General features: G+C 71.4%; 50 protein-coding genes, 2 tRNA genes, 1 pseudogene and 1 riboswitch (2 of these 54 cut by a window edge). Of the genes and pseudogenes, 26 read left to right on the plus strand and 27 right to left on the minus strand.

What is annotated here, in order from left to right; genetic code table 11:
* Both AB0O01_RS22670 and AB0O01_RS22675 read right to left on the minus strand, forming a co-directional pair.
* On the minus strand, positions 1–1,050 hold the 5' portion of the coding sequence (locus tag AB0O01_RS22670; protein WP_365315866.1) for an AarF/ABC1/UbiB kinase family protein. It extends 423 nt beyond the left edge of the window; the window shows 1,050 of its 1,473 coding nt (coding positions 1–1,050); the start codon lies at positions 1,048–1,050; its stop codon lies off the left edge, out of view.
* Positions 1,043–2,260 (minus strand): TOMM precursor leader peptide-binding protein, encoded by a 1,218-nt coding sequence (locus AB0O01_RS22675; RefSeq protein WP_365315868.1) that lies wholly within the window; start codon positions 2,258–2,260, stop codon positions 1,043–1,045. Before AB0O01_RS22675 ends, AB0O01_RS22670 begins: the two co-directional genes overlap by 8 nt.
* A gap of 350 nt (positions 2,261–2,610) precedes the next feature.
* On the opposite strand from AB0O01_RS22675, the pseudogene AB0O01_RS22680 reads away from it, so the two are divergent.
* The 4 genes and pseudogenes from AB0O01_RS22680 to AB0O01_RS22695 form a co-directional block, all read left to right on the plus strand.
* A pseudogene (locus AB0O01_RS22680) lies at positions 2,611–3,201 on the plus strand (M48 family metallopeptidase); the annotation flags it as partial.
* 399 nt (positions 3,202–3,600) lie between these two features.
* On the plus strand, positions 3,601–5,343 hold the full coding sequence (locus AB0O01_RS22685) for a TerD family protein (RefSeq protein WP_365315870.1): 1,743 nt from the start codon (positions 3,601–3,603) through the stop codon (positions 5,341–5,343).
* A gap of 8 nt (positions 5,344–5,351) precedes the next feature.
* Positions 5,352–6,029 (plus strand): AIM24 family protein, encoded by a 678-nt coding sequence (locus AB0O01_RS22690; RefSeq protein ID WP_365315871.1) that lies wholly within the window; start codon positions 5,352–5,354, stop codon positions 6,027–6,029.
* A 26-nt stretch (positions 6,030–6,055) separates the two neighbouring features.
* Positions 6,056–6,808: an AIM24 family protein gene (locus tag AB0O01_RS22695; protein ID WP_365315873.1), complete on the plus strand. Its 753-nt coding sequence runs from the start codon at positions 6,056–6,058 to the stop codon at positions 6,806–6,808.
* Between the two features lie 114 nt (positions 6,809–6,922).
* On the opposite strand, the gene AB0O01_RS22700 is transcribed toward AB0O01_RS22695, so the two are convergent.
* Entirely contained in the window at positions 6,923–7,480 is a 558-nt protein-coding gene (locus AB0O01_RS22700) for an NUDIX domain-containing protein (RefSeq protein ID WP_365315875.1), read from the minus strand.
* Positions 7,477–8,925 (minus strand): zinc-dependent metalloprotease, encoded by a 1,449-nt coding sequence (locus AB0O01_RS22705; RefSeq protein ID WP_365315877.1) that lies wholly within the window; start codon positions 8,923–8,925, stop codon positions 7,477–7,479. Before AB0O01_RS22705 ends, AB0O01_RS22700 begins: the two co-directional genes overlap by 4 nt.
* A 192-nt stretch (positions 8,926–9,117) precedes the next feature.
* Between AB0O01_RS22705 and AB0O01_RS22710 the strand changes: the two genes are divergently transcribed.
* From AB0O01_RS22710 to AB0O01_RS22725, 4 genes are all read left to right on the plus strand, one after another.
* Positions 9,118–10,236 (plus strand): SDR family oxidoreductase, encoded by a 1,119-nt coding sequence (locus AB0O01_RS22710; RefSeq protein ID WP_365315879.1) that lies wholly within the window; start codon positions 9,118–9,120, stop codon positions 10,234–10,236.
* A gap of 231 nt (positions 10,237–10,467) precedes the next feature.
* On the plus strand, positions 10,468–10,926 hold the full coding sequence (locus tag AB0O01_RS22715; protein WP_365315982.1) for a molybdenum cofactor biosynthesis protein MoaE: 459 nt from the start codon (positions 10,468–10,470) through the stop codon (positions 10,924–10,926).
* A gap of 199 nt (positions 10,927–11,125) precedes the next feature.
* Positions 11,126–11,314: a hypothetical protein gene (locus AB0O01_RS22720; protein ID WP_365315881.1), complete on the plus strand. Its 189-nt coding sequence runs from the start codon at positions 11,126–11,128 to the stop codon at positions 11,312–11,314.
* Between the two features lie 88 nt (positions 11,315–11,402).
* On the plus strand, positions 11,403–12,503 hold the full coding sequence (locus tag AB0O01_RS22725; RefSeq protein ID WP_365315883.1) for a PDZ domain-containing protein: 1,101 nt from the start codon (positions 11,403–11,405) through the stop codon (positions 12,501–12,503).
* 192 nt (positions 12,504–12,695) lie between these two features.
* Here the strand turns inward: AB0O01_RS22725 and AB0O01_RS22730 are convergent, their stop codons facing one another.
* Positions 12,696–13,238, minus strand: coding sequence for a PPA1309 family protein (locus AB0O01_RS22730; RefSeq protein ID WP_365315885.1), 543 nt, complete (start codon positions 13,236–13,238; stop codon positions 12,696–12,698).
* A gap of 167 nt (positions 13,239–13,405) precedes the next feature.
* Between AB0O01_RS22730 and AB0O01_RS22735 the strand changes: the two genes are divergently transcribed.
* The 3 genes from AB0O01_RS22735 (at position 13,406) to AB0O01_RS22745 (ending at position 18,606) form a co-directional block, all read left to right on the plus strand.
* Positions 13,406–16,381 carry a UPF0182 family protein gene (locus AB0O01_RS22735; protein WP_365315983.1) on the plus strand — a complete coding sequence of 992 codons (2,976 nt, stop codon included), beginning with the start codon at positions 13,406–13,408 and terminating at the stop codon, positions 16,379–16,381.
* Between the two features lie 79 nt (positions 16,382–16,460).
* Positions 16,461–16,534, plus strand: a tRNA-Met gene (locus tag AB0O01_RS22740).
* A gap of 227 nt (positions 16,535–16,761) precedes the next feature.
* A complete protein-coding gene (locus tag AB0O01_RS22745; protein ID WP_365315887.1) occupies positions 16,762–18,606 on the plus strand; it encodes a sel1 repeat family protein in 1,845 nt (614 codons plus the stop codon).
* 238 nt (positions 18,607–18,844) lie between these two features.
* On the opposite strand, the gene AB0O01_RS22750 is transcribed toward AB0O01_RS22745, so the two are convergent.
* From AB0O01_RS22750 to AB0O01_RS22775, 6 genes are all read right to left on the minus strand, one after another.
* A complete protein-coding gene (locus AB0O01_RS22750; protein WP_365315889.1) occupies positions 18,845–19,009 on the minus strand; it encodes a hypothetical protein in 165 nt (54 codons plus the stop codon).
* Between the two features lie 20 nt (positions 19,010–19,029).
* The gene (locus AB0O01_RS22755; protein ID WP_365315891.1) at positions 19,030–21,348 is read right to left on the minus strand and encodes a SulP family inorganic anion transporter; all 2,319 of its coding nucleotides are present in this window, start codon (positions 21,346–21,348) and stop codon (positions 19,030–19,032) included.
* Between the two features lie 574 nt (positions 21,349–21,922).
* Positions 21,923–22,525 (minus strand): carbonic anhydrase, encoded by a 603-nt coding sequence (locus AB0O01_RS22760; RefSeq protein ID WP_365315893.1) that lies wholly within the window; start codon positions 22,523–22,525, stop codon positions 21,923–21,925.
* A gap of 240 nt (positions 22,526–22,765) precedes the next feature.
* Positions 22,766–23,425, minus strand: a complete 660-nt coding sequence (locus AB0O01_RS22765; RefSeq protein WP_365315895.1) for a response regulator transcription factor — start codon at positions 23,423–23,425, stop codon at positions 22,766–22,768.
* On the minus strand, positions 23,328–24,902 hold the full coding sequence (locus tag AB0O01_RS22770; RefSeq protein WP_365315896.1) for a HAMP domain-containing sensor histidine kinase: 1,575 nt from the start codon (positions 24,900–24,902) through the stop codon (positions 23,328–23,330). The genes AB0O01_RS22765 and AB0O01_RS22770 overlap by 98 nt, the downstream gene beginning before the upstream one ends.
* A 5-nt stretch (positions 24,903–24,907) precedes the next feature.
* A complete protein-coding gene (locus tag AB0O01_RS22775; protein ID WP_365315897.1) occupies positions 24,908–25,345 on the minus strand; it encodes a hypothetical protein in 438 nt (145 codons plus the stop codon).
* 292 nt (positions 25,346–25,637) lie between these two features.
* Here AB0O01_RS22775 and AB0O01_RS22780 point away from each other — a divergent pair.
* Positions 25,638–25,711 (plus strand) — tRNA-Met (locus tag AB0O01_RS22780).
* 141 nt (positions 25,712–25,852) lie between these two features.
* On the opposite strand, the gene AB0O01_RS22785 is transcribed toward AB0O01_RS22780, so the two are convergent.
* A complete protein-coding gene (locus tag AB0O01_RS22785) occupies positions 25,853–26,269 on the minus strand; it encodes a Fur family transcriptional regulator (RefSeq protein ID WP_365315898.1) in 417 nt (138 codons plus the stop codon).
* A 145-nt stretch (positions 26,270–26,414) separates the two neighbouring features.
* Here AB0O01_RS22785 and AB0O01_RS22790 point away from each other — a divergent pair, with 145 nt between their 5' ends.
* Positions 26,415–27,866 carry a catalase gene (locus AB0O01_RS22790; protein ID WP_365315900.1) on the plus strand — a complete coding sequence of 484 codons (1,452 nt, stop codon included), beginning with the start codon at positions 26,415–26,417 and terminating at the stop codon, positions 27,864–27,866.
* 150 nt (positions 27,867–28,016) lie between these two features.
* On the opposite strand, the gene AB0O01_RS22795 is transcribed toward AB0O01_RS22790, so the two are convergent.
* Positions 28,017–28,409: a CBS domain-containing protein gene (locus tag AB0O01_RS22795; RefSeq protein ID WP_365315901.1), complete on the minus strand. Its 393-nt coding sequence runs from the start codon at positions 28,407–28,409 to the stop codon at positions 28,017–28,019.
* Positions 28,410–28,617: 208 nt separating this feature from the next.
* The gene (gene hisN / locus AB0O01_RS22800) at positions 28,618–29,418 is read right to left on the minus strand and encodes a histidinol-phosphatase (RefSeq protein WP_365315903.1); all 801 of its coding nucleotides are present in this window, start codon (positions 29,416–29,418) and stop codon (positions 28,618–28,620) included.
* Positions 29,419–30,360: 942 nt separating this feature from the next.
* Here hisN and AB0O01_RS22805 point away from each other — a divergent pair.
* Complete coding sequence (locus AB0O01_RS22805) at positions 30,361–31,005, plus strand: TetR/AcrR family transcriptional regulator (protein WP_365315905.1); 645 nt, start codon at positions 30,361–30,363, stop codon at positions 31,003–31,005.
* 63 nt (positions 31,006–31,068) lie between these two features.
* Here AB0O01_RS22805 and AB0O01_RS22810 read toward each other — a convergent pair whose 3' ends face one another.
* The 4 genes from AB0O01_RS22810 to AB0O01_RS22825 form a co-directional block, all read right to left on the minus strand.
* The gene (locus tag AB0O01_RS22810) at positions 31,069–31,392 is read right to left on the minus strand and encodes a multidrug efflux SMR transporter (RefSeq protein ID WP_365315906.1); all 324 of its coding nucleotides are present in this window, start codon (positions 31,390–31,392) and stop codon (positions 31,069–31,071) included.
* 161 nt (positions 31,393–31,553) lie between these two features.
* Complete coding sequence (gene rsgA, locus AB0O01_RS22815) at positions 31,554–32,567, minus strand: ribosome small subunit-dependent GTPase A (RefSeq protein ID WP_365315908.1); 1,014 nt, start codon at positions 32,565–32,567, stop codon at positions 31,554–31,556.
* Positions 32,568–32,577: 10 nt separating this feature from the next.
* Positions 32,578–33,909 (minus strand): 3-phosphoshikimate 1-carboxyvinyltransferase, encoded by a 1,332-nt coding sequence (gene aroA, locus AB0O01_RS22820; RefSeq protein WP_365315910.1) that lies wholly within the window; start codon positions 33,907–33,909, stop codon positions 32,578–32,580.
* A 107-nt stretch (positions 33,910–34,016) separates the two neighbouring features.
* Positions 34,017–34,730, minus strand: a complete 714-nt coding sequence (locus tag AB0O01_RS22825; protein ID WP_365315985.1) for a M50 family metallopeptidase — start codon at positions 34,728–34,730, stop codon at positions 34,017–34,019.
* Positions 34,731–34,789: 59 nt separating this feature from the next.
* On the opposite strand from AB0O01_RS22825, the gene AB0O01_RS22830 reads away from it, so the two are divergent.
* From AB0O01_RS22830 to AB0O01_RS22875, 10 genes are all read left to right on the plus strand, one after another.
* The gene (locus AB0O01_RS22830; protein ID WP_365315912.1) at positions 34,790–35,605 is read left to right on the plus strand and encodes an SOS response-associated peptidase; all 816 of its coding nucleotides are present in this window, start codon (positions 34,790–34,792) and stop codon (positions 35,603–35,605) included.
* A gap of 119 nt (positions 35,606–35,724) precedes the next feature.
* The gene (locus AB0O01_RS22835; RefSeq protein ID WP_365315914.1) at positions 35,725–36,369 is read left to right on the plus strand and encodes an alpha/beta family hydrolase; all 645 of its coding nucleotides are present in this window, start codon (positions 35,725–35,727) and stop codon (positions 36,367–36,369) included.
* A gap of 259 nt (positions 36,370–36,628) precedes the next feature.
* Positions 36,629–37,312, plus strand: a complete 684-nt coding sequence (gene sigR / locus AB0O01_RS22840; RefSeq protein ID WP_365315916.1) for an RNA polymerase sigma factor SigR — start codon at positions 36,629–36,631, stop codon at positions 37,310–37,312.
* On the plus strand, positions 37,309–37,620 hold the full coding sequence (gene rsrA / locus AB0O01_RS22845; protein ID WP_365315918.1) for a mycothiol system anti-sigma-R factor: 312 nt from the start codon (positions 37,309–37,311) through the stop codon (positions 37,618–37,620). The genes sigR and rsrA overlap by 4 nt, the downstream gene beginning before the upstream one ends.
* A 152-nt stretch (positions 37,621–37,772) precedes the next feature.
* Positions 37,773–39,098 carry an HD-GYP domain-containing protein gene (locus tag AB0O01_RS22850; protein WP_365315920.1) on the plus strand — a complete coding sequence of 442 codons (1,326 nt, stop codon included), beginning with the start codon at positions 37,773–37,775 and terminating at the stop codon, positions 39,096–39,098.
* On the plus strand, positions 39,095–40,360 hold the full coding sequence (locus AB0O01_RS22855; protein ID WP_365315922.1) for an HD domain-containing protein: 1,266 nt from the start codon (positions 39,095–39,097) through the stop codon (positions 40,358–40,360). Before AB0O01_RS22850 ends, AB0O01_RS22855 begins: the two co-directional genes overlap by 4 nt.
* A 149-nt stretch (positions 40,361–40,509) precedes the next feature.
* The gene (locus AB0O01_RS22860; RefSeq protein WP_365315924.1) at positions 40,510–41,490 is read left to right on the plus strand and encodes a hypothetical protein; all 981 of its coding nucleotides are present in this window, start codon (positions 40,510–40,512) and stop codon (positions 41,488–41,490) included.
* A 183-nt stretch (positions 41,491–41,673) separates the two neighbouring features.
* On the plus strand, positions 41,674–42,324 hold the full coding sequence (def, locus tag AB0O01_RS22865; protein ID WP_365315926.1) for a peptide deformylase: 651 nt from the start codon (positions 41,674–41,676) through the stop codon (positions 42,322–42,324).
* A gap of 357 nt (positions 42,325–42,681) precedes the next feature.
* The gene (locus AB0O01_RS22870; protein ID WP_365315986.1) at positions 42,682–43,698 is read left to right on the plus strand and encodes a multidrug MFS transporter; all 1,017 of its coding nucleotides are present in this window, start codon (positions 42,682–42,684) and stop codon (positions 43,696–43,698) included.
* Positions 43,695–45,104, plus strand: coding sequence for a cytochrome P450 (locus tag AB0O01_RS22875; RefSeq protein WP_365315928.1), 1,410 nt, complete (start codon positions 43,695–43,697; stop codon positions 45,102–45,104). The genes AB0O01_RS22870 and AB0O01_RS22875 overlap by 4 nt, the downstream gene beginning before the upstream one ends.
* Here the strand turns inward: AB0O01_RS22875 and AB0O01_RS22880 are convergent.
* On the minus strand, positions 45,082–46,047 hold the full coding sequence (locus AB0O01_RS22880; protein WP_365315930.1) for a helix-turn-helix domain-containing protein: 966 nt from the start codon (positions 46,045–46,047) through the stop codon (positions 45,082–45,084). The two genes, AB0O01_RS22875 and AB0O01_RS22880, sit on opposite strands and share 23 nt — an antisense overlap.
* Before the next feature lie 92 nt (positions 46,048–46,139).
* On the opposite strand from AB0O01_RS22880, the gene AB0O01_RS22885 reads away from it, so the two are divergent.
* Positions 46,140–46,415, plus strand: coding sequence for a hypothetical protein (locus AB0O01_RS22885; RefSeq protein ID WP_365315932.1), 276 nt, complete (start codon positions 46,140–46,142; stop codon positions 46,413–46,415).
* On the opposite strand, the gene AB0O01_RS22890 is transcribed toward AB0O01_RS22885, so the two are convergent.
* The 5 genes from AB0O01_RS22890 to AB0O01_RS22910 form a co-directional block, all read right to left on the minus strand.
* Entirely contained in the window at positions 46,328–47,353 is a 1,026-nt protein-coding gene (locus tag AB0O01_RS22890; RefSeq protein WP_365315933.1) for a ribonucleotide-diphosphate reductase subunit beta, read from the minus strand. The genes AB0O01_RS22885 and AB0O01_RS22890 overlap by 88 nt on opposite strands.
* Positions 47,344–49,803 (minus strand): ribonucleoside-diphosphate reductase subunit alpha, encoded by a 2,460-nt coding sequence (locus AB0O01_RS22895; protein ID WP_365315935.1) that lies wholly within the window; start codon positions 49,801–49,803, stop codon positions 47,344–47,346. The genes AB0O01_RS22890 and AB0O01_RS22895 overlap by 10 nt, the downstream gene beginning before the upstream one ends.
* A gap of 109 nt (positions 49,804–49,912) precedes the next feature.
* Positions 49,913–50,066: riboswitch (cobalamin riboswitch) on the minus strand.
* Between the two features lie 45 nt (positions 50,067–50,111).
* Positions 50,112–50,633, minus strand: a complete 522-nt coding sequence (locus AB0O01_RS22900) for a GNAT family N-acetyltransferase (RefSeq protein WP_365315937.1) — start codon at positions 50,631–50,633, stop codon at positions 50,112–50,114.
* Positions 50,634–50,775: 142 nt separating this feature from the next.
* Positions 50,776–51,369 carry an XRE family transcriptional regulator gene (locus AB0O01_RS22905; RefSeq protein ID WP_365315938.1) on the minus strand — a complete coding sequence of 198 codons (594 nt, stop codon included), beginning with the start codon at positions 51,367–51,369 and terminating at the stop codon, positions 50,776–50,778.
* A complete protein-coding gene (locus tag AB0O01_RS22910; protein ID WP_365315940.1) occupies positions 51,366–52,124 on the minus strand; it encodes a GntR family transcriptional regulator in 759 nt (252 codons plus the stop codon). Before AB0O01_RS22910 ends, AB0O01_RS22905 begins: the two co-directional genes overlap by 4 nt.
* 607 nt (positions 52,125–52,731) lie before the next feature.
* On the opposite strand from AB0O01_RS22910, the gene AB0O01_RS22915 reads away from it, so the two are divergent.
* Complete coding sequence (locus AB0O01_RS22915; RefSeq protein WP_365315942.1) at positions 52,732–52,926, plus strand: hypothetical protein; 195 nt, start codon at positions 52,732–52,734, stop codon at positions 52,924–52,926.
* Between the two features lie 116 nt (positions 52,927–53,042).
* On the opposite strand, the gene AB0O01_RS22920 is transcribed toward AB0O01_RS22915, so the two are convergent.
* The 3 genes from AB0O01_RS22920 to AB0O01_RS22930 all read right to left on the minus strand — a co-directional run.
* Positions 53,043–53,258, minus strand: coding sequence for a YbdD/YjiX family protein (locus tag AB0O01_RS22920; protein WP_365315988.1), 216 nt, complete (start codon positions 53,256–53,258; stop codon positions 53,043–53,045).
* A 28-nt stretch (positions 53,259–53,286) separates the two neighbouring features.
* Positions 53,287–55,446 carry a carbon starvation CstA family protein gene (locus AB0O01_RS22925; RefSeq protein WP_365315944.1) on the minus strand — a complete coding sequence of 720 codons (2,160 nt, stop codon included), beginning with the start codon at positions 55,444–55,446 and terminating at the stop codon, positions 53,287–53,289.
* A 161-nt stretch (positions 55,447–55,607) separates the two neighbouring features.
* Positions 55,608–56,155, minus strand: partial view of a GntR family transcriptional regulator gene (locus tag AB0O01_RS22930; RefSeq protein WP_355749162.1) — the 3' portion only. Its footprint extends 217 nt past the window's final position; 548 of the gene's 765 nt are visible here — the last part of the coding sequence; its start codon lies beyond the right edge, outside the window; the stop codon is at positions 55,608–55,610.

Consider the following 56,155-nt stretch of genomic DNA (forward strand, 5'->3'; position numbering starts at 1 on the left):
TATCGAATCCTTGACGAAGCCCTCCGCGCACAGCATCGCGTAGACCGCCTCCGCCTCGCCGTCCAGCGTCAGGCGCAGACTGTCGCCGATGGGCTCGGGCAGGCCGCCCGGGAGCCGGTCGACCGTGCCGAAGTCGAGGACACCGAGCCGCCAGTCGTCCGCGCCCTCGGGACCGCCGGGCAGCAGCCGGAAGTTGCCGGGGTGCGGGTCCGCGTGCAGCAGGCCGGTGCGGGCCGGGCCGGAGAAGAGGAAGCGGGCCAGGAGCTGGCCGGCGCGGTCGCGCTGCTCCTCGGTGCCGTCCGCGATGATCTCCGACAGCGGGATGCCGTCGATCCACTCCGTGATCAGGATCTGGTCGCATTGGTGGACCACAGCCGGGACCAGGACGTCCGGGTCGTCCGCGAACTCCTCGGCGTGCACCCGCTGGGCCTCGGCCTCCAGGCCGTAGTCCAGTTCCTCGGAGACCCGGTCGCGCAGCTCCGTGATCAGGGGCTTGATGTCCATGCCGGGGATCAGTGGACCCAAGAGGCGGGAGAAACGGCTCAATTGGTTCAGGTCGGACAGCAGGGCCTCGCCCGCGCCCGGATACTGGACCTTGACCGCGACCTCCCGCCCGTCCCGCCACACCCCCCGGTGCACCTGGCCGATGGAGGCCGCCGCCGACGGCTTGTCCTCGAACTCCAGGAACAGATCACACCAGTCCTCGCCGAGCCGCTCACCCAGCACCGCGTGCACCGTGCGGGTCGGCATCGGGGGAGCCGCCTCCTGGAGCTTGGTCAGCGCCGCCCGGTACGGTCCCGCGATCTCCTCCGGCAGGGCGGACTCGAAGACGGACAGCGCCTGGCCGAACTTCATCGCACCGCCCTTCAACTCGCCGAGCACCTTGAAGAGCTGTTCCGCGGTGCGCTGCTGAAGCTCACGGCCGACCAGCTCCGCCGATTCGCCCACGATCCGCTTGCCCAGGCCCCAGGTGGCCCGTCCGGCGAAACCGAGCGGGAGCGCGGCGAGCTTGGCGGTCCGGGTGACCGCCTTGCGGGGAAGATCAGACATGCGCCCTCCAAGTGCCGGACGGCCGCGCCGCGCGGGGGGTACGGCCCGACGTCCTCGACGACCGTTGCACCGCCATTGTCTCGTGCGACAGCCCTTCCTCCGAGGTGTCTTCCGTCCTACCTTTCTCGGCCGCTCCGCACGGACACGCCGGATGCGGCGGGACCGGCCGGGCATGCCACTGGAGAACCGGCAGCGACACCTCCCAGCGGGCGCCCGCGCCGGACGGCTCCCGGCCGTCCAGGAAGGCCAGCGCATGGGCGGCGGCCAGGGCGGCGACCGTCGCGGCCAGCGTCAGATCACAGGCGCGCACCTGGCGCCGCCGGCCGCCCGAGCGCCACTGCGCGACCAGCCGGGGCCAGTCGGGGTCGCGGTCCGTACGGGCCTCCTGGAGACAACCCGCGCAGCCCGTCGCACCGGGCAGGACCAGCGGCCCCACCACCCCCGTCGCCTCCACCACACCGGCGTACAGATGCGGCGTGCCGGATTCCAGGAATGGCCGGGCCGTCTCCGGGGCCGGGGCATGGACCGCCACGTCGTCGCGCGGCGCCAGGACCACGAGCGACAGGCCCGGGTCGCCGCCCTCCCCGGCCGGACCGGGGGCGTGGCGCGGCGCCCGGTCCGGGGCCGCCCGGCGTACCGCGCGACGGGCCGCGTCCACCCGGTGCTCACCCACCGACTCGGCCGGCAGCCCGCCCGGCGCCACATCCCACGGCTCCACCTTGCCGATGTCCCGCACATCGACCTCACCCACCCCGGCCCCCGACAGCAGCGCCGCCAGCGACACCCCCACCCGGCCCGCGCCCAGCACCCGGACCCGCATCGCCCGCCGGGCCGCCAGCCGGGCCATCGCGTCACCCGGCTCCGACGTCGTCACGGACAGGGACGCGTGATCCGGGCGCAGCCGGTCGAGCACCTCCTTACGGGCGCGCAGGGCGTCGGCGCCCGGACCGCCGCCCCGGGAGTCGTCCAGCAGTCCCGAGCCGGACAGCCGGTCCACCAGCGCGTCGACATGGCCGTCCGGCAGATCCATCCGACGGGCCTCGTCACGCAGCAGCGGCAGCCCCCGCGTGCCGTTGAGCAGTTCCAGGAAGTGCCCGGTGGCCGTGTCCATCGGCCCCAGGGTCATCGCGTGCGCCGGCGCCATGCCGAACTGCACGGTGTTCAGATCACGCCAGCCGCGCCGCAGCGCCGGTTTCACCATCGGATGCATCACAGGCCCCCCATAGCCCCAGAAGTGCAGCAGTGCACCAGTGCAGCAGTGCACAAGCCCGGTCGTTCAGTACCGCAGAAAGCGCAGTCGTCCAGAGACGCAGTAGCTCAGCAGCTCAGTGGTGCAGAAGCGCGGACATCCCGGCGCCTTCGCCGGTGGAATCGCTTCGGGAGCGCTCCGGCGCCCGCTCCGCCGACGGGATCCAGCATGCACGGGCCGGGCGGCGGAGGCCGAAAGTTGTCCACAGGTAGCGGGTATTCGTCGTACAAATCAGACGCTTGGCGGGGGATCGGCAACGGAACGGTTCCGGAGTCAAGACTTCACTCATGTGCAGCGGGTAACGTCGGGGCGTGCCCGCCGACCCACTGCACCGCGCCGGAACGCCACAGCGCAGCACGACGAGCCAGCCGCCGAGCGGCTCGGGGGCGAGCGCGATCGAGGTACGCAGAAGCGCCCGTCGACGACGGACGGTCTCGGCGTATCGCGAGGGCGATCGCACCGTCGTGCTCATCCCTGCCCGGATGTCCGAGGCGGAGGAGCAACGCTGGGTGAGCGTCATGCTGGACAAGCTGGCCGCCCAGGAGAGCAAGCGGGTCCTCGGCGACGCCGAGCTGGCCGAGCGCGCCGAGCGGCTGTCGGGGCAGTACTTCGGCGGCCGGGCCCGCCCGGTCTCCGTGCGCTGGGTCACCAACCAGAACACCCGCTGGGGCTCCTGCACGCCGTCCGACGGCAGCATCCGGCTCTCCCACCGGCTCCAGGGGATGCCCGAGTACGTCGTCGACTACGTCCTCCTCCATGAGCTGGCGCATCTGCTGGTACCCGGCCACGGGCCGCGGTTCTGGCGGCTGCTGGAGGCGTATCCCCGTACCGAGCGGGCGCGCGGCTATCTGGAGGGCGTGGTCGCCGCCGAGCGGCTGCCGCATCTGCCGGGCGCGCGCGAGGGGCGCGGTGACCGGGACGCCGATACGGACACGGACGACGCCGATACCTATGCGGATACCGATACGGATACCGATTCCGATTCCGGGAGCGGCGCCGAGGGCGAGGGCGAGTCCGGCGAGTGACCTCCCCGCGCGAGCGGCTACCTGCGGCACCTTCCACCGCCGCACCGCTGCACCGCCGGGACGGCGTGACCTCCCCGCGCGGGGCGGCCACCCGTGTCCGCCCCGCACATCAACCCCCCATCAGCCGCGCGTCAGCGCAGCCCCACTCGCCGTGATCTCTTCATGGCCGGGAGTCTTCGTTCTGTACCGGGTCTGTACCGACTTCGTCCGTTGTCCGGGATTGCCGTTAGCCTGACGCGACGCACTCGCATTCGGGATGGGGGACGGTCGTAGCGTATGGCCAGGGAATTCCAACGCGGCCACAAGGCCAAGGTCAGTGATCTCACCGCGGGGACCGATCTGTATGTAGGTGTGCAGATCTCGGGGCCCGGACTGACCTTCGACATCAGTTGCTTCGGACTCGACGCCGATGAACGGCTCTCCGACGACCGGTACTTCATCTTCTTCAATCAGCCGAAGTCCCCGGAGGAGTCCCTTCAGCTCCTGGGTGCCCAGGCGGGCGACACGGAGTCGTTCCGGGTCACCCTGGACCGGGTTCCGCAGCAGATCCAGAAGCTGTCGTTCACGGCGGCCCTCGACGGCGACGGGCAGATCTCGCAGATCGGCCCCGGGTACATCCGGATCGTCGCGGGCGGCGAGGAAGTGGCCCGCTACGCCTTCGACGGCTCGGAGTTCACCACCGAGCGGGCCGTGATGCTGGGTGACTTCTACCTCAAGGACGTCTGGCGGTTCGCCGCGGTCGGACAGGGCTTCGACGGTGGTCTGGACGCGCTGCTGAAGAACTTCGGCGGCGAGGTCATGGAGGAGGAGGCGCCGGACGCGCCCGAGCCGCAGCCCGGCGCCGGGGGCGCCACCCCTGGTTTCGCGCCCCCCGCCCAGGCCGCCGCACCACCACCCGCCTTCGGGGCACCGTCCGCTCCGGCCCCGGCCCCCGCGGCACCCGCCCCGCCCCCTGCGCCCGTTCCTGCCCCGGCCCCTGCCCCGGCCCCCGCGCCCGCGCAGGGCTTCGCCCCGCCGCCCGGCGCGACCCCGCCCCCGCCTCCGGCACCGGCACCCAATGTGCACTCCGCGCAGACCGTCGTCGCGCCCCTGCACACCCCTCCCGCGGGCACGGTCCCGCCCCCGGGCGCGCCACCCGCCGCTCCCGCCGCGCCCCAGGGCGGCCCGTTCACGCCTCCTGGCGGCGCCCCGGCAGGCGGCCCGTTCACGCCCCCCGGCGCGTCCCCCACAGGCGGCCCCTTCACCCCGCCCCCCGGTGCCCCCGTGGGCGGCCCCTTCACGCCCCCACCCGGCGGACCCGGCACCCCCGGCCTCGGCCAGCCCTTCGGTGGCGGTGTGCAGCTCGCGCCCGTGCCGCAGGAGGCCGGGCTGCGGAACGTCCTCGCCAGGTACGCCGAGGCACCCGTCGGCGACCGCTGGACCGAGCAGAACCCCGAGCTGGTGCGCGCGACCCTGTCCAAGGGCGCCAACATCCTCGCCAAGCAGGGCTCCATGGTCGCCTACCAGGGCGACATCGACTTCGCCCACAAGGGCTCCGGACTGCTCGGCAAGCTCACCGGGCAGCTCACCGGCCAGGGCATGGCCCTGATGCGCTGTTCCGGCGACGGCGAGGTGTTCCTCGCCGACGAGGCCAGCCGGCTCTTCGTGATCCGGCTCCAGGGCGAGCAGATCTACACCAGCGCGCGGGGCGTCCTCGCCTTCGACGAGGCGCTGGACACCGAGATCCGCCGTATCGAGGGCGCGGGACTGCCCGGCGGCGGACTGTTCAGCATGCTCTTCTCCGGCACCGGCGCGGTCGTGGTCAAGACCCGCGGGGTGCCCGTGGTGCTGCCCGTCGGACCGGCCACCTATGTGGACGGCAACGCCGTCATCGCCTGGTCCGCGGGCGCGCAGGCGGTCACCACCACCTCGCTCAGGCTGCGCCGCTCCGGCTACGCCCGGCAGAACTCGGAGGCCGTCAACCTCCAGTTCCGCGGCGCGCCCGGCAACTTCGTCGTCGTCCAGCCCTTCGAGGTGTGAGGCAGTCCATGGACCTCCAGTCACTTCACGCGCAGCGCTCCGCGCCCACCGGCGTCCGGATGGCCGTGCACAACGCCAAGACGCTCAAGGTCACCATGGTCAGCGGCCAGGACCTGTACGCCAAGGCCGGCTCGATGATCGCGTACGACGGCTATGTGCAGTTCGACGCGGCACCCGGCACCCTGCGCCGGACGGCCGAGGAGATGGTCACCGGCGAGGGCGGCAAGCTGATGCTCTGCCGCGGCGACGGCGAGCTGTACCTCGCGGACTACGGCGGCGAGGTCCTCGTCGTCCATCTGAACAACGAGGCGATGTCCGTCAACGGCCCCAGCCTGCTGGCCTGCGACGCCTCGCTCGGGCTGACCATCGAGCCGGTCAAGGGCCTCGCCAAGCTCTCCGGCTCGGGGCTGACCAACCTGGTCATCCGGGGCACCGGCTGGGTCGCCCTGGTCACCCGCGGCATGCCGATCTCCCTGGACTGCGCCGAGCGCGAGACCTATGTCGACCCGGACGCGCTGATCGCCTGGACCGACGGCCTCGACATGAAGGCCCGCCGCACCATGAAGGCGAGCGCACTGATCGGGCGCGGCAGCGGCGAGGCATTCCAGATCGGGTTCAAGGGGCAGGGTTTCGTGGTCGTCCAGCCCAGCGAGGACACCGGCGACCGTTTCAAGATCCGTGGCTGACCGGGGCTGAGAGGAGCACCAGCACAATGCACAGCACACTCTTCGCGCACATCCCGGTGGAGCACACCGCGCGCTACACCCTCCAGAATCCGCAACTCCTCAAGACCGACGTCACGCTCGGCAGCGGTCCCGTGCTGGCCCGGCAGGGCGCCATGGTGGCCTTCGAGGGGCAGGTCGAGTTCGACAGTCAGTACCGCAACCGGAGCTGGCGCAATGTCGAGCGGATGACCGGCGAGCAACTGGAGCTGATGCGCTGCAAGGGCAGCGGGATCGTCTATCTCGCCAACTTCGCGCAGTACCTGCACATCATGGATGTCGGCCCCGGCATCACCGTCGACAGCTCCGCCGTCCTCGCCTTCGACGGTTCGCTCGGTGTCGGCATCGTCGCCATCGACAGCGCCGTGGAGGTCGCCTCGGCGGGCGCCTACAACCTGGAGCTGTCCGGCGCCGGGCAGGTCGTCCTGATGACCTCGGGCGAGCCGCTGGTCCTGGAGGTCACCCCGGACAAGAACATCTGCTGCGACTCGGACGCGGTCATCGCCTGGTCCACCTCGCTGCGCACCCAGCTCCAGGCGCCCACCTCGACCTCGGCCGTCTGGCGCCGCCGCGGCTCCACCGGGGAGGGCTGGGAGATGCACTTCTCCGGCACCGGACACGTCCTGGTGCAGCCCAGCGAGCTGCTCCCGCCGCAGCACGTCCGCGCCTCCGGGATGCTCGGCCAGTTCGGCATGGGCTCCGGCGGCCTCAGCGGAAACTCCCTCGGGGGCAGCCGCAACTAGGGGCGACTCCGCCGGTACTCAGATGTAAGGGGCGCCCGCACTGTAGGGCGCCCCTTACATGTGCTCCGGATGCCGTTGCTACAGCCCACCACCCGGCACCCCGTACCGGACGGATCACTCCCCGAGCCGCTCCCGAGCCGCCCCCAGCAGCCGCACGACGGAGTCGTCGGCCACCTCCGGGACCTCGGCGTAGCCGAACCAGCGCACATCGAGCGACTCGTCACTCACCGTGTGCGGCGCGTCCGAGGGGGCCAGCGCGGCGTACTGGACGTCGTAGTGGACGTGGCAGGGCGGGGGGATCGGATGGCGGTCCAGGCGCACCGGGCCGCCCGGCAGCAGGCTCAGGCCCGCGACACCGGACTCCTCGGCCGCCTCGCGCAGGGCCGCCGCCGCGAGGGTGGGGTCGCCCGGCTCGCAGTGGCCGCCCATCTGGAGCCACATCCGCAGCTTCCTGTGCAGGGTGAGCAGCACGCGCCCGCGCGCGGGGTCGATCACCAGCGCGCTGGCCGTGACATGCCCCGCGGGGCAGGACTTCCACAGGCCGTCCGGGTGGGCGGCCAGATGGTCCAGGTAGGACTGGCGCAGCCCGCTCTGCTCCGCGCCGACGCCCTCGGGGCCTCCGTGGTCCTCGTGGCCCTTGAGTACGAGGACCGCGTCGTCGTACAGGCTCACTCGGCGTCGCCCTTGTCCTCGCCGTCCTCGCCCTTGCCGGTGTCCGGGGCGTCGTCGCCCTTCTTCAGGTCGGGCTTGCCGCCGGCCGCCTCGCCGAGCATCTTGTCCAGCTCGGAGAAGTCGATCTGCTCGCGGTGCACGAAGCCGTCCGGGTCATCCAGGTCGGAGGCCGTCGGCAGCATGTCCGGGTGGCTCCACAGGGCGTCGCGGCCGTCCACCCCGCGCGCGTCCGTCAGGGACGCCCACAGCCGGGACGCGTCGCGCAGCCGGCGCGGACGCAGCTCCAGGCCGATCAGTGTGGCGAAGGTCTGCTCGGCCGGACCGCCCGTGGCCCGGCGCCGGCGCAGGGTCTCGCGCAGCGCGTCGGCGGACGACAGCCGGGGCTTGGCGGCGGCGTGCACCACCGCGTCGACCCAGCCCTCCACCAGCGCCAGAGCCGTCTCCAGCCGGGCCAGAGCCGCCTTCTGCGCGGGCGTGTCCTCGGGCTGGAACATGCCCTGCTGGAGTGCCTGCTGCAACTCCTCGGGGTTCTGCGGGTCGAACTGGCCGACCACGTCCTCCAGCTTCGTGGTGTCGACCTTGATCCCGCGCGCGTAGCCCTCGACCGCGCCGAACAGATGCGCCCGCAGCCACGGCACATGCGCGAAAAGACGCTGGTGGGCGGCCTCGCGCAGGGCGAGATACAGCCGCACCTCGTCCTTGGGCACGCCGAGATCCTTGCCGAACGCCTCCACGTTCAGCGGCAGCAGCGCGGCCTTGCCGATGGGGCCCAGGGGGAGGCCGATGTCGGTCGAACCGACGACCTCGCCCGCGAGCACGCCCACGGCCTGCCCGATCTGCGAACCGAACATGGCGCCGCCCATGGAGCGCATCATGCCGATCAGCGGCCCGGCCATGGCCTGCATCTCCTCCGGGAGGATCTCGCCCATGGCGCCGCCCACCCGCTCGGCGACCGGGTCGACCAGCTCCTTCCAGGCGGGCAGCGTGGCCTCGACCCACTCCGCGCGGCTCCACGCCACCGCGGTGTTCGCGCCGGACGGCAGCGAGGTCGCGTCGTCCAGCCACAGATCGGCCAGCCGGACGGCCTCCTGCACGGCCGTGCGCTCGGCGGGGCCCACGCTCGCGTCCTTCACGCCGTCGGCGGTGCCCTGGGACACCGTCTGGCGGGCGATCTGCTTGGCCATGTCCCAGTTCACCGGGCCGCCCTCGTAGGAGAGCATCTGGCCGAGCTGCTGGAACGCGGCGCCCAGGTCGGTGGGGTTCAGCGACCCGAACATGGCGGCGAGCGGATTGTCCGCACCGGGGCCGCCGGCCCCGGACGGCCCGAAACCGAACGGATTGGCCGGTCCCTGACCACCACCGCTCTGCTGGTCCTTCTTCTTGCCCTCGTCGCCGTCGTCCGGCTCCTCCGGCGGAAGGCCGAATCCGAATGGGGTGTCACTCACGGGATTCCTCGGCTGGTAAGGCCACCGGTTCTTTCCGGCGGCACGACTGCCCGACAACACCACCCAGCCTAGACACCCCGGACGGATAGGGCCTCGGTGCTTCGCCCGCAGCAGCGCTGCGGCAGGATGGATGCCACCTGGTACGTACGCGTCACTCGCGCTACGTACGTAGACAACCGCTGGAGACGCCCGGTGAGTTCCCCAGATCCGCAGGTTCGCGCACCGCGAAACCACTCAACCCCCTCGCCCGCCCCCTCGACCGGGCCCGTCGTCGCGGTCACCGGCGCGGCGACCGGTGTGGGCGCGATGCTCACCGAGCGGCTCGCCGCGTCCGGGGAGGTCAAGCAGGTCATCGCCATCGACGAGCGCCGCGGCGAGTGCGCGGACGCGCGCTGGCACATCCTGGACGTTCGGGATCCGGCCATCGCCGACAAGCTCCGCGGCGCCGACGTGGTCGTGCACTTGGCGCTCGACCTGGACCTGGAGACGGATTCCGCCGCCCGTACCGCGTACAACGTACGCGGCACCCAGACGGTACTGACCGCCGCCGCGGCGGCCGGGGTGCACCGCGTGGTGCTGTGCACCTCGGCGATGGTCTACGGGGCCCTGCCGGACAATGAGCTGCCCCTCTCGGAGGACGCCGAGCTGCGGGCCACCGCGGAGGCGACCGGCGTCGGCGACCTGCTGGAGATCGAGCGGCTCGCCCGGCGCGCCCCGCGGGCCCATCCCGGCCTCAATGTGACCGTCGTCCGGCCCGCCGTGCTGGTCGGTGGCACGGACACCGCGCTGACCCGGTACTTCGAGTCCCCCCGGCTGCTGGTGGTGGCCGGGTCGCGGCCCGCGTGGCAGTTCTGCCATGTCGAGGACCTGTGCGGGGCGCTGGAGTACGCGGTGCTGGAGAAGGTGGAGGGGGAACTGGTCGTCGGGTGCGACGGCTGGCTGGAGCAGGAGGAGGTCGAGGAGCTGAGCGGCATCCGGCGCATGGAGCTGCCCTCGGCGGTCGCGCTGGGTGCTGCGGCCCGGCTGCACCGGATCGGCCTGACGCCGTCCCCCGCCGGTGACCTCGCGTACACGATGTACCCCTGGGTGGTGAGCGGCAGCCGGCTGCACGACGCGGGGTGGCGTCCGCAGTGGACCAACGAGGAGGTGCTGGCCGAGCTGCTGGAGGAGGTCGCCGGGCGGCACACGGTGGCCGGGCGCCGCCTGGGGCGCAAGGACGCGACGGCGGCGGGGGCCGCCGGAGCGACGGTGGCGCTGCTGGGGGCGGCGGCGGTGGTACGGCGGGCACGGAAGGCGCGGCGGCGGATCTGAGGGCGGGGAACCCGTGTACGGCGTACCCCGCGCGCGGGATACGGGGCGGGCCCCCTTGCGCGGTGCATCCCGCGCGTGTCCCGGCGTGTCGTTCGGCCGCGCGCAGGGGCGCGGGAGAACGGAAACGGTATTCCGCCGTTCGGGAGCGTCGGGCACGATGGGGGCATGGCAGCTCCCCGCGACCACACCGATCACACTGATCACACCGGTCAGACCCCTCGCACCCCCCGCATCGCTCACCCCGATCACCCGGGCGAGCGGGCCGGTGACGAGCCCGTCCGGCTGATCGGTGTCCGGGAGACCCCGCTCTCCGTCGACGAGGTGTTCGCCGCCGTGGGGGACGGCGCGGCCGGTGGTATCGCCCTCTTCGTGGGGACCGTGCGCAATCACGACGGCGGCTCCGATGTCGACGGGCTCGGCTACTCCTGCCACCCTTCCGCGGAGGCGGAGCTGCGGCGGATCGCCGAGAAGGTCGCCGCCGAGTACCCGGTCCGCGCGCTGGCGGCCGTCCACCGCGTCGGGGACCTGAAGGTCGGTGACATCGCCGTCGTCGTGGCCGTCGCCTGTCCGCACCGGGGCGAGGCGTTCGACGCCTGCCGGATGCTGATCGACACCCTCAAGCACGAGGTGCCCATCTGGAAGCACCAGACGTTCTCCGACGGCACCGAGGAGTGGGTCGGAGCCTGCTGACCCCACCCCGCCCCCCGGGGCCCGCCGACCCCCGCCCCGCCCCCGGGGCCCGCCGACCCCCTTGCACCCCCTCCGCTTGCGTAACCGCACCCCTGCCGTGAGCGTTGTCAGTGCGGATGGTTAATCTGCTGATCAGTCAGTTTCAGTCGGTTGCGGACGTTCCGTCGGCCGCCGGCGCATCCGGGGTTGGGAGGTCGGCATGGCGGCGCTCGCCTGGTTGCTGATTCCGCTGGTGGCCGCGATTGCCGCCGGGCTGTGGGGAAGTTGGGCCAACCGCACCCGCAAGGCCCGCGGTGACGGCCCCGAGCTGGACGGGTACGCCAGATTCCGGGCGGCGATGGAGAGGTCCAGCACCCCGGCGCCGGAGGACTCCCGCTCGGGCTCCTGAGCGGCCCCCCGTGCCCGACCGTGCCGTGTCCCGCCCCGACCGGACGCCCTGACGGTGCGCTGACAGAACCGTCCCGTACTGTCGGACCATGCCACGCCGTACCGTGACGATGCTCGCGTCCACCCTGATGCTGATCGCGCTGCTGTGCGCAGGGGTGCTCATCAAGGTGCCGTACTCGGAGATGTCCCCGGGGCCGACGGTGAACACGCTGGGGGACCACGACGGGGAGCCGGTGCTCCAGATCTCCGGGCGTGAGACCTATCCCACGGACGGGCACCTGAACATGACCACGGTCCGGGTCACCAGCGCCGACTACCGGATGAACCTCGTCGAGGCGGTCTACGGCTGGCTCGCCCACGACAACAAGGTCGTGCCGCACGACACGCTCTACCCGGACGGCCAGACCGAGGAGCAGTCCACCCAGGAGAACGCCGAGGAGTTCAGCCAGTCCCAGGAGAGCGCCAAGGTCGTCGCCCTGGAGGAGCTGGACATCCCGGTGCAGTCCTGGGTGATCGTCTCCACCGTCGTCAAGGACTCCCCGGCCGAGGGCGTGCTGCACGCGGGCGATGTGATCAAGGCGGTGGACGGTACGGAGGTCAAGGCGCCGGCCGATGTCGCCGAGCTGGTGACCGAGCACACGCCGGGCGAGGACGTCGTCTTCACCATCGTGCCCGCCGCAGAGCAGGCCGCCGCCGAGAAGGAGAACCGGCAGCCGGAGAAGACCGAGGAGATCACCCTCACCACGGCCGCCTCCGACGACACCGGCGAGAAGCGCGCCATCGTCGGCATCTCCGCCGGGACCGACCACACCTTCCCGTTCAGCATCGACATCAAGCTCGCCGATGTGGGCGGCCCCAGCGCCGGACTGATGTTCGCCCTCGGCATCTACGACAAGCTGACCCCGGGCAGCCTCACCGGGGGCTCGTTCGTCGCCGGGACCGGGACGATCGACGACGAGGGCAAGGTCGGTCCGATCGGCGGCATCGAGATGAAGACGGTCGGCGCGCGCGACAAGGGCGCCGAGTACTTCCTGACCCCGGCCGACAACTGCGAGGCCGCCGCCAAGGACACGCCCGACGGGCTCACCCTCATCAAGGTGGCCACCATGGACGACGCGCTGGGCGCCCTCAAGGACATCCGCGACGGCGACACGGCCGATCTGCCGACCTGCACGGCGGCCAAGGGCTGACCGGCCCGGTGACGGCGACACCGCGGACTCCCGCGCCGGCCAGGGACTGACCCGCGTCCCGCAAGAGCGACACCGCCGGCCTGCTCACCCGCGCGCCGGACAAGGCCGACCGGTCCCCGCAACGGGGACACCCCCACACCCACCAAGAGCCGACCGGTCCCCGCGGAGCGGGAACCCGGACACCCCTCGATTTCAGTCCGCGAACGTCGCCGTCAGCGCCTCCGCCAGCCCCGGCACCAGTTCCGAACCGGTGACGACCTCCGTCGGGGTGTCCTTGGCGCGCAGCCGCAGCGCGGACTCGCGGGTGCCGTCCCGCAGCACCGCGACCGTCATCCGGACCTCCTGGCGGCCGGGGTGGGCCGCCACCCACTTCGCCAGCGCGGCCTCGTCCAGATCCTGCGGAACCTGGGCCTCCGCGGACGGCGGCAGCATCAGCCGCTCCACGCTCAGGGCGCATCCGGTCACCGCGTCCGGCCAGGCGATGGTGGCCAGGAACTCGTCGAGGGGCCTGTCCGTTCCCATCTCGTCCTGCTCGATCGGTGTGAGGCCGGAGGTCTCCTGCTCCGCGCCGAGACCGAGCTGGGCGGCCAGGGAGGGTTCCTGAGCCCGGAGCCGGGCGGTGTCGACGAGGGCGAAGAGGCGGGCGGGCTGATCCCAGCCGAGACCGGAGACGTACTCGTCGATCTCCAGAACGGCCCGGGTGAGCGGGCTCGCCGCCATGGGGGTGTTGGACATGGTCACAATCCTGCCTCGTTCTTCCCCGAAATCGGGAACCGAGTAAAGCGTGAGTAAGTTGCATAGGTGAGGGCCTAGGATCACTGGGCCCTTCACGACGGTCCGAAAACGGGACGGACCGGACAGATCACCAGCGAACCTTCGAGGTGCAGACCTTGGCTTTCCAGATGCCGGACCGCGGCGGAGGCCCGACGGGGCCACGGATCAGAGTGGGCCGACCGTCCCGGCGGGTCCGGACCCTGCTCATGACACTGGGCGTGCTTGCCGTTCTCGGCATGGCGTTCACCATGTTCGCGGGGTTCTGGACGGACTGGCTCTGGTACCGGTCGGTCAACTACTCGTCGGTCTTCACCACCACCCTGTGGACCAAGATCGGCCTCTTCCTCGTCTTCGGCCTGCTGATGGCCCTGGCGGTGGGCTTCAACATCTGGCTCGCCCACCGGCTGCGCCCGCCGCTGAGCGCGATGTCGATGGAGCAGCAGAACCTCGACCGGTACCGCATGGGCATCGCGCCCTACAAGAAGTGGCTGCTGCTCGGGATCACCGCGCTGGTCGGCCTGATCGCCGGCGCCTCCGCCTCCGGGCAGTGGCGCACCTGGCTGATGTGGGTCAACGGCGTGCCCTTCGGGCAGAAGGACCCGCAGTTCAACCTGGATGTGTCGTTCTACGCGTTCGACCTGCCCTGGTACCGCTTCCTGCTGGGCTTCGGCTTCGCGGCCACGATCCTCTCGGTCATCGCCGCCGCCCTGACCCACTACCTCTACGGCGGTCTGCGGGTCACCAGCCCCGGCGCGCGCGCCACGGCCGCCGCCACCGGGCACCTCTCGGTGCTGATCGGCCTCTTCGTCTCCCTGAAGGCCGTCGCCTACTGGCTGGACCGGTACGGCCTGGCCGTGAAGTCCAGCGACTTCAAGGCGACGGACAACTGGACCGGTCTGCGCTACGTGGACGCGAACGCGTATCTGCCGGCCAAGACGATCCTCTTCTGCATCGCCATCATCTGCGCGCTGCTGTTCTTCGCCACCCTGTGGCGGCGCACCTGGCAGTTGCCCGTCATCGGCTTCGGTCTGCTGGTGCTGTCGGCGATCCTGATCGGCGGGCTCTACCCGGCGATCGTGCAGAAGTTCCAGGTCCAGCCCAATGAGCAGGCCAAGGAAGCCCCGTACGTCGCCAAGAACCTCCAGGCGACCCGGGACGCGTACGACATCGCGGACGCCCAGGTCACGGATTACGACGGCAAGAGCGACACCGAGGACCTCGCCTCGCTGCGGGACGACGTGGACGCCACGGCCAGCATCCGGATCATGGACCCGAACATCGTCTCGCCGACGTTCCAGCAGCTCCAGCAGATGCGCCAGTACTACGCCTTCCCGACCAACCTGGACGTGGACCGCTACAGCGAGAACGGCCAGGAGCAGGACACGGTCATCGGTCTGCGCGAGCTGAACCTCGCGGGCGTGGACAAGCAGAACTGGATCAACACCCACTTCCGCTACACCCACGGCTACGGTGTAGTCGCCGCCGAGGGCACCACCGCCGACTCCGAGGGCCGCCCGGTCTTCACCGAGTCCGACCTGCCCTCCCAGGGCAAGCTGGGCGAGTACGAGCAGCGGATCTACTACGGCGAGAAGACCACCGAGTACTCGATCGTCGGCGGTCCCCAGAAGGAGATCGACTACTCCGACGACAGCGGTGAGAAGACCTACAGCTATCAGGGCGACAGCGGGGTCAGCCTCTCCAACCCGGTCAACCGGGCCGCGTACGCGGTGGCGTTCAGCGAGCCGCAGATCCTCTACTCCGGAGCGATCGGCGACGGTTCGCGGGTGCTCTACAACCGCACGCCCAAGGACCGCGTCGAGGCCGTCGCGCCCTGGCTGACCATCGACGGTGACGCCTACCCGGCGGTCGTGAACGGCCGGATCCAGTGGATCGTCGACGCGTACACCACCACCAACGGCTATCCGTACGCCTCCCGCACCACCCTCGGTGACACCACCGCGGACTCGCTGACGGCGACGAACAACTCCCGCGCGGTGGTGGCCCAGCAGAACCAGGTCAACTACATCCGCAACTCGGTGAAGGCGACCGTCGACGCGTACACCGGCGAGGTCAAGCTCTACGAGTGGGACACCCAGGACCCGGTCCTCAAGACCTGGATGAAGGCGTTCCCGGGCACGGTCGAGCCGCGCGCGGAGATCAGCAAGGACCTGATGGATCACCTGCGCTACCCGCAGGACCTGTTCAAGGTGCAGCGCGAGCTGCTGACCCGCTACCACGTCAAGGACGCGAACACCTTCCTCAGCGGCAGCGAGGTGTGGCAGGTGCCGGACGACCCGACCAACAAGTCGGGCAACGCGGTGCCGCCGTACTACCTCAGCATGAGGATGCCGGACCAGCAGCAGCAGGCGTTCTCGCTGACGACGACGTTCACCCCCAACGGGCGGGACAATCTCAGCGCGTTCATGGCGGTCGACGCGGAAGCCGGGACCGATGACTACGGCAAGATCAGAATTCTGAAACTGCCGACCAGTACCACCGTCGACGGCCCCAAACAGGTGCAGTCCCAGTTCAACTCCGAACAGGACATCGCCGAGTCGATCAGGCTCCTCAGAGGTGGTGACTCGGAAGTCGAGTACGGCAACCTGCTGACCGTGCCCCTGGACGGCGGACTGCTCTATGTCGAACCGGTCTACGTCCGCGGTGGCGGGCTCAAGTACCCGCTGCTGCGCAAGGTGCTGGTCTCCTACGGCGGCAACACCGCCTTCGAGGACACCCTCGATGAAGCGCTGAACAAGGTGTTCGGTGCCGAGGGAACGGCCCCGCAGCCACCACCGGACGAGGGCGGCACCGAGCAGCCACCGCCGCCGACCTCCGACAACCCGACGGTGCAACAGGCGCTGGACGACGCCCAGAAGGCGTTCGACGAGGGTCAGGAGGCCCTCAAGAACGGTGACTGGGAGGCGTACGGCCGGGCGCAGCAGGAGCTGGAGGACGCCCTTCAGCGGGCCGAGGACGCACAGGCGCAGCCGAGCGGTTCGGGCGGCGGCGACGCGAGCCCCAGCCCGAGCGCCACCCCGTCGGGCAACTCCAGTCCCAGTCCCGGTTCCAGCCCCAGTCCCACGGCCAGTCCGGACTCAGCCTGACCGGACTCGGCCTGACCGGACAGCCGGGGGCTTGATCGAATCGCTCCTCCCGCGCCGTGGTACGGTTTGCACACAACGGCGCGGGGTGGAGCAGCTCGGTAGCTCGCTGGGCTCATAACCCAGAGGTCGCAGGTTCAAATCCTGTCCCCGCTACTGAAGTCGACGTCCAGGACGTACGACGGCAAGGGCCCGGATCCTTCAAGGATCCGGGCCCTTTGCGCTGGGCGAACGCATCTACCGGAGATCGGGTCGCCGTGCCGCCGTGGAGAGTTGGGGGAGCTGTGTTTGACTTGTCTCTCTGTGGGCATGTCGACAAAACGCTGAAGTGACCTCGCTGGCTGCGATATACCAGGTGTATCCAGGTTGTTGGTGGTGCGACGATGGACGTTATGGGGGACAAGGCAACTCTGTTGGATACAGGGCGTTTTGTGCAGCCTTCCCATCGGGAAGTGATCGGCTCCGGTCAGAACGGGATCGGGGCCGACCGGGACGATACGGGACAGGCTGCCGAAGAGGCACGCACCCGGGCCGCCGCCGAGGCCGGAGAGGTCGAGGCCATGAGCGTCCTCGGCGCCATGCTGCTGCGCCGCGGCGACCTCGACGGCGCCGAACCCCAGCTCCGTGCCGCCACCGCCGCCGGTGACCGGGCCGCCGCCAACAACCTCGGCGTTCTGCTGCACCAGCGGGGCTACGCGGAGGAGGCCGCCGGCTGGTGGCGGATCGCCGCCGTCGCCGGATCCGCCGCCGCCGCCCACGCCCTCGGGCGCCATCACCGGGAGCGCGGCGACGAACCCGCCGCCGAGTACTGGCAGCGCCAGTCCGCGGAGCAGGGCCATGTGCTGGGCGCCTACGCCCTCGCCGACCTCCTGGAGCACCGCGGCGACCCCACCGCCGAGCAGTGGATGCGGGCCGCCGCCGAACGGGGCCACCGGGAGGCCGCGTACCGGCTCGCCCGCGAGCTGGACCGGCAGGTGCACCAGGCCGCGACCGGGACGGACGACGGGGCCGGGAGCCCCCGGGCCGCCGAGGCCGAGCAGTGGTACCGGCAGGCCGCCGCGCGCGGTCACCGCCGGGCCGCGCTCCAGCTCGGCGCGATCCTGGAGCGGCGCGGCGAGCTGAAGGAGGCCGGGCGCTGGTACCTGACGTCCGCCAAGGACGGCGAGGCGCGGGCCGCCTGCGCCCTCGGCTTCCTGCTGCGCGACGCCGGGGACAGCGAGAACGCGGCCGTCTGGTGGCTCAGGGCCGCCCAGGACGGCGACGGCAACGCCGCCAACGCCCTGGGCGCGCTGCACGCCGAGCGCGGTGAGACCCAGACCGCCGAGCGCTGGTACCGGGCCGCGATGGACGCCGGGGACATCAACGGCGGCTACAACCTCGCGCTGCTCTGCGCCGAGCAGGGCCGCACCGCCCAGGCCGAGCAGTGGTACCGCCGCGCGGCCTACGCCGGTCACCGCGAGGCCGCCAACGCGCTCGCCATCCTGCTGCTCCAGGGCGGGGACGCCACCGGCGCAGAGCCCTGGTTCTCCAAGGCGGCCGAGGCGGGCAGCGTCGACGCCGCGTTCAACCTCGGGATCCTCTACGCGGGCCGGGGCGCCGACCGTGACGCCCTGCGCTGGTACGAGCGGGCGGCGTCCGCCGGACACACCGAGGCCGCCCTCCAGGTCGGCATCGCCCGGCTGCGCGAGGGCGACGAGCGGGAGGCCGAACGGCATCTGCGGTGCGCCGCGGGCGGAGGCAGCCCGGAGGGGGCGTACCGGCTGGCCGCCGTTCTCGACGCCCGGCGCCCGCCGGTCTCGCCGCACGAACTGGGCGAGCCCGCGCACCACAAGACCGAGTGCGAGGAGTGGTACGAGCGGGCCGCGTCCCAGGGCCACCGCCGCGCCCAGGTCCGCGTCGGCATGCTCGCCGCCGGGCGCGGCGATGTCGTCGAGGCCGCCCACTGGTACCGGACGGCCGCGGAGGCGGGCTCCCGCAACGGCGCCTTCAACCTCGGTCTGCTGCTGGCCCGCGAGGGCAGCGAGCCCGAGGCGGCGGTGTGGTGGACCCGCGCCGCCGACGCCGGCCACGGCCGCGCGGCCCTGCGCCTGGCCCTCGTCTACGCCCGCCGCGGCGAACTGGCCGAGGGGCAGCGCTGGGCGGACCGCGCGGTCACCCTGGGCCCGCACGAAGTGGCGGAACGGGCGACCCGCCTCAGAGACGCCCTGAGAGAGGAACTGTCCGCGTAGCACGCGTACACGCCCCTTGAGGCCAACGCCCCCCAAGGGGCGCCCCCCAAGGGGCGCTCCGGGTATCCCCTCCGGGGACCCCTCCAGGGGGAACCGCACGCCCGGCCACAACAACCCCGCCCCCCTCAGCGGACGCGCGAAGGCGCCGGGGTCTCCATGAGCCCGGTATGGAGACCCCGGCGCCGGCAACCGGTCGGTGGCGGAGCCGACCGGCCGTCTGTGGGCACCGCTCGCGCGGCTAGCGCATCCGCACCGGCGGCGGCAGTGGCGGCTGCCCCGGTTCGACCGTCGTGTGCATCTCCGGGTGACGGGCGAGGAGTTCGGGGTCGTCCTGGCACGCGGTCAGGAACCGGTGCAGTGACTTCAGCAGCAGAAACAGGGTGTCGTCATCGTCAGCCCTCATGTCCAGCAGGTGAGGCCGTTTCATCGCCGGGTCCCCTCGCCGTACTGCTGGGCGGCCCACTCGTCCTCCGGACCCCAGTACCCGGTGCCCTGGCCGGGCTGGGCGTACGGCCCGTAGGGGTCGGGCGTCGGCCCGGTCCAGGGCTGCTGGGGCGGGGACGCGGGGTGAGGGTGCCCGGGGTGGGGCTGGTGCGCCTGCCCGGGATGCGCCTGCCCGGGATGGGCCTGGGCGGGGTGCGGCAGATGCCCGGGGTGCCCGCCGTGCCCCGGGTGCGCCCCGTGCACCGGCTGCCCACCGTGCCCCGGATGACCGGCATGCCCCGCACCGTGCTGATGCCCCGGATGCCCCTGCGCCGGCACCCCGTGCACCGGCTGCCCGGGATGAACGGGATGAGCGACATGCCCCAGGTGAACGGGATGGACGGGGTGAACGGGATGGGAAGGGTAGGAAGGATGGGCGGGCTGACCGGTATGGCTCGGCTGCCCACTCTGCATCGGCTGCCCGGCATGGACCGGCTGCCCATGGGCGAACCCCTGCCCCATCGGATGCCCCTGCCCCTGCCCCCCGGCAGCCTGACCCCCGGCAGCCAACCCCACCCCACCCGGCACGGGCGGCGCAGCCCCCGCCCCCGTAGCGGCGAACGGCCGCACCAACCCCTCCGCCTCGCGACCGCCCGAGCCGCCCAAGCCGTCCAAGCCGCTCAAGCCGCCCCGACCGCCCCGCTCCGCCCCCGCCCGCACCGTCGCCCTGACCTCCGTCACCTCGGTCTCCAAGGTGTCCGCGACGACCTCCGCGACCACGGGCCCCCGCTCCTCCGCGACCACAGGCCCCCGCTCCTCCACACCCACGGGCTCCCGTTCCTCCCCAGCCCCCTTCGTCCCGCTCCCGCGTTCCTCCGGCAGCCGTACGTCCACATGCAGCGCGCCCGACTTGCGGCGCTGCTCGGCCCACTCCTCGATCTGGCTGCGGCAGGCGAGGTCGAGATGGGAGAGACCCGAGGCGTCCACATGGACGCGGGGCTTGTCGGCGATGGACCCCAGGGCGTCGATGAGCTTCGGCAGCCGCAGGAACGTGGCGTTGCCCTTGAGCTCGATGCGTCCGGTGTCGTCCGTCGTCGTCCGCTTGATGGTCATCCGGGACATCCGCAGCGCCACGAGCACGATCGCCACGGCCAGTCCGGCGAGCACGCCCTCCAGCAGATTCGCGACGACGATCGCGCCGGTAGTGATCAGCATCACGATGCCCTCACCCCGGTCGGTCTGCCACATCTGCTTGAAGGCGGGCGGGTTGAACAGCTTCCAGCCCGCGTGCAGCAGCACCCCGGCCAGCACCGAGACCGGGATCAGCCCCAGCAGGCCCGGCAGCAGCAGACCGAAGCCCAGCAGCCAGGCGCCGTGCAGAATGCGGGAGATCTTGGTCTTGGCGCCCGCCTGGACATTGGCCGCGCTGCGGACGATCACCGCGGTCAGCGGCAGCGCCCCGAGCAGCCCGGCGATGGTGTTGCCGACGCCCTGGGAGAACAGCTCGGCGTTGTACTTGGTCCGGGGGCCGGTGTGCATCCGGTCCACGGCCGCCGCGCTGAACAGGCTCTCGGCGGAGGCGATCACGGTGAAGGTCACGATCATCGTGAGCAGCGCCGGGTCGAGGAGATGGCCGAGTGCGGACGGGGTGACGAAGGTGACGGCGTCCAGCATGTTGCCGAACGACACCTTCTTGACCTCGAAGCCCGGCATCGCCCCGATGACACAGCCCAGCATCACCGCGATCAGCGGCGCCGGGACCTTGCCCAGCGGCTCCGGGACCTTCTTCCACGCGAAGCACAGCACCAGCGCCATCAGCCCGAGCACCAGCGCGGCGGCCTTGTGGGCGTCCCCGGCCACCGCAGCGGCCAGATCGGGCAGCCCGGCGATGTTCTTCAGGGCCGTACCCAACTGCTTGGAGTCGACCATGGCGTAGGTCTGGCTGAGGATCAGCGGGACGCCGATGCCGGCCAGCATGCCCTGCACCACCGAGACGGAGATGGACTGGAAGATCCGCCCGGCCCGCAGCGCGCCCAGCGCCATCTGGAGCAGCCCGCTGACCAGCACCACCGGGCCCAGGAGGCCCACGCCGTGCTCGGTGACGAACTCCAGCACCAGCACCGCGAGCCCGGCGGCCGGACCGCTCACCTGGAGTGAGCTGCCGGGCAGGAAGCCCACCACGAGCCCGCCGATGATGCCGGAGATGATGCCCAGCGCGACCGGCACACCGGAGGCCGCGGCGACCCCGATGCACAGCGGGAGGGCGACGAGAAAGACGACGACGGAGGCGACGAGGTCGGTGCCGATGGAGGCTTTCATGGGTTCGCTCGGGGCAGCGGGGGCACTGCTGCCGCCGCCACCGCCGCGGGAGCCCGTGCTCCGCCGCGCGTGCTTTCCGGAACTGCCGAGACGTACTCGGTCGTTTGACACAGTGTTCGATCCTTTCGCCGCATCCGGCGCCGGGCCGGTGAGAGACCGACAGGGCCGGTGACAGACCGACAGGGCCGGTGACAGACCGGCGGGGCCGGTGAGAGACCGGCCGCCGATCGGAGACCGACCGCCGGTGGGAGACCAGCGGGCGTCGGCGGGAACCGGCAGGGGCCGACGGGAGCCGCCACAAGCCGGTCGGTTCCCGACCTGAGCCGGTCGGTGCCGGAGGCCCGTGCGCGCCGCGCCGCGCCACGCCGGGCCGGTTCCAAGAGGTCCCGGTGGCCGCGCGAGGTGTGCCGGCGGCGCCCCCGGACCGGCAGGAACCGGGCGGGGCGGGGCGCACGGGCGGGTGGGCCGGATGCGTCTGTGGGGGGTGGGGATGAGGGGGGGAGAGGAGGGGGCCGGATCCGGTAGGAGCGTCCGGCCCGGGGTGCCGCTCGCTTCACCGGGCTGGGCGCCTGGCTCAGTGGAGGTGGAACTCGCCGTCACCGTCGTCGAGTTCGAGGACCTCGGCGGTGTCCACGCGGTAGTACCAGCCGTGCAGCCGCAGCCGTCCGGCCGTCACCGCGGAGGCCACCTCGGGGTAGCCGCGCAGGGTGTCGAGCTGGGTGGCGACATGACGCTGGACGAACGCGCCCATCGCCGGGTCCTGCGGCGGGGTGTCCAGCAGTTGCGCCAGACCGGGCCGGGCGAAGGAGACCCAGCGGTCCACGCTGGGCAGCGCCGCGAGGTCCTGCCCGCTGGCCACGGCCCCGATGGCACCGCAGTGCGAGTGGCCGCAGACGACGATGTCCTTGACCTGGAGAACGTCCACCGCGTATTGCAGGGTGGCGGCCTCGCCGGAGAAGCGGTCGGGGTCGTAGGGCGGGACGATGTTGCCGGCGTTGCGCAGTTCGAAGACCTCGCCGGGGCCGGTGCGCAGGATCAGCGCGGGCACCACACGGGAGTCGGAGCAGGTGATGAACAGGATGCTCGGACTCTGTCCGGCGGCGAACCGCAGGAAGGTCTCGCGCTGGGAGGCGATGCGGTCGTGGAAGGTCCGTGCGTTGTCGAGCAGTTTCTTCATGAGTGTGCTCCAGGCCGGATCTGCGAGTCGGCAGCCGCGGGCTGACACCACCGGGGCCGCCGGTAGGGGAGGGACACCTGGGGGCGGTGTCCTGGCCCGGAAGCATGCGCGCGGGCGATGAGTCGCCCGTGAGATCACGGTGAGAGAGTTCTCACCGGAATGGCAACGTTGTCAGAACCTGGCGCCGACCACCCGCAAACCTGACTCACACTCACGTATGGCCAGTTCGGAGGGGGTGGGTCAGGCCCGCAGCCGGTACCCCACCCCCCGTACGGTCTCCACCCGGTCGGGGCCGAGTTTGCGCCGTACGTAGCGGACGTAGACGTCGACGATGTTGGAGCCGGGGTCGTAGTCGAAGCCCCAGACCCGGCTGAGGAGCTGTTCGCGGGTCAGGACCTGGTCGGGGTTGCGCAGAAAGACCTCCGCGAGGGCGAACTCCCGGGCGGACAGCTCCGCCACCCGCCCGTCGACATGGACGCGCCGGGTGCGCAGATCGAGCACCAGATCGCCCGCCCGCAGCAGCGAGGACTCCGGGCCGCCCTCCGCGCGCAGCCGCAGCCGTACCCGGGCGAGGAGTTCCTCGAAGGCGAAGGGCTTGGAGATGTAGTCGTCCGCGCCCCCCTCCAGACCGGCCACGACGTCCGAGACGCTGTCGCGGGCGGTGAGGATCACCACGGGCAGGGTCACCCGCATCTCGCGCAGCTTGCGCAGCACGGTCAGTCCGTCGACGGAGGGCAGTCCGAGGTCCAGGATCATCAGATCGCAGTCGCCGGAGCGGGCCTGCTCGTAGGCCGACAGACCGTCAGCCACTACGGAGGTAGTGAAGCCATGTCCGCGTAAGCCCCTTTCCACGAAGGAGGCGATTCCCGCCTCGTCCTCCGCTATGAGAATCCGGTGCATGGTGTCCTTCCTCGCCGGGGTGGTACGCCGGAAGTTCCAGTACGAAGAGGGCGCCGCCGGTCGTCGCGTCCTCCACCCACGCGACGCCGCCGTGCGCCTCGGTGATCTCACGGACGATCGCGAGGCCCAGCCCGATCCCCGCGCCCGCGCTGCCGTCGGGTGCCCCGCCCGCGCCGCCGGGGCCAGCCTGGGCGAACCGGCCGAAGATCCGCTCCCGGTCCATCGGGCCGACCCCGGGACCGGTGTCGCGCACCCACAGCAGCACCTTGTCGCCCCGGATCGCCGACCCCATCTCGATGAGATCGCCGTCCAGGGTGTGCCGTACGGCGTTGGCGGCGAGCTGGATCAGGCCCTGGGTGAGGCGCTGGCCGTCGACCAGCACGGTGGCCTCGGAGACCGCCGCCACCCGCCAGTAGCGGTCGCCGAGCGCGCGGGCCTTGGCGACGACATCCACGATGAGATCGGTGAGGTTGGTCTCGCCGATGTTCAGGAAGTCGGGCCGTTCGGCCTTGGCGAGCAGCAGCAGATCGTCCACGATCCGGCTCATCCGGTCGAGTTCGTCCAGGACCAGCGCGCGGGTCGCCGCCCGCTCCCGCACCGCCACATCCCAGCCGACGCGCGGTGGCCCGCCGGGGTCGAGCAGTTCCAGATGGCCGCGGACGACGGTGATGGGGGTGCGCAGTTCGTGCCCGACCTCGTCCAGGAAGCGGCGCTGGGCGGTGAAGGCGTGCTCCAGCCGGTCCAGCATCCGGTTGAAGGTGTGGGCGAGCGCGGCGACATCGTCGTCGCCGCGCACATCGAGGCGCTGGGTGAGATCGGACTCGCTGATCCGGGCGGCGGTGTGCCGCACCAGCCGGACCGGGGCCAGGATCCGCCCCGCCACCAGCCAGCTCGCCCCGCCCGCCAGCACCAGCGCGCCGAATCCGGTGCCGAGCAGCATCTTGGCGACCCGCCGTTCCTCGGAGAGCTGCCGGTCCCGGAACTCCAGGATCACCAGCCGGACGTCGTGCGGGTCGCCGGCCACCCGGACCGGGATCACCCCGTAGCGGACCCGGCCCACCGAGGCGTCGGTCAGCCAGCCGACCCGGGCGCGGTCGGCGGGCAGCCCGGACAGCAGGGCCACCACCTCGGGGTCGCGGTCCAGCCGGGCCGGGGCCGAGGCGGAGCTGCGGCGGTCCGCCTGGCCGTCGACGATGCTGAAGAAGGTCTCCTCCCGGTTGGGCAGATTGATGGTCATGAACGCGGTCAGCAGGGAGGCCCCGTCCGGATAGCGCGGACCGGTCCCCGGCTGCTCGCTGCTCGCCGCGAACTGGCGGAGTTTCTCGCCCTCGCGCAGCAGTTGGGCGTCGATCTGGTCGTCGAGCTGGGTCTGCCACACCACGGTGATGCCGATGGTGGGCAGTGCGAGTGCCGCACCCACGAGGAGCAGCATCCAGCCGACGATCTTCGATCGCGCGCTGGCGGTGTGCCGCCGCATGGTGATCAGTCCCCGCCTCCGTCGTCGTCCGATCCGCCGGCTCCGTCGTCATCGTCGTCGGCCGGGGGCGGTGCGGTGGAGGGGTCCTCGCTGCTGCGGGGTGGGGTGAGCGAGGGGACGGGCCGTCCGCCCGGGGGGCGGGTGGAGGCGGTGGCCGTGGGGGCGGCGGTGGGGGATTCCGGGGCGGGCAGCAGGGTGGGGGCCGTGCCGGTGGGGGTGGCCGTGGGGATCAGGGGGGAGGACGAGGGCCCGTGCGGCGACTTCGGCGGCGCCGACCGCGAGGCGGACGGGGTGGGGCCCGCGCTCGGGTTCCGTACCTCGATCGAGGGCCCCAGATCCAGCGGCTGGCCCTGGTCCACCAGGGCCTTTCCCACCACCATCCCGGCCCCTGCCAGGGCCGCGACCACGGTGATCGCCAGATTGGCTTTCCGAAGCCTCTTCATGGGGTGATTGTCCAGTCCAATCGAACAGTTGCCTGAAAGAGGAGAGGATTCTCATCTCTTGAGGGAGGGGTGGGGTGGATGTGGTTGTTGCCTGGCGGCGCTTTGGGGGTGCCTTCGGGTTGCCTTGGGGGTGCCTTGGAGTGTGCGTGGAGATCCTTCGGGTCCTTCGGGTCCTTCGGGTGCGCCAGGAGATACGGACGCCCGAACCCGACTGCTCGGTAGCCTCCGCCGCCCCTGTCGGCCCGGTGATTTGCCTCGCCGGTCCCCGGTGACGTAACGTTGCATTCACCGACGCGGGGTGGAGCAGCTCGGTAGCTCGCTGGGCTCATAACCCAGAGGTCGCAGGTTCAAATCCTGTCCCCGCTACTCACGGCCGAGGGCCGGAACCCGATCAGGGTTCCGGCCCTCGGTGTTTCTACGGGCAGGTCGAAGGTATGGGTACGGCGAAGGCCCCGGCGCCTCCCTTGGACGGGAAGGCGCCGGGGCCTTTGTGCTGCTGGTCGCGGGTTACGCGCTCGCGCAGTTGGGGCAGATCCCGCGGTACGTCATCTCGACATCCGAGATGGTGAAGCCGAAGCGCTCCGAGTCGGGGAGGTCGGCCAGCGGGTTGCCGGTCGGGTGGACGTCCCGGATCGCGCCGCAGCGGGCGCACACCAGATGCTGGTGCGGCCGATGGGCGTTGGGGTCGTAGCGCTTGGCCCGTTTGTCGGTGCTGACCTCAAGGATCTCGCCGAGCGAGACCAGTTCGCCGAGGGTGTTGTAGACCGTCGCCCGGGAGATCTCGGGCAACTTGGCCACGGCACGGGCGTGCACCTCGTCGGCGGTCAGATGGACATGATCACCGGCGAGCACCTCGGCGACGACACGCCGCTGCGCGGTCATCCGCCATCCGCGTCCGCGCAGCCGTTCCAGAAGGTCACTCATGCCGACCACCTTAACAGCAAGGGGCCCAGGTCCTGAATAGGTGTGGCTTTAGAGTTCTGCTTGACTTGGACTTAGTCCATTGTAGGATCGATTACGGATTTGAGTCATGGGCAGGACAGTGACGGAAGCACAGCCGGAGGCGGATATGACGCAGGGACCGCTCACCACGGAGGCCGGGGCCCCGGTCTCCGACAACCAGAACAGCGAGGCGGCCGGTGTCGGCGGCCCGCTGCTGATCCAGGACCAGCTTCTGCTGGAGAAGCTCGCGCACTTCAACCGGGAGCGCATCCCGGAGCGGGTGGTGCACGCCCGCGGGGCCGGTGCCTACGGCACCTTCACCGTGACGGCCGATGTCACCCCGTACACCCGCGCGGCCTTTCTCTCCGGGGTCGGCAAGGAGACCGAGGTGTTCCTCCGGGTCTCGACGGTGGCGGGGAACCTGGGAGCGGCGGACGCGGTGCGCGACCCGCGCGGCTGGGCGCTGAAGTTCTACACCGAGGAGGGCAACTACGACCTCGTCGGCAACAACACCCCGATCTTCTTCATCAAGGACGGGATCAAGTTCCCGGACTTCATCCACACCCAGAAGCGCGACCCGTACACCGGCTCCCAGGAGGCGGACAACGTATGGGACTTCTGGGGGCTCAGCCCAGAGGCCACCCACCAGGTGACCTGGCTGTTCGGCGACCGGGGCATCCCGGCGTCGTACCGGCACATGAACGGCTACGGCTCGCACACCTATCAGTGGACCAACGACGCCGGTGAGATCTTCTGGGTGAAGTACCACTTCAAGACCGACCAGGGGATCAAGAACCTCACCGCCGCGGAGGCCGAGCAGCTCGCCGGGCGGGACCCCGACTCCCATCAGCGGGATCTGCGCGAGGCGATCGAGCGCGGGGAGTTCCCGAGCTGGACCGTGCAGGTGCAGATCATGCCGGCGGCGGACGCGGCCACGTACCGCTTCAACCCGTTCGACCTCACCCGGGTCTGGCCGCACGCGGACTATCCGCCGGTCACCATCGGGCGCCTCGAACTGAACCGCAATCCGGAGAACGTCTTCGCCGAGGTCGAGCAGAGCGTGTTCTCCCCGGCCCATCTGGTCCCGGGCATCGGCCCATCCCCGGACAAGATGCTCCAGGCCCGGCTGTTCGCGTACGGCGACGCCCATCGCTACCGGGTCGGCATCAACGCCGACCAACTGCCGGTGAACCGGCCGCACGCCACCGAGGCGCGCACCCACGGCCGGGACGGCCACCTCTACGACGGCCGTCACAGGGGCGCCAAGAACTACGAGCCGAACAGCTTCGGCGGCCCGTACCAGACCGGCCGCCCCCTCTGGGCGGCCACCCCGGTCAGCGGCCTCACCGGCGAGCACCCGGCGCCCGTCCACGCCGCGGACGACGACTTCGTCCAGGCCGGTGATCTGTACCGGCTGATGTCCGAGGGCGAGCGGGAGCGGCTGATCGCGAATCTGGCGGGCTCGATCGCGGGGGTCTCGCGCGACGACATCGCCGAGCGCGCCATCGCCAACTTCCGCCGGGCGGACGACGACTTCGGCAAGCGGCTGGACGCCGCGGTCCAGGCCCTGCGCGGCTGACGGGACCCCGCTCCGGGTCGTCGCCCCGTGCGCCGGACGCGCTGGACGCCCCGGACGCGCCGGGCCGCTTGCCGCGGCGGCAGCGGGCCGGGTTCCCGGGAGACCGGGGGTCCGGCCCGCTGCTGTGTGCGCCGCCGGGTGGCGGCCCGGTCAGGCGGGCACGCCGTGGCGGTGCGGGGCCCAGCAGCGGATGATGTCGCGGACCGAGACGATCCCGGCCGGACCGCCGTGGTCCAGCACGATCAGATGCCGGAAGCCGCCGCGGGACATCGCGTGGGCGGCCTCCTCCAGGGTCCAGGCCGGGGCGGCGAAGACGACATCGGTGGTGGTGTGGGCGTGGGCGCGCTCGGTGTCCGGGTTCTGGCCCAGACCGACGGAGTTGAGGATGTCGCGCTCGGTGAGTATGCCGATCCCGCCGGCGTCGGGGTCGTGGACCACCGCCGCGCCGACCCGTCGCGCGGACATCAGCGCGGCGGCCTGGCGGAGTGTGTGGTCGGGGCCGATGGTGAGGACCACGGTGCTCATGGCGTCTCGGACGAGCATGGGAGCCACCTCCGGTTCGTCTGCGTGTTCATGCCCCTGTCCCTGTTCATGTGCTGATGCGGATCATTTGTTCATCGTTTCACAAATTCACAAGGGTGGGTGCCTTCAGAGTCGCAGGCAAAGGGGGAGTCAACAAGGGGGCGCGCACCGCCCGCCGCGGGGCGCGTGGAGTCGTAAAGGGTGGGAGTGGCGGCGGGGGCGCGGGAGGTCAGCGGCGGTTGTTGAGGTAGCCGAGCAGTTCGTCGTGGAGCGGACCGTTGGAGGCGGCGGCGTTGCCGCTGTGCGGGCCGGGGCGGCCGTCGAGCCCGGTGAAGGTGCCGCCCGCCTCGGTGACGATGATCGCGTTGGCCGCCATGTCCCACAGCGACAGCTCCGGCTCGGCGCAGAGATCGATGGCGCCCTCGGCCACCAGCATGTACGGCCAGAAGTCACCGTAGGCGCGGGTGCGCCACACCTGCCGGGTCAGGTCCAGGAACCCGGCCAGCCGGCCCTGCTCCTCCCAGCCGGACAGCGAGGAGTACGCGAAGGAGGCGTCCGCGAGCGTGGAGACGCCGGAGACATGGATCCGGCCTGCGGAGGTGAGGCTGCGCCCGGTGAACGCCCCGTGACCCAGCGCCGCCCACCAGCGCCGGCCCAGCGCCGGAGCCGAGACCAGCCCCACGACGGGACGGTAGCCGCCCTCGGCCACCTCCATCAGGGAGATCAGCGTCGCCCAGACCGGCACGCCCCGCACATAGTTCTTGGTCCCGTCGATCGGGTCGATCACCCAGCGGCGCGGACCCGTCCCCTCGATGCCGTACTCCTCGCCGAGCACCGCGTCCCGGGGCCGGGCGCGCTGGAGCTGACCGCGGATCAGCTCCTCGGCGGCCTTGTCGGCCTCGCTCACCGGGGTCATGTCCGGCTTGGTCTCCACCTTGAGGTCGAGTGCCTTGAACCGTTCCATGGTGGTCGCGTCCGCGGCGTCCGCGAGGACATGGGCGAGCCGGAGATCGTCGAGATAGTCGGGCATACGCGCACGCTATCTGCCGGAGGGGGGAGGGGGCCACGGGAGGGGCCCTCCGGACGGGTTGCGCGGGTGCCGGGGGCGTCCCGCCGGGGGGTGGGGTGTGGCTCCTGGCGGGGGATGGGTCGGGGGGTGTGTCAGGAGGGTGCCCCGGGTGGGCCAGGCGTCCCCCGCCGGGGGAAGGGGATACGGCTCCCGCCGAGGGTGGGTTGCGGGTTCTGCCGGGGATGGGGGGACGGGTCGCGGGCCCTGCGGAGGGGTGGGTTGCGGCTCTCGCCGGGGGCGGGGCGCGGGTTCTGCCGGGGCGGGTTGCGGGTCCTGCTGGGGGATGGGTCGTGGGTCCTGCCGAGGCTCGGGTTACGGCTCACGTCGAGGGCCAGGGCGGCGGGGTGTCTCAGGAGGGCGTCCGGGGCGGGGCAGGCGCCCTGCCGAGGGCCGGGTTATGGCTCTCGCCGGGAGCAGGTTGGGGGTTCTGCCGGGGCGGGTTGCGGGTCCCTCCGGAGGGGTGGGCTGCCGCTCCCGCTGGGGGCGGGGCGCGGGTTCCGCCAGGGGCTGGTCACTGTTCCCGCTGGGGGATGGGTCAGGGGTGCTGTTGAGGGGTGGGGCGGCGGGGTGTGTCAGGGGGGGGTGCCCCGGGTGGGCCAGGCGTCCCCTGCCGAGGGACGGGGTACGGCTCCCGCAGAGGCGCGGGGCGTGTATCCCGGCGAGGTGCGGGTCGCGGCTCCCGCCGAGGGTGGCTCACCGCTCCCGCGAGGGATGACTCACCGCTCCCGCCGAGGGATGGCTCACCGCTCCCGGTGAAGGACGCCTCCCGGGTCCCGTCGAAGGGCGGGCCCCCGATCCCGTCGAGAGCCCCGCTCCCCGGGCACCCAAAGCGCGCGGGCCCTTGACACCTCACCTCGGCGCGTCAAATGTGGGCGGGAGTGTCGTTCCCCCTGGGAGGCGAGGATGCCTGCTGCTCGGGAATCCCTGCTCGACGCCGCCTACACCGCGCTCGCCCGGCGGCCGTGGCCGGCGGTGCGGATGGTGGATGTGGCCGCGGCGGCCGGGGTGTCCCGGCAGACGCTCTACAACGAGTTCGGCAGCAAGGACGGTCTCGCCCGCGCCCTGGTCCGCCGCGAGGCCGACAGCTATCTCGCCGGGGTGGAACGCGCGCTGGCCACCCCCCTCGACGCCCGGGAGCGGCTCACCGCCACCGCCGAGTGGACCACCCTCGCCGCCCGGAAGAACGCCCTGGTCAAAGCCATGCTCACGGGCTGCTGGAGCGAGCGGCTGCCCGCCCCGTCCCTCGCCGCCGTGCCGTCGTCCTCGGCTGTCCCCGCCCAGCGCAGGGCCGATGGTCCGCTGCCCTCACCCGGGGACTTCGTGACCCTCGTCCGGGACCGGGCCGTCGCCGTTCTCTCCACCGCTCACCAAGCCCACCAAGCCCACCAAACCCATCCCGCCCATCACACCCACCTCGGCGACCCCGCCGAACTGGCCCGCTTCTGCGAACTGGCGGTGCGCCTCGCCCTGTCCTGCGTGGCCGCGCCCCCCGGGGAGGGCGGGGTGGCCGGGCTTATCCGGGGCGCCCTGTCCCGCCAGGGCGGGTGAGAACCCCCAGAGAGGGAGCGCCGAGAGAGGGAGGTCCCCGGCGAGGGAGCCCCCTATACGGGATCAGTGTGCCGACCCCGAGAGCTGGAGGCCGATGACCCCTATGATCACCAGGCTGATCGAGATGATCTTCAGGGTCGAGACCAGATCACCGAGGAAGATCATCCCGTAGATCGCGGTACCGGCCGCGCCGATCCCGGTCCACACCGCGTACGCCGGGCCCACGTCCAGCTTCTTCAGGGCCAGGGTGAGCAGACCGAAGCTGCCCAGCGCGAAGACGCAGAAGGCGACGGTCGGCCAGAGTCGGGTGAAGCCGTGCGACAGCTTCAGACAGACGGCGAAGCCCGTTTCGAGCAGCCCCGCGACGATGACCAGCAGCCACGCCATGTGCAATCCTCCCGTAACTCAGCGTTCGGTGACGCTCTGTGACCATTCGTCAAATGGGCCGCTAGGTAGGTGTATAGGGATGTATGGGCCGCATACGGCTGTTGCGATTATGCACTTACCGGGCCTGGAAGGGATCAAACAACGCCAAGGTCAGTCACCGGTCAGTCACCTTCCCGGCGCTCCCGGGTGGCCAGCAGGCGGCGCAGCGAGTAGAGGCGGGCGGGGTCCGCGTGGCCCTCGGCGACCCACTCGTCCAGCGCGCAGTCCGGCTCGTCGTGGCTGCACGCGCGCGGGCAGTTCGCGGTGCCGGGCTCCAGGTCGGGGAAGGCGTGGATGACCCGGGACGGATCGATGTGGGCGAGGCCGAAGGACCGGACGCCCGGGGTGTCGACGACCCAGCCGCCGGAGTCACCGGCCAGGGGGAGCGCGAGGGCCGAGGTGGTGGTGTGCCGGCCGCGGCCGGTCACCGCGTTGACATGGCCGGTCAGGCGGCGCCGGTCCGCCGGCACCAGCGCGTTGACCAGGGTGGTCTTGCCGACGCCGGAGTGCCCGACGAACGCCGTTACCTTCCCGGCGAGCTGCTCCGCGACCCGCTCCGCCGCCGTTCCGCTCTCCAGCTCCTCCCGGCTGGTCACGACGAACGGGATGTCCAGGTCGCCGTACAGCTCCCGCAGTTTGTCGGGGGAGGCCAGGTCCGACTTGGTCATCACGAGGACCGGGTCGAGCCCGCCGTCGTACGCCGCCACCAGGCAGCGGTCGATCAGGCGGGGGCGGGGCTCGGGGTCGGCGAGGGCGGTGACGATCGCCAGTTGATCGGCGTTCGCGACGACCACCCGCTCGTAGGGGTCGTCGTCGTCCGCCGTGCGGCGCAGTACCGAGGTGCGCTCCTCGATCCGGACGATCCGGGCCAGAGTGTCCTTCATGCCGGAGAGATCGCCGACCAGGGCGACACGGTCGCCGACCACGGCCGCCTTGCGGCCCAGCTCCCGGGCCTTCATCGCCACCACCGTGCGGTCCTCGACCAGACAGGTCAGCCGGCCCCGGTCGACCGTGAGGACCATGCCCTCGGCCGCGTCCTCGTGCTTGGGGCGGATATGGGTGCGCGGCCGGTTGCCCTTGCGGTTGGGGCGCGAACGGATGTCGTCCTCGTCGGTGTGCTTGCCGTAGCGGCGCATGGCGTGGTCCCTACGCCCCGAGCATCCCGGTCCACAGCTCGGGGAAGTCCGGCAGGGTCTTCGCCGTCGTGGCCACGTTCTCGATCCGTACGTCCTTCACCGCCAGGCCGATGATCGCGCCCGCGGTGGCCATCCGGTGGTCCTCGTAGGTGTGGAAGATCCCGCCGTGCAGCGGGCGCGGGCGGATGCGCAGTCCGTCGGCGGTCTCGGTGACATCGCCGCCGAGTTCGTTGATCTCCTTGGTGAGCGCGGCCAGCCGGTCCGTCTCGTGCAGCCGCAGATGGGCCACCCCGCGCAGGGTGGAGGGGGAGTCGGCCAGCGCCGCGACCGCCGCGATGCCGGGGGTCAGCTCACCGACCTCGCCCAGGTCGACGTCCACCCCGTGGATGGCGCCGGAGCCGGTGAACTCCAGTCCGTAGTCCGTCAGTTCGCAGGAGCCGCCCATCTCGGTGAAGATCTCCCGCAGCCGGTCGCCGGGCTGGGTGGTACGGGCCGGCCAGTCCGGGATCACCACCTTGCCGCCGGTCACCAGCGCCGCCGCCAGGAACGGCTGGGCGTTGGACAGATCCGGCTCGACGACCAGATCGCGGCCGAGCAGCGCGCCCGGCGTCACCCGCCAGACATTGGGCTCGCCGCCCGACTCCGGGGTGTCCACCTGGGCGCCGACCGCGCGCAGCATGTCCACCGTCATCCGGATGTGCGGCAGCGACGGCAGGGTGGAGCCGATGTGCCGGACCTCCACCCCCTGGTTGAAGCGCGGGGCGGACAGCAGCAGCGCGGAGACGAACTGCGACGACGAGGACGCGTCGACCTCCACCGGGCCGCCGTCCAGCGCCCCCGAGCCCTGCACGGTCAGCGGCAGCGCGCCCCGCCCCTCGTCGTCGATCCGGGCGCCCAGCACCCGCAGCGCGTCGATCACGCCGTGCAGGGGGCGCTCGTAGGAGCGGGGGTCGCCGTCGAAGCGGACCGGGCCGTCGGCGAGGGTGGCGACCGGCGGCAGGAACCGCATCACCGTGCCGGCGTTGCCGACATCGACGGTGGCGTCGCCGCTCAGCCCGGCCGGGAGCACCCGCCACGCCTCGCCGGAGCCCCCCGCGACGGAGGAGCTGGACGACACCGTCTCCTCGATGCCCACGCCCATCGCGCGCAGGGCGCCGGCCATCAGCAGGGTGTCGCGGGAGCGGAGCGGGCGGCGCAGCCAGCCGGGCTCGGAGGCGAGGGCGGCGAGCACGAGGGCGCGGTTGGTGACCGACTTGGACCCCGGCACGTGGACCGTCGCGTCGACGGCTCCGCTCGCGTGCGGGGCGGGCCAGAGGGCGGTGTGCGTGGTGTTGGGGACCATACACCCACCTTATAAGGGGTGGGGTGGGCGGTGTTTTGCCTCCACGGCGAGGCGGGGACGGGATCTGTCACGTCGTCCGTCGGCCCGCTCCCCGGCGCGTGAGCCGGTCACACCTCCAGCAGCCACCGGCCGCCGCCGATCAGCGAGCACAGCGACACCGCGTGGAACAGGAAGAACCACAGGCCCGCCGGGACATGCGTGAGCCGCGAGAGCTGGTCGGCGTCCGAGTCGCCCGCGCCGCCGCGCGAGCGCTTGGCCTGGAGCTCGAAGGCCGGGCGCACCCCGCCCACCAGCAGGAACCACACCACCGCGTACGCGAAGGCGGCCTGCACCTGGGGCCCCGCCAGCCAGGACACCAGCAGGAACGCGGCCCCGCTGAGGCACACCGTCAGCACGCCGTACGCGTTGCGGATCATCACCAGCATCGCGAGCAGCAGCCCCGTCGCCAGCCACAGCAGCAGGGTGATCCGGCCGGAGCCGAGCAGGGCGGCGCCGCCGAGCCCGAGCAGCGGCGGGGCGGTGTAGCCGGCGGCGGCGGTGAGGATCATGCCGATGCCGTGCGGCTTGCCCCGGCTCACGGTCAGCCCGCTGGTGTCCGAGTGCAGCCGGATCGCGGTGAGCGTGCGCCCGGTCAGCAGGGCGATCAGGCCGTGGCCGCCCTCGTGGGCGATGGTGATCGCGTTCCGGGATATCCGCCAGGGCCCCTGCGGGACGACGATCACCAGGGCGAGCAGCAGGGTCCCGATCACCACCCACAGGTCGGGGGCGGGCTGGGTGCCGGTGAGTTCGTCCCAGAGGGAGGTGGCTGAGGTGGTGTCCATGGTGCCCATGTGTCCGGGGCGCTCCCTGTCTCCCTGGCCGATCTGGCAGTGTGGCACGTATGTGCGGACGGTATGCATCGAGTCGTAGGCCCGAGGATCTCGCAGGAATCTTTGAGATCGAGAAGTGGGAGCCGGAGGAGACCCTCGCGCCCGACTACAACGTCGCCCCGACCAAAGAGGTCTACGCGGTCCTGGACCGTGCCCTCAAAGACGCGGAGGACCCTCGTCCGGTTCGCCAGCTCCGCAAGCTGAAGTGGGGACTGGTGCCGTCCTGGGCCAAGACCCCCGAGGGCGGCGCCCGGATGATCAACGCCCGCGCGGAGACCGTCCACGAGAAGCCCTCCTACCGCCGCGCCTTCGCCACCCGCCGCTGCATCCTGCCCGCCGACGGCTACTACGAGTGGGTCACCGGCAAGGACGAGCGGGAACTGGAGGTCGAGGGCAAGAAGAAGCGGCCCCGCAAGCAGCCGTACTTCGTGCTCCCCGCCGACGGCTCGGTCTTCGCGATGGCCGGGCTGTACGAGTTCTGGCGCGACCGCACCCTGCCCGACGAGCACCCGCTGGCCTGGTGGGTGACCTGCTCGGTGATCACCACCGAGGCGGAGACGGGCCCCCTCGCCGTGTCCCCCGCCGACGGGCCGCACGCCCTCGCCGAGATCCACCCCCGGATGCCGCTGATGCTCACCCCGGACCGCTGGGACGACTGGCTGGACCCGTCCCGCACCGACCCCGAGGACCTGCGCTCCCTGCTGGCCCCGCCGCCCCCCGGCCTGATGCGCGCCTACCCGGTCTCCACCGCCGTCAGCAACGTCCGCAACAACGGCCCGGAACTCCTCAAGGAACTCGCCGGTCCGGAGGAGGGCACCCTGTTCTGACCGCCCGGTACGGCAGGATCACCGGTGACACCGGCCATGGGCGGCACGGGAACGAACGAGAAGCAAAACGAACGAGAAGTAAAACGAACGAAAAGCGAAACGAACGGACGGGCGCCGACATGACGGGCAGCGAGACCACCGAGACCGTCGCCACCGACACCGGCCCCGCCCGGATCACCTGGCACCCGGCCCGCGCGCAGCGCCAGGTGCTGGCCGTGAGCCATGGCGCGGGCGGCGGCATCGGCGCCCGTGACCTCCAGGCCCTCGCCGCCGTCCTGCCCGCCCACGGGGTGACCGTCGCCCTGGTGGAGCAGCCCTGGCGGGTCGCCGGGAAGAAGGTCGCCCCGGCCCCGAAGACCCTGGACACCGGCTGGCGGGGACTGTGGCCCGCGCTCGCCGCGCGCGGGCTGCCGGTGATCGCCGGGGGCCGCAGCGCGGGCGCCCGGGTCGCCTGCCGCACGGCCCGGGAGCTGGGCGCCGCCGCCGTGCTCGCGCTCAGCTTCCCGCTGCACCCGCCGGGCCGCCCGGAGAAGTCCCGCGCCGGTGAACTGCTCGGCGCCGGGGTGCCCACCCTGGTCGTCCAGGGCGGCAACGACCCCTTCGGACGCCCCGCCGAGTTCCCGCCGGGCGGTTCCTACGCACTGGCCGAGGTGCCGTACGCCGATCATGGGCTCGCGGTGCCGAAGACGGCCCCCATCAGCCAGGACGAGGCAGTGACGATCGTCACGGACCGGGTGGCGGAGTGGGTGCGGGGGCTGGGCTGACGGGTGGGGGAATGCCCGCGCTTTGCCTGCTGTTGAAGGCGGACAGAAGGGCCGGGGCACCGGCACCGACAGCCTAGGAGAGGAAGTCCGCCGCATGGGTTCGACCACCGTCCCGAGCCGCGCCTCGCAGTCCGACCTGGAGTGGACGGTGCTGCACACGGCCAGGACCGCTCCCCTTCGAGCGGCGGCCGGAGCGGATCGTCGTCTATCCTCCGATTCTGGTGGGACCGGGTTCGGTCCTGCCCGGAAACTTGAGGAGGTGGGTCCGGTTCCCGGTACCGACGCAGGGACCGACTACGGCCAGGCGGAGCAGCCCGAGGGCCGGGGCGGCGGCGCGGAGACGACCGCCCAGCGCAGCGCGCGCTTCGAGCGGGACGCGCTGGAATTCCTCGACCAGATGTACTCGGCCGCGCTGCGCATGACGCGTAATCCGGCCGACGCCGAGGATCTGGTGCAGGAGACCTACGCCAAGGCGTACGCGTCCTTCCACCAGTTCCGCGAGGGCACCAACCTCAAGGCATGGCTGTACCGGATCCTCACCAACACCTTCATCAACTCGTACCGCAAGAAGCAGCGCGAACCCCAGCGCTCCGCGGCCGAGGAGATCGAGGACTGGCAGCTCGCCCGCGCCGAGTCGCACATGTCGACCGGTCTGCGCTCCGCCGAGTCGCAGGCGCTGGACCATCTGCCCGACTCGGATGTGAAGGAAGCGCTCCAGGCGATCCCCGAGGAATTCCGCATCGCCGTCTATCTCGCGGATGTCGAGGGCTTTGCCTACAAGGAGATCGCGGACATCATGGGGACACCCATCGGTACGGTGATGTCCCGGCTGCACCGGGGACGCCGCCAACTGCGCGGAATGCTGGAGGACTACGCCCGTGACCGCGGGCTCGTCCCGGCGGGCGCCGGAGAGTCGAACGACGCGAAAGGCTCGGGCTCATGAGCTGCGGAGAGCCGCACGAGACGGACTGCAGTGAGGTACTCGACCATCTGTACGAGTTCCTCGACAGCGAGATGCCCGACCTGGACCGGGACAAGTTCCAGCAGCACTTCGAGGAGTGCTCCCCGTGCCTGGAGAAGTACGGCCTGGAGCAGGCCGTGAAGAAGCTGGTCAAGCGCTGCTGCGGCCATGACGACGTGCCCAGCGATCTGCGGGCCAAGGTGATGGGCCGGCTGGAGCTGATCCGCTCCGGACAGACCGCGCCCGACCACGACGTGACCGCCAGCAGCACCGCCGCACAGGAGTCCTGACCCCCCCCCGCGCCCCCGGTCCCGGCCCGCCTCCGGGACCGCCTCGCGTCACCCGAACGTGCTAATCGACGGGTTATCCGCCCGCGTTCCCCGCCCCGCCGTCCTAGGCTCCGGAGCCTGGACAGGCATGGTCGGGGGCGGGGGAGGGCGTCATGGCGGCGAGACCGGCACAGGCCCGTGTGTACATCGCCGGTACCGCGCTGACCGCGCTCGCCTGTCTCACCCCCGTCATCGGACTGCGCACCCCCTGGTGGGCCGTCGCCGCCCTGGCCGTGCTGCACGCGGCCGGGGAGCGGCTCGCCCGGCGCCGCTTCGCCGGTACCTGCTACCCCGTGCTGCTCGCCGGGGCGTTTCTGCTGCCGCCGCCCGCCGCCGCGCTGGTGGTGCTGCCGGGGGCGCTGCTCGCCGAGGTCGAGGAGAGCCCGCGGGGCTGGCGGCGGCTGTGGCGGGCCGCGCGGCTGGTGGTCGCCGTCTGGACCGCGACCCACGCCCACTGGGTGTTCGGCGGCCGGGACGCGGTGGTCGCCTCCGACTTCCCCTACGCCCTGGTCCCGGCCACCGCCGCCGTCCTCGCCTTCGGCCTGGCCCTCACCGCCCTCGACGGCGGCATCCTCGTCCTGGCCGAGGGCGTCCCCGCCCGGCGGGCCTGGCGGGGGCTGCTGTCCCGCTCGCTCGGGCCGATCGCCGTGCACGGACTCGCCGGGCTGATGATGGCCGTGCTGTGGCGCAGCCCGTACGGGCCGGTCGCCGCGCTGCTGGTGCTGCTGCCGATGTGTGTCTCCTGGTGGGCGTTCGCCCAGTACCACCGGGAGAGCGCCGCCCATCAGGCGACCATCCGCGCGCTGGTCCAGGCCGTCGACATCAAGGACGGCTACACCCGCGGCCACAGCGAGCGGGTCGGCCAGGCGTCCATGCTGATAGCCCGGGAACTCGGCCTGGACGAGGAGCGCGTCGAACTCATCCGCTTCGCCGGGATCCTGCACGACGTCGGCAAGCTCGGCGTCCCCACCCGGCTGCTCCGCAAGGACGGCCCCCTCACCCCCGAGGAACGCCGGGTGATCGAACTGCACCCGGAGTACGGCCACGAGATGGTGCGCGGCATCGGCTTCCTCGGCGAGGCCCGCTCCGCGATCCTCCACCACCACGAACGCCTCGACGGCAGCGGCTACCCCTACGGCCTGGCCGGCAGCCAGATCCCCGAACCCGCCCGGGTCGTCGCCGTCGCCGACGCCTTCGACGCCATGACCTCCACCCGCTCCTACAGCCGGGCCCGCCCCGTCCCGGTCGCGCTCGCCGAACTGCGGCGCTGCGCGGGCGCGCAGTTCGACCCGCGGATGGTCGAGGCGCTGATCCGGGCGCTGGGCCGGGCCCCCACCGGCGACCAGCCGACGGGCTGGCACCCGGCCGTCACCTCCGACGAGCCCCGCGCCCCCCGGATCTCCCTCCCGGCGGTCCGCCGCCAGGGGGCGCACCGATGACCGCGAGCACCGTGCCGGGCCGGGCGCCGGAGCGGAGGGCGGGCCGGGTGCTGTGCGGGCTGCTGCACGGCTACGCCGGGCTCGCCGCCTGCTTCTGCCTCGCCCTGACCCTGTGGCACGGGCTGGCCGGACGAGGGATCGCACTGGTGTTCGGGATCCTGGTGGCTGTGGGCGAGCTGACCCGCTGGACCTGGACCGAGGGCCGCGACGCCGCCCCGCTCGCCACGGCCGGGGCGCTCTCGTACGCGCTGCTCGGCTCGGTGGCCGGGACGCCGACCGAGCACGGAGTCGTCCAGGTCGTCACCGTCGTCTTCGCGGCGACCCTGGCCGGGAGCGTCCCGCACATCGCGCGCCGGCGCGGCCCGACCCTCGACCATCTCACCCGGCGCGTCCTGACCGTCGGCTTCGCCGCCGTCTGCTTCCATCCCCTGTACCGGCAGGGGGTGTTCGACGACTGGGGCGGCCCCGGCTACGCCCTGCTGCTCATCCTGATCCTGGCCCTGACCGCGCTCTGCGACGCCGTGCTGGCCGGAGCGCTGGCGCACGCCCGCACCGGGTGGCCGTTCGGCCCGCTGCTGCGCGAGGAACTGCGGGCGATGCGCGGGATCGGCTCGGCGGTGTGCGCGACCGGCGCGGTCATGGCGCTCGGGGTCGCGGTCGCCGGGCTGTGGGCGCTGCCGCTGTTCGCGCTGCCCCTGCTGCTGGCCCAGGTCACCTTCCGCCGCTACTCCGCCGTCCGCGCCACCTACCGCCAGACCATCGCCTCCCTGGCCCGCGCCACCGAGATCGCCGGGTACACCCCGGCCGGGCACGCCCACCGGGTCGCCGCCCTCAGCCAGGCCGTCGGCCGGGACCTCGGGCTCACCGAGCCGGAGCTGACCGTGCTGGAGTACGCCGCCCTGATGCACGACATCGGCCAGCTCAGCCTGGTCGACCCGGTCCCGGCCGGGGCCACCGCCGAACTGCCCGCCGCGGAACAGCGCCGGATAGCGCTGCTCGGCGGGGCGGTCGTCCGCCAGACCGGCGTCGACGCCGCCGTCGCCGCGGTCGTGGAACGCCAGGCCGACCCCTACCGCGAACAGCCCGTGGCGGCGAGGATCGTCAGGGCGGTCAACGCGTACGAGGAGAAAGCGCGGGAAGCCGGTCCCGGAGGGCCGCTCACCGCGCTGGAGGAACTGCGGCTGGGCACCGCCGGGGACTACGCCCCGGAGGTCGTGGAGGCCCTCGCCCGGGTGCTGGCCCACCAGGGCGGCAGCGGGTGAGCCTGGGTGCGCACAGCGGGTCTGACCCCGGGCCCCGCTGGGTAACCCATGGGTAATGAGCGCCCTTCCAGCGGTACGTGGTTGGATGCGAGGAAGAGGGTGTCCGGGGGCTCGGCCGGCCCACCGAACGGAACTGGCAGGCGGGAATCGTGAGGATCTTCGGCAAGGGACGTCACCGGCCCTCCGCCTCCTGGCGGCAGGCCACGGACCGCGCGTTCACGCTGATCGGCGACGGCCGGTACGAGGACGCCGGAGCGCTGCTGACCCGGGCGGCCGATCTGGAGCCCTGGCTGTCGGAGTCCTGGTTCAACCTGGCCCTGCTGCACAAGTTCCGGCACGACTGGGAGCAGGCGCGGGCCGCCGGGCTCCGCGCGGTCGCCCTGCTGGACCGGGAGACCGGGGCACCCGACTGGTGGAACGTCGGGATCGCCGCCACCGCCCTCCAGGACTGGCCGCTGGCCCGCCGCGCCTGGCAGGCGTACGGGCTGCACGTACCGGGGGGCGCCACCGACTCCGGTGAGCCGGTCGGCATGGATCTGGGCAGCGCGGCGGTCCGGCTCTCCCCGGAGGGCGAGGCCGAGGTGGTGTGGGGGCGGCGGCTGGATCCGGCGCGGATCGAGGTGCTGTCCATTCCGCTGCCGTCGTCCGGGCGGCGCTGGGGCGAGGTCGTCCTGCACGACGGGGTGCCGCACGGCGAGCGGACCACCTCCGCCGGGCACGCCTATCCGGTCTTCGACGAGATCGAGCTGTGGGCGCCGTCGCCCGTGCCGACCTGGGTGGTGCTGCTGGACGCGGCGACCGAGGCCGACCGGGACGCGCTGGAGCAGCTCGCCGCGGACGCCGGGTTCGCGGCGGAGGACTGGTCGTCGTCGGTACGGCTGCTGTGCCGGCTGTGCTCGGAGTCGCGGATGCCGTCGGACGAGGGGGACGGGGAGCATCTGGATCCCCACGACCACAGCGAGCCGGGCCAGCCGGGGCCGCTGGGGCACCGGACGGACGGGCAGTTGTGGGTGCCGGAGCGGGAGTGCGGGGTGGCTGCGCCGGCTTCGTTGGTGCGGGGGTTGCTGGACGGGTGGGTGGCGGATGCGCCGGAGGCTCGGGACTGGCGGGATCTCGAAGAGGTGTGCTGATGTTTTATCGCCGGGTGCGGGCCGTGGTCGCTCTTCGCGCAGTTCCCCGCGCCCCTGGGTAGTGGGCGGGTGCGGGCCGTGGTCGCTTCTCGCGCAGTTCCCCGCGCCCCTTGCCGTCGGCGTCGCGCGTACCCTGTATCCGCATCGCACCGGAAGAATTTGCTAGGAAGGCATACGTCCGTCATGGCTCAGCAGGACACCGAACAGCAGCACGCGGGCGTGCTTCCCGTCGATGAGGACGGGTTTGTCGTGGACACGGAGGGCGGCGCGGAGCGGGAGCTGGCCCATCGTGAGCGGGGCACCTCGCGGGCGATCACCGTGGTCGGCAATCCGGTGCTGCACAAGGAGTGCCGGGACGTCACGGTCTTCGACGACGAGCTGCGCGCGCTGGTCGACGACATGTTCGCCAGCCAGCGTACCGCCGAGGGCGTCGGGCTCGCCGCCAATCAGATCGGCGTCGATCTGAAGGTGTTCGTCTACGACTGCCCGGACGACGACGGCAACCGGCATGTGGGCGTCGTCTGCAACCCGAAGGTCGTGGAGCTGCCCGCGGAGCGGCGGAGCCTGGACGACAGCAACGAGGGCTGTCTGTCGGTGCCGGGGGCGTACGCGCCGCTCGCGCGCCCGGACTACGCCGAGGTGACCGGGCAGGACGAGCGGGGCAACCCGATCAAGGTGCGGGGCAGCGGCTACTTCGCTCGGTGTTTGCAGCACGAGACCGACCACCTGCACGGGTACCTCTACATCGACCGGCTGTCCAAGCGGGAGCGCAAGGACGCGCTGCGTCAGATGGCCGAGAACGAGCCGCGCTACCCCGTCGTCCCCAACGACTGAGCGGCTGCGCGCCGCAGCCGGACGAACGGCGCCCGACCGGGAGGGAAACCGGTCGGGCGCCGTTCGTCTGTCCCTCGCGCGTTCGAGTCGGAGGGGCGATCGGATGAGCACTCCTACTGATCCACAATCGGTCACGCAAGAGGGGAATCGGGGCATGTTGGGGTAGTGAATGAAGCAAATCCGTTCCCAGATAGGTCAGTCGTGGTGCTGAATGGGAAGTGCGGGGATACGCAACGGCGCACGCCCGGTACGCGGGAAGGGTGTGCGCGACTGGCGGCTGAGAGGGGTTTGTTCGTGTCTTTCCCACACGGCACCACAGCGACGACGACCGCGATCCCACCATCGCTCTCTCTCCCGGTGATCGAGTCGGCGTTTGTGCGGCAGCTCCACCCGTATTGGCCCCGGCTCCAGGAGAAGACCCGCACCTGGCTGCTCGAAATGCGGCTCATGCCGGCCGACACAGTGGAGGAATATGCCGATGGACTTTGCTACACCGACCTCATGGCCGGGTTCTACCTCGGCGCCCCGGATGACGTCCTTCAGGCGATAGGCGACTACAGCACCTGGTTCTTCGTCTGGGACGACCGCCACGACCGGGACATCGTGCACCGGCGCCCCGAGTCCTGGCGCCGGCTGCGGCAGCGGCTGCACGCGGCCCTCGACGCCCCCGGGGACCACCTGCACCACAAGGATCCCCTGGTCGCGGGGTTCGCGGACAGCGTGTCCCGGCTGCTGTCCTTTCTGCCGGGCACCTGGAACGCCCGATTCGCACGGCACTTCCACGCGGTCATCGAGGCGTACGACCGCGAGTTCCACCACCGCACCGAGGGGATCGTCCCCGGCGTCGAGGAATATCTCGCGCTGCGCCGGCTGACCTTCGCGCACTGGATCTGGACGGATCTGCTGGAGCCGGCCGCCGGGCTGGAACTCCCGCGCCCGGTGCGCAGACACCCGGCCTTTCGCCGGGCGGCGCTGCTCAGTCAGGAATTCGCCGCCTGGTACAACGACCTCTGTTCGCTGCCCAAGGAAATCGCGGGCGCCGAGGTGCACAATCTCGGGATCAGTCTTGTCACCCATGAGGGACTGACCCTCGAAGAATCCGTCGGAGAAGTGCGGCGCCGGGTCGAGGAATGTATATCCGAATTCCTGGTCGCCGAACAGCAGACCCTGCGATTCGCCGACGAACTCGACGGCGACGGCACGGTCGCCGGAAAAGAATTCGGTGCGGCCGTTCGTGCCTGCGTCGCGAACATGCGGAACTGGTTCAGTTCCGTCTACTGGTTCCACCATGAATCCGGCCGGTACAAGGTCGACAACTGGGACGACCGGTCCACGCCCCCGTACGTCAACAACGAAGCGGCAGGTGAGAAATGACCGTCGAGTCGGTGAGGCCCGAACCCACCGCCCCCGGGTCCGGGGAACTGCGCGAAGCGCCCCTCGCGGGGGGCGGCGTGCCCCTCGTCGGGCACGGCCTGAAACTGGTGCGCGACCCGCTCGGCTTCATGTCCGGGCTCCGCGCCCACGGCGAGGTGGTGCGGCTGAAGCTCGGCCCCAAGACGGTGTACGCCGTCACCACCCCGGAACTGACCGGGGCGCTCGCCCTCGACCCCAACTACAAGATCGACGGCCCGCTCTGGGAGTCCCTGGAGGGCCTGCTCGGCAAGGAGGGCGTGGCCACCGCCAACGGCCCGCGCCACCGCCGCCAGCGGCGCACCATCCAGCCCGCCTTCCGGCTCGACGCCATCCCGGCCTACGGGCCGATCATGGAGGAGGAGGCCCATGCGCTGACCGAGCGCTGGCAGCCCGGCGCGACCATCGAGTGCACCGGCGAGGCGTTCCGGGTCGCGGTGCGGGTGGCGGCGCGCTGTCTGCTGCGCGGCGACTCCATGGACGAGCGGGCGGAGCGGCTCTGCGACGCGCTCGCGGTGGTCTTCCGGGGCATGTACCGGCGGATGGTGGTGCCGCTCGGCCCGCTCTACCGGCTGCCGCTTCCGGCCAACCGGAAATTCAACCGGGCCTTGGCCGATTTGCATCTCCTGGTGGACGAGATCATCGCCGAGCGCCGGGCATCCGGTCAAAAGCCGGACGATTTGCTGACGGCATTGCTGTCGGCGAAGGACGAAAAGGGTGACCCCATCGGGGAACAGGAGATCCACGACCAGGTGGTCGCGATAGTCCTGCCCGGCAGTGAAACCGTGGCGTCCACGATCATGTGGCTGCTCCACCTCCTCGCCGAACATCCGGAGCACGCCGACAAGGTGCACGACGAGGTCCAATCCCTCACCGGCGGGCGCCCGGTCGCATTCGGGGACGTCCGCAAGCTGACCCACACCAACAATGTCGTCGTCGAGGCGATGCGTTTGCGTCCGGCCGTATGGATACTGACCCGCCGTGCAGTGGAGGACACCGAACTCGGCGGGTATCGCATTCCGGCCGGTGCGGACATCGTCTACAGCCCGTACGCGGTCCAGCGCGATCCGCGGTCGTACGACGAGAACCTCTCCTTCGATCCCGACCGGTGGCTTCCCGGGCGGGCCGAGGACGTTCCGAAATACGCCATGAGCCCGTTCAGCGTCGGCAATCGCAAGTGCCCCAGCGATCACTTCTCGATGGCGCAGCTCTCCCTGATCACGGCGGCGGTGGCCACCCGGTACCGGTTCGAGCAGGTGGCCGGCTCCGACGACGGCACCCGGGTGGGCATCACCCTGCGGCCCAACCGGCTGCTGCTCACCCCGGTGGCGCGCGAGGAACCCGGGGTCAGGCGGCCTCCGGGCCCCTGAAGGTGCGCCGGTAGGCGTTCGGGGTGATCCCCACCGCGCGCAGGAACTGGTGGCGCAGCGCCGCCGCCGAGCCGAACCCGGTCCGCGCGGCGATCCCCTCCACCGTCTCGTCCGTGGCCTCCAGCAGCCGCTGGGCCAGCAGCACCCGCTGCCGCAGGATCCAGCGGTAGGGGGTGGTGCCGGTCTCCTGCTGGAAGCGGCGAGCGAAGGTGCGCGGTGACATCAGCGCCCGCGCGGCGAGCTGCTCGACCGTCATCTCCTCGGCGAGGTGCTGGTCCATCCAGGCCAGCACCCCGCCGACGGTGTCGCAGGCCGAGGCGGGCAGCGGCCGTTCGACGAACTGGGCCTGGCCGCCGTCCCGGTGCGGCGGCACCACCATCCGCCGGGCGATCCGGTTGGCGACATCCGTGCCCTGCTCCTTGCGGACGATGTGCAGACAGGCGTCGATCCCGGCGGCGGTCCCCGCCGAGGTGATCACCGGATCGTCGTCCACATACAGCACGTCCTGCTCGACCCGGGCGCGCGGAAAGCGCCGGGACAGCTCCTCGGCGTGCATCCAGTGGGTGGCGCAGCGCCGCCCGTCCAGCAGCCCGGCGGCGCCCAGCACGAACACCCCGGAGCAGACGCTGAGCACCCGCGCCCCCCGGTCGACCGCCCGGACCAGCGCCTCCAGCAGCGCGGGCGGATAGTCCCGTACGACGTACTCGTTGCCCGCCGGGACGGCGATCAGGTCGGCGCTCTCCAGCCGCTCCAGGCCGTGCTCGGTGGTGAGGGTGAAGCCGGGGACATGGGTGGTCAGGCTGGGGCCGTCGGCGGAGACCACGGCGAAGTCGTAGACCGGCAGTCCCTCCTCGCTGCGGTCCATGCCGAAGACCTCGCAGACGACCCCCAGCTCGAAGGGGTGAGCGCCGTCGAGCAGCACGACGGCCACGTTGTTCAGCATGCCGCCAGTGTGCCGCGCCCTTGGCAGGAAATCGAGGCCGTACGGCAGTCCTGCCACTGTTGGTAAGGAGTATGGGGTCGGACACTGATGTCATGACTAGCGCACAGACAGAAGGACTCATCGGCATGCTGGCCGTTCTCGGCATCCTGCTCCTCGTGATCCTCCCCGCGCTGATCGGCGCGGTGCGCGAGGCGCGCATCGACCGCCAGCTCAGGGAGGCCGAGCGGGGGGAGAACGAACGGGGGGAAACGGGCCGTGCGGAAGCGGGGCGTGCGGACGCTCAGAAGTCCTCGTCCAGGTCCACGGTGCCCTCCACCGCCACCTGGTACGCCGAGGGCCGCCGCTCGAAGAAGTTGGTCAGCTCCTGAACCCCTTGCAGTTCCATGAAGGCGAAGGGGTTCTCGGAGCCGTAGACCGGCGCGAAGCCCAGCCGGGTCAGCCGCTGGTCCGCGACACACTCCAGGTACTGCCGCATCGACTCGGTGTTCATCCCCGGGAGCCCGTCGCCGCACAGGTCGCGCGCGAACTGCAGCTCGGCCTCGACGGCCTCCCGCAGCATGTCGGTGACCTGCTCCTGGAGCCGGTCGTCGAACAGCTCCGGCTCCTCCTTGCGGACGGTGTCGACCACCTCGAACGCGAACGACATGTGCATGGTCTCGTCCCGGAAGACCCAGTTGGTGCCGGTGGCCAGCCCGTGCAGCAGACCCCGGCTGCGGAACCAGTAGACGTAGGCGAAGGCCCCGTAGAAGAACAGCCCCTCGATGCAGGCGGCGAAGCAGATCAGATTCAGCAGGAACCGCCGCCGGTCCGCCGCGCTCTCCAACTGGTCCAGCTTCTCCACCGAGTCCATCCAGCGGAAGCAGAACGCGGCCTTCTCCCGGATGGAGGGGATGCTCTCCACGGCCGCGAAGGCGGCGTTGCGGTCCTCCGGGTCGGGGAGATAGGTGTCCAGCAGCGTCAGATAGAACTGGACGTGCACGGCCTCCTCGAACAACTGCCGGGAGAGATAGAGCCGCGCCTCGGGTGAGTTGATGTGCTTGTAGAGCGTCAGCACCAGGTTGTTGGCCACGATCGAGTCACCGGTCGCGAAGAAGGCGACCAGCCGCCCGATGAGATGCTGCTCGGCCGCGCTGAGCTTCGCCAGATCGGCGACGTCCGAGTGGAGGTCGACCTCCTCGACGGTCCAGGTGTTCTTGATGGCGTCCCGGTAGCGCTCGTAGAAGTCGGGGTAGCGCATCGGGCGGAGCGTCAGCTCGAACCCGGGGTCGAGCAGGTTCTGGCTTCGGTGGGTGGACATCACTGGCATGCCTCGCAGGACTCGGGGTTCTCCAGGGAGCAGGCGACGGCCTCGGGATCGGCGGCCTGCTGCACGGGGATGGACGGCTCGGGGCGGCTGCTCTGCCCCTGGGCGGCGCGCGCGATCCGGGTCGCCGGGCGCGAGCGCAGGTAGTACGTGGTCTTGAGCCCCTGCTTCCAGGCGTAGGCGTACATCGAGGACAGCTTCCCGATGGTCGGCGTCTCCAGGAACAGGTTCAGCGACTGGGCCTGGTCGAGATACGGGGTACGGGCGGCGGCCATGTCGATCAGCCCGCGCTGCGGGATCTCCCAGGCGGTCCGGTACAGCCCCCGCACCTCCTCCGGGATCCACCCGAACCCTTGCACCGACCCATTGGCCTCGCGCAGCGCTTCCCGCGTCCGCGCGTCCCACACCCCCAGATTCTTCAGATCCTGCACCAGATACGAGTTCACCTGAAGAAACTCACCCGACAGCGTCTCGCGCTTGAACAGGTTGGACACCTGCGGCTCGATGCACTCGTACACCCCGGCGATGGAGGCGATGGTCGCGGTCGGGGCGATGGCCAGCAGCAGGGAGTTGCGCAGCCCGGTGACGGCGATCCGCTCGCGCAGCGCCGCCCACCGCTCGGGCCAGGTCGGGGTCACCCCGTAGTGGTCGGGGTGCAGTACCCCGCGCGCGGTACGGGTCTGCTCCCACGCCGGGAGCGGGCCGCCGCGCTCGGCGAGATCGGCGGACGCCTCGTACGCCGCCAGCATGATCCGCTCGGCGATCCGGGTGGACAGCGCCTTCGCCTCCGGCGAGTCGAAGGGCAGCCGCAGCTTGAAGAAGACGTCCTGGAGGCCCATCGCGCCCAGGCCGACCGGCCGCCAGCGGGAGTTGGAGCGGCCCGCCTGCTCGGTCGGGTAGAAGTTGATGTCCACGACCCGGTCGAGGAAGGTCACGGCGGTGCGGACGGTCTCGTCCAGCCGCTCCCAGTCGATGCCGTCCGGCCTGCCCTGATCGACGAAGGCGCCGAGATTGACCGACCCCAGATTGCAGACGGCCGTCTCCCCGTCGTCCGTGACCTCCAGGATCTCCGTGCAGAGGTTGGAGGAGTGGATGACCTGGCCGGGCTCGGCGGTCTGGTTGGCGGTGCGGTTGGCGGCGTCCTTGAAGGTCATCCAGCCGTTGCCGGTCTGCGCGAGGGTCCGCATCATCCGCCCGTACAGCTCGCGGGCGGGGAGGGTCTTACGGGCCAGCCCCTTGGCCTCGGCGGCGCGGTAGGCCGCGTCGAACTCCTCCCCCCACAGATCGACCAGCTCCGGTACATCGGCCGGGGAGAACAGCGACCAGATCCCATCGTCCCCGACCCGCCGCATGAACTCGTCCGGCACCCAGTGGGCGAGGTTGAGATTGTGCGTCCGGCGGGCGTCCTCACCGGTGTTGTCGCGCAGCTCCAGGAACTCCTCGATGTCGGAGTGCCAGGTCTCCAGATACACCGCCGCCGCGCCCTTGCGCCGCCCGCCCTGGTTCACGGCGGCCACGGACGCGTCGAGGGTCTTCAGGAACGGCACGATCCCGTTGGAGTGCCCGTTCGTCCCCCGGATCAGCGAACCGCGCGACCGGATCCGGGAGTACGACAGCCCGATGCCACCGGCGTGCTTGGAGAGCCGGGCGACCTGGTGGTAGCGGTCGTAGATGGAGTCCAGCTCGTCCTTGGGAGAGTCGAGCAGATAGCAGGACGACATCTGCGGGTGGCGCGTGCCGGAGTTGAAGAGGGTGGGGGAGGAGGGGAGGTAGTCCAGCCGGCTCATCAGCCCGTACAGCGCCGTCACCTCGTCCAGCGCGCGGGCACTCCCGTCCTCCGCGAGCCCGGCGGCGACCCGCAGCAGGAAGTGCTGGGGGGTCTCGATCACCTTGCGGGTGATGGGGTGGCGGAGGAGATAACGGCTGTGGAGGGTACGGAGGCCGAAGTAGCCGAAGCGGTCGTCGGCGGTGGGGTCGATGAGCGCGTCGAGGTGGGTGGCGTGCGCCTGTACGAAGGCGTGGGTGCGGTCGGCGATGAGTCTCTCGCGGTGGCCGGTGGCCACGGAGCCGGTGAAGGAGGTCACGCCCTGGGAGGCGGCCTCGGCGGCGATGGAGAGGGTCAGCAGCCGGGCGGCGAGGCGGGAGTAGGCGGGGTCCTCGGAGATCAGCCCGGCGGCGGCCTCGGTCGCCAGCTCCCGCAGCTCCGTCTCGTCCGCACGGGCGGAACGGCCCCGCAGCGCGGCGGCGGCGACCCGGCCGGGGTCGGCGTCGGGGAGGTCGGCGGTGAGGCCGGTGAGGGTGCGGAGGAGGGTGGTGCCGGGGGTGTCGGGGTCCGGGGTGGGAGTGGCTCCGGGGACGGTTGCGGGAGTGACTCCGGGGACGGCTGCGGGGGTGGCTGCTGAAGCCGGGTCTGCTGGCGCGATCGTCACGTGGGGCTCTCCCTCGCTCGGCACGGGGCCTCGGGGAGGGCAGGGGGCGGTGACTCACGAGCGCGGGTGTGTGCCGCGCGCCGCGTCCACCGGCCCATTCCACGAGGCCCGGACGTCATGGCACCCGGGCCGGGTGGCCGGGCGCGCTGTCGGCAGGTCCTCGGACTGACCATGGCGGGACACGGGGCTGAATGGCTCCGCGAATACGCACAAGTACACCGTTGCGGGACAGTTCCGGATTCGCACCGGATTCCCCTGCGGCGACAGCGAGCATGAGCATACATGTAGTGCCCGGCTGTCGTGTCACCCCCAGATGTTGTGTCGCGGTGGTTTCAGAGTGTCAACTCATAGGTGAGGAGAGTGAGGTCGTCCAGGTGCGGGACGGGACTCCAGTCCCGGTGCGGGGTGCGGACGAAACCGAGCCGTTCGTAGAGGCGGTGGGCGGCGTGCATCTCGCTCTGCGTGGACAGCACGATGCGGTGGGCGCCGGCGGCGCGGGTGACGCAGGCGCGGACGAGGGCTTCGCCGATGCCGTGTCCGCGCGCCTTGGGGGCGACGGCGAGCATCCGGATCTCCGCCTCGTCGCCGGTCGCGATGTCGGCCATGGGGGTCGCTCCGCGTGGGACGAAGGTCACGGTGCCGGCGATGCCGTCGGGGAGGTCGGTGAGCCCGTCGGGGGCCTCGGCGACGAGGATCTCGGCGTGGGCGGCTCGGGCGGCGACGTCCTTGAGGACGGGGAGGTAGGGGTCGTCGGGGCCGAAGTCGAGGTAGCCCTCGGTGAGGTAGGTGTCGGCTACGAGGGTGCCCAGGTGGGGGTATTCGGTGGGGGTGGCGGGTCTGATGCGGGTGGTCATGGGGTGAGTTTGGGGGGTGGGGGCGCGGGGTTCTGGGGTGGGGGTGGGGGTGTCGGGTGCGGGTGGTGGTGGGCTGGTCGCGCAGTTCCTCCCCCAGAGGGGGTACCCCCAGCGCCCCTGAGGGGGATGAGGGTGGCGGCGTTTAGAGGGTGGCTGGACGTGCCCGTGACCACAGTTCCTCTGCGTGCTCCCGGAACCGGTCGGCCATGCCTCCGTCGCCGTGCGGGCGCAGATGCAGGAGGGGTGAGTCGTGGCCGACGAGGCGGGCGAGGTGGGGCGTGACGAGGAGGTCGTCGTCGAAGCGGAAGACGCTGAGGCTGACATGGTTCACGGCGTCCTCGGCCGCCGAGTGGCGCAACTCCAGCCCTTCCGAGGTGCCGAGCCGCTGGAGGTGCTCCAGGGTGATGCGGATGCGGGTGGAGACGCTCAGGGCGGTGTCCTCGACGGCCTCGCGCTGCCGGGTGACCTCCCCCTCGGGATCACCGACCAGGAACCGGACCCGGACCCCGGAGGCGACCTTGCGGCGCAGGGTTTCCGGGAACGCCGGGACGGAGGTGAAGAAGAAGTAGTTGGTGTAGCCCGCGAGGAAGATGTCCCGGGTGGCTCTGTCAGCCAGCTCACCCCAGAGCGAGGAAGGTGCGGCGGACCGGTAGGGGTAGGTCTGGAGGATCTCCCGGTCGGCGCCGGTCTTGATGCGGTCCCTGGCCACCCTGGGCAGGCTCCGTGCCCTCCTCATGGCCGGTCGACCCCGAACTCGTACGCGACTTCCCAGCGCACATCCGGCACGACGATGTCCGCCGTCTCGACGGGGCGTCCGTCCGTGTCGTAGTAGGTGCGCTCGATCGTGAGCAGCAGGTCACCGAGGCTGATGCCGAGCAGGTTGGCCTGTTCCTGGGTGGCCCGGCCGGGGCGTGGGATCTCGACGGCGGTGTCGATGACGACGCCGATGGACCTCATGCGCTCGACCACGCCCATGCCCGCGAGCGGACCCATCTCGGGGAGCACGACAGGAGTGCCGTCCGTGATCGCCATGGGCTCCCACGACTCGGAGAGCTGGACCGGCTGACCGTCGCCGAGGAACTCGTACCGCGTGACGACGCAGAGGTCTCCGGGCTCGATGGCCAGGCGCTCCGCGATGCGCTCCGGGGCGGGGGTGCGGGCGGCGCTGTGCGCCTCCCAAGTTCCGTTCTTTCCCTGCTCCTTCATGTCGGCGCGGAACGGTGATCCGCCCCGCTGTTCCCGATGCCGGGAGCGGACCATACGGAGTCGTGGGCGGGGCTTGCGGACGTACGTCCCTGATCCGGCGCGGCCTTCCAGGAGTCCCTCGATGATCAGGCGGTCGACGGCACGCTGGGTGACGTTCCTGCCGACGCCGTATTCGTCGGCGAGCTGCGCGCGCGACGGCAGGCGCTCACCGGCGGCCCATTCTCCCGCGAGGATGCGGGCGCGCAGCACGTTGGCTACCTCAAGGTAGGGCGCCTCTCGGGGCATGGGTGGCTCTCTGATTTCCCTTGGCGGTCGGGCAGTTCACCCTCGTCGACATTGACAAGCTACTGCATCAGGTGAAAGCTACTTAAGCAGAAACACCGTACGTGATGATGCGCTCACGGGGGAGCCCTGTGTCCACTTCCAGCTCACGAGCCGCGATGCTCGCCATCCGGTTCCAAGTGCTCGCGGGACGCTCGCCTCAAGTGGAAGGAATCCAAGGGCGTATTCGCATTGCGGTAGAGCTTCCCGCCCGCCTCCCGGCCGCTCAGCAGGAGTCACTGCTCATTGCCCTGGCGGACGCTGACCGCTACGGCCACGAAGTAACCGCCGAAGGGGCCTGCGTATGGGCGGAGATCGACCGCGACCCGTCCGAAACAGAACCCCGGCAAGGTGGCTAGACCTGCCGGGGCGTCGCCAACCTGAGAGAGCAGGTCGACATGACCAACCTTATCCACACGGTCCTGCGCTGGACGCTGACCCTGTTACTGCCCGGCTCGGGCAAACGGCGGGCCGGTGCCTGTCCTGTCTGCCGGAACCCCGCGTCGCGCGGGCGCGTCCCCACCACTCCACCGTCACCCAGGCCCCGCATCCCCGCCCAACGGACCGCCCGATGAACGCCGGAACCCCGCCCCCGCCCGGACAGTCCCGGATGACCGTCGAGACGTACCGCGTCCGCCCCGACGGCGAGCCCACCGGCCACACCCCCCAGCGGACCTACCGCCCAGGCCCCGGCCCACTCCTCCTCCTCGCCCCCCTCCGCTGGCCGCCCTGCCGCTGCCCCCACTGCCTTACCGGGGCCCAGTAGCCCCCTGGCCGGGGCAGGACCTCCTCACCCCGGCCAGGGCACCCCACCCAGGGGCGCGGGGAACTGCGCGACAAGCGACCACGCACCCGCACCCGACCACTCACCACCACCCCACCTCAACAACACCGAAACCCCTCCCGAGGATCCCCCTCCGCCCGCTCCCCCCGCATCCGCTCGAACTCCCTCCGCGACGGCACCTCCGCCCCCGCGTCCCCCTTCCTCAGGTGCGCGCAATACCGGTCGTACGCCGACTCATCCGTCAGCTCCCTCAAATACCACCGCACCCCCGCCCCGATCCGCCCCAGCACCGACCCCCGCACCCCCGCCCTCATCCGCCGCACCACCGACCCCCGCACCCCCTCACTGATCCGCCGCAGCACCGACAGCCCCACGCTCCGCCTCCCCCTGTTCCCTCATCTCCGCCCGCTCCGCCTTCGTAGCGAACAACCCATCCGGCGCCACGATCCTCGACTCGACATACGGCGCCTCACTCAACGTCGACAGCGCCGGACGGCGAACGTGCCGCACACACACCCTCCCCGCATCGACCAGCACCACGACGACCAGCAGCGCCAGCACCGCCGTCAGCACCCCGTCCACCGTCGAGTTCATGACCACCGTCCGCATGTCGTCCATGCTCTTGGCCGGTGCCAGCACCTCCCCCCGGTCGATCGCGTCCTGGAACACCTGGCGCTGCTTGAAGAAGCCCACCTTCGGGTCGGACGAGAACACCTTCTGGTAGCTCGCCGTCAGCGTCACCGTCACGTCCCACACCAGCGGGATTCCCGTGATCCACGCCCACTTCAGCCGCCCCGACTTCACCAGCAGCGTCGTGCAGACGGCCAAAGCGACCGCCGCCAGCAACTGGTTGGAGATGCCGAAGACCGGGAAGAGCTGGTTGATCCCGCCCAGCGGCTCATGCACCCCCACCCACAGGAAGTAACCCCACAGGGCGCACACGATCGCGCTCGTGAGGATCAGCCCCGGCTTCCAACTGATGTTCCTGAAGGGCCTGTACACATTGCCCAGCATGTCCTGGAGCATGAACCGCCCCACCCGCGTGCCCGCGTCCAGCGCGGTCAGGATGAACAGCGCCTCGAACATGATGGCGAAGTGATACCAGAAGGCCCGCAGCCCACCCCCCGTGACCTGGGAGAAGATCTCCGATACGCCGACCGCCAAGGTCGGCGCCCCACCGGTCCGGGACAGCAGAGAAGACTCCTCGACGTTCTTCGCCGCCTGCGCCAGGTCCTCCGGCGAGATGGAGTAACCCCAGCCCGCCACCGCCTGCGACGCGCTCTCGACCGTCGTGCCGATGACCCCGGCGGGCGCGTTCATCGCGAAGTACAGGCCCGGGTCGATGATGCTGGCCGCGATCAGGGCCATCACCGCCACCGACGACTCCATCAGCATGGAGCCGTAGCCGATCATCCGGACCTGCGTCTCCTTCTGGATCATCTTCGGCGTCGTACCGCTGGAGATCAGGGCATGGAAGCCGGACAGGGCGCCGCAGGCGATGGTGATGAAGACGAACGGGAACAAAGAACCCGCGAAGACGGGCCCCTCCCCACTCGACGCGAATGGCGTCACCGCGTCCATCCTCAGCGTCGGCGTCGCGATGATCACGCCGAGCGCCAGCAGCACGATCGTGCCGATCTTCATGAACGTCGACAGATAGTCCCGCGGCGCGAGCAGCATCCACACCGGCAGGATCGACGCGATGAAGCCGTACGCCACCAGCCAGATCACCAGGGTGGAGGGGGCGAGGGTGAAGGTGTCGGCCCAGGAGGACTCGGCGACCCAGCGGCCCGCGATCAGGGCGAAGAGGAGGAGGGCCACGCCGAGCAGGGACACCTCCACCACCCGGCCGGGGCGCAGGACCCGTAGGTAGAAGCCCATCAGCAGCGCGATGGGGATGGTCATGCCGATGGAGAACGTGCCCCACGGGGACTCGGCCAGCGCGTTGACGATGACCAGGGCCAGTACCCCGAGCAGGATGATCATGATGGCGAACGCGGCGAGCAGCGCCGCCGCCCCGCCGAACGGGCCGATCTCCTCGCGGGCCATCTGCCCCAGTGAGCGGCCGTCGCGGCGGGTGGAGAAGAAGAGCACCACCATGTCCTGGACCGCGCCCGCGAAGATCACGCCGACGACGATCCAGATCGTGCCCGGCAGATACCCCATCTGCGCGGCGAGTACGGGGCCGACCAGCGGTCCGGCGCCCGCGATGGCCGCGAAGTGGTGGCCGAGCAGGACACGGCGGTCGGTGGGGTGGTAGTCGATGCCGTTGTCGAGGCGTTCTGCGGGGGTGGCCCGGGTGCGGTCGGTCCGCAGGACCTTGTACGCGATGAACTTCGAGTAGAAGCGGTAGGCGATGGCGTAGGAGCCCAGGGCCGCCGCGACCATCCAGGCCGCGGAGACCTCCTCGTCGCGGGAGAGCGCGAGCACGGTCCAGCCGGCGGCTCCGACCAGTGCGACCAGGGTCCAGATGACGATGGAGCGGGCATTCGCTGTGCGCACGGGTCGTCCTCCCGTCGTGTGCGATGACGGGAGGACGCTACGACAGCCGTGTGAGGCGCGCTACGGCGTGAACAGCCATGTCGCGTAAGGGGATTGTGTAAAGCGGATGTACGGCCCTACGCTGCGGGACGCTCGTGGAGTCGCCGCCGGTCGGGCCGGACCTACGCCTCCGGTCGCTTCAGGCGGGCGACGAACTTGTACCGGTCACCCCGGTACACCGACCGCACCCACTCCACCGGCTTGCCGTCGCGGTCGACGGAGTGGCGGGACAGCATCAGCATCGGCAGACCCACGTCGGTGCCCAGCAGTCCGGCCTCGCGCGGTGTGGCCAGCGAGGTCTCGATGGTCTCCTCGGCCTCGGCGAGATGGACGTCGTACACCTCGGCGAGGGCGGTGTAGAGGGACGTGTACTTGACGAGGCTGCGGCGCAGGGCGGGGAAGCGCTTGGCGGAGAGGTGGGTGGTCTCGATGGCCATCGGTTCGCCATTGGCCATGCGCAGCCGCTCGATGCGCAGCACCCGGCCGCCGGGGGTGATGTCCAGCAGTCCGGCGAGGCGGTCGTCGGCGGTGATGTAGCCGATGTCCAGGAGTTGAGAGGTGGGTTCCAGCCCTTGGGCGCGCATGTCCTCGGTGTAGGAGGTGAGCTGGAGTGCCTGGGAGACCTTCGGTTTGGCGACGAAGGTGCCCTTGCCCTGGATCCGCTCCAGGC

The organism is Streptomyces sp. NPDC093252, from assembly GCF_040683675.1.
GTDB lineage: Bacteria > Actinomycetota > Actinomycetes > Streptomycetales > Streptomycetaceae > Streptomyces.

What these genes read in the sequence shown, in the direction of transcription:
- AB0O01_RS22770 (WP_365315896.1), bottom strand. Translation starts at nt 24,902, where the DNA reads ATGCGGCGGCACACCGCCAGCGCGCGATCGAAGATCGTCGGCTGGATG.
- AB0O01_RS22755 (WP_365315891.1), bottom strand. Translation starts at nt 21,348, where the DNA reads ATGAAAGCCTCCATCGGCACCGACCTCGTCGCCTCCGTCGTCGTCTTT.
- AB0O01_RS22915 (WP_365315942.1), top strand. Translation starts at nt 52,732, where the DNA reads ATGAACGCCGGAACCCCGCCCCCGCCCGGACAGTCCCGGATGACCGTC.
- hisN (WP_365315903.1), bottom strand. Translation starts at nt 29,418, where the DNA reads ATGCCCGACTATCTCGACGATCTCCGGCTCGCCCATGTCCTCGCGGAC.
- AB0O01_RS22720 (WP_365315881.1), top strand. Translation starts at nt 11,126, where the DNA reads ATGGCGGCGCTCGCCTGGTTGCTGATTCCGCTGGTGGCCGCGATTGCC.
- AB0O01_RS22920 (WP_365315988.1), bottom strand. Translation starts at nt 53,258, where the DNA reads ATGAGGGCGGGGGTGCGGGGGTCGGTGCTGGGGCGGATCGGGGCGGGG.
- AB0O01_RS22725 (WP_365315883.1), top strand. Translation starts at nt 11,403, where the DNA reads ATGCCACGCCGTACCGTGACGATGCTCGCGTCCACCCTGATGCTGATC.
- AB0O01_RS22900 (WP_365315937.1), bottom strand. Translation starts at nt 50,633, where the DNA reads ATGACCACCCGCATCAGACCCGCCACCCCCACCGAATACCCCCACCTG.
- AB0O01_RS22785 (WP_365315898.1), bottom strand. Translation starts at nt 26,269, where the DNA reads ATGAGTGACCTTCTGGAACGGCTGCGCGGACGCGGATGGCGGATGACC.
- AB0O01_RS22880 (WP_365315930.1), bottom strand. Translation starts at nt 46,047, where the DNA reads ATGCTGAACAACGTGGCCGTCGTGCTGCTCGACGGCGCTCACCCCTTC.
- AB0O01_RS22685 (WP_365315870.1), top strand. Translation starts at nt 3,601, where the DNA reads ATGGCCAGGGAATTCCAACGCGGCCACAAGGCCAAGGTCAGTGATCTC.
- AB0O01_RS22735 (WP_365315983.1), top strand. Translation starts at nt 13,406, where the DNA reads ATGCCGGACCGCGGCGGAGGCCCGACGGGGCCACGGATCAGAGTGGGC.
- AB0O01_RS22745 (WP_365315887.1), top strand. Translation starts at nt 16,762, where the DNA reads ATGGACGTTATGGGGGACAAGGCAACTCTGTTGGATACAGGGCGTTTT.
- AB0O01_RS22765 (WP_365315895.1), bottom strand. Translation starts at nt 23,425, where the DNA reads ATGCACCGGATTCTCATAGCGGAGGACGAGGCGGGAATCGCCTCCTTC.
- AB0O01_RS22825 (WP_365315985.1), bottom strand. Translation starts at nt 34,730, where the DNA reads ATGGACACCACCTCAGCCACCTCCCTCTGGGACGAACTCACCGGCACC.
- AB0O01_RS22890 (WP_365315933.1), bottom strand. Translation starts at nt 47,353, where the DNA reads ATGCCAGTGATGTCCACCCACCGAAGCCAGAACCTGCTCGACCCCGGG.
- AB0O01_RS22750 (WP_365315889.1), bottom strand. Translation starts at nt 19,009, where the DNA reads ATGAGGGCTGACGATGACGACACCCTGTTTCTGCTGCTGAAGTCACTG.
- AB0O01_RS22790 (WP_365315900.1), top strand. Translation starts at nt 26,415, where the DNA reads ATGACGCAGGGACCGCTCACCACGGAGGCCGGGGCCCCGGTCTCCGAC.
- def (WP_365315926.1), top strand. Translation starts at nt 41,674, where the DNA reads ATGGCTCAGCAGGACACCGAACAGCAGCACGCGGGCGTGCTTCCCGTC.
- AB0O01_RS22695 (WP_365315873.1), top strand. Translation starts at nt 6,056, where the DNA reads ATGCACAGCACACTCTTCGCGCACATCCCGGTGGAGCACACCGCGCGC.
- AB0O01_RS22760 (WP_365315893.1), bottom strand. Translation starts at nt 22,525, where the DNA reads ATGAAGAAACTGCTCGACAACGCACGGACCTTCCACGACCGCATCGCC.
- AB0O01_RS22875 (WP_365315928.1), top strand. Translation starts at nt 43,695, where the DNA reads ATGACCGTCGAGTCGGTGAGGCCCGAACCCACCGCCCCCGGGTCCGGG.
- AB0O01_RS22830 (WP_365315912.1), top strand. Translation starts at nt 34,790, where the DNA reads ATGTGCGGACGGTATGCATCGAGTCGTAGGCCCGAGGATCTCGCAGGA.
- aroA (WP_365315910.1), bottom strand. Translation starts at nt 33,909, where the DNA reads ATGGTCCCCAACACCACGCACACCGCCCTCTGGCCCGCCCCGCACGCG.
- AB0O01_RS22905 (WP_365315938.1), bottom strand. Translation starts at nt 51,369, where the DNA reads ATGAGGAGGGCACGGAGCCTGCCCAGGGTGGCCAGGGACCGCATCAAG.
- AB0O01_RS22850 (WP_365315920.1), top strand. Translation starts at nt 37,773, where the DNA reads ATGGCGGCGAGACCGGCACAGGCCCGTGTGTACATCGCCGGTACCGCG.
- rsrA (WP_365315918.1), top strand. Translation starts at nt 37,309, where the DNA reads ATGAGCTGCGGAGAGCCGCACGAGACGGACTGCAGTGAGGTACTCGAC.
- AB0O01_RS22810 (WP_365315906.1), bottom strand. Translation starts at nt 31,392, where the DNA reads ATGGCGTGGCTGCTGGTCATCGTCGCGGGGCTGCTCGAAACGGGCTTC.
- AB0O01_RS22835 (WP_365315914.1), top strand. Translation starts at nt 35,725, where the DNA reads ATGACGGGCAGCGAGACCACCGAGACCGTCGCCACCGACACCGGCCCC.
- AB0O01_RS22730 (WP_365315885.1), bottom strand. Translation starts at nt 13,238, where the DNA reads ATGTCCAACACCCCCATGGCGGCGAGCCCGCTCACCCGGGCCGTTCTG.
- rsgA (WP_365315908.1), bottom strand. Translation starts at nt 32,567, where the DNA reads ATGCGCCGCTACGGCAAGCACACCGACGAGGACGACATCCGTTCGCGC.
- AB0O01_RS22855 (WP_365315922.1), top strand. Translation starts at nt 39,095, where the DNA reads ATGACCGCGAGCACCGTGCCGGGCCGGGCGCCGGAGCGGAGGGCGGGC.
- AB0O01_RS22675 (WP_365315868.1), bottom strand. Translation starts at nt 2,260, where the DNA reads ATGCATCCGATGGTGAAACCGGCGCTGCGGCGCGGCTGGCGTGATCTG.
- AB0O01_RS22795 (WP_365315901.1), bottom strand. Translation starts at nt 28,409, where the DNA reads ATGCTCGTCCGAGACGCCATGAGCACCGTGGTCCTCACCATCGGCCCC.
- AB0O01_RS22910 (WP_365315940.1), bottom strand. Translation starts at nt 52,124, where the DNA reads ATGCCCCGAGAGGCGCCCTACCTTGAGGTAGCCAACGTGCTGCGCGCC.
- AB0O01_RS22690 (WP_365315871.1), top strand. Translation starts at nt 5,352, where the DNA reads ATGGACCTCCAGTCACTTCACGCGCAGCGCTCCGCGCCCACCGGCGTC.
- AB0O01_RS22805 (WP_365315905.1), top strand. Translation starts at nt 30,361, where the DNA reads ATGCCTGCTGCTCGGGAATCCCTGCTCGACGCCGCCTACACCGCGCTC.
- AB0O01_RS22775 (WP_365315897.1), bottom strand. Translation starts at nt 25,345, where the DNA reads ATGAAGAGGCTTCGGAAAGCCAATCTGGCGATCACCGTGGTCGCGGCC.
- AB0O01_RS22885 (WP_365315932.1), top strand. Translation starts at nt 46,140, where the DNA reads ATGACTAGCGCACAGACAGAAGGACTCATCGGCATGCTGGCCGTTCTC.